50 protein-coding genes, 1 tRNA gene and 1 pseudogene are annotated in these 54,482 nt (G+C 67.4%); 30 read left to right on the forward strand and 22 right to left on the reverse strand.

Translation table 11 applies throughout. The features are described from left to right. Window positions 1-34: 34 nt before the first annotated feature. The gene (locus AC1D1G_RS14140) at window positions 35-964 is read right to left on the reverse strand and encodes a PfkB family carbohydrate kinase (RefSeq protein WP_477952562.1); all 930 of its coding nucleotides are present in this window, start codon (window positions 962-964) and stop codon (window positions 35-37) included. A gap of 200 nt (window positions 965-1,164) precedes the next feature. Then, window positions 1,165-2,241: an ABC transporter ATP-binding protein gene (locus AC1D1G_RS14145; RefSeq protein ID WP_477952564.1), complete on the reverse strand. Its 1,077-nt coding sequence runs from the start codon at window positions 2,239-2,241 to the stop codon at window positions 1,165-1,167. 229 nt (window positions 2,242-2,470) lie between these two features. On the opposite strand from AC1D1G_RS14145, the gene AC1D1G_RS14150 reads away from it, so the two are divergent. Together AC1D1G_RS14150 and AC1D1G_RS14155 are read left to right on the forward strand one after the other, a co-directional pair. Further along, entirely contained in the window at window positions 2,471-3,475 is a 1,005-nt protein-coding gene (locus AC1D1G_RS14150; RefSeq protein WP_477952566.1) for an ROK family glucokinase, read from the forward strand. Next, entirely contained in the window at window positions 3,460-3,795 is a 336-nt protein-coding gene (locus tag AC1D1G_RS14155) for a WhiB family transcriptional regulator (RefSeq protein ID WP_005253437.1), read from the forward strand. The genes AC1D1G_RS14150 and AC1D1G_RS14155 overlap by 16 nt, the downstream gene beginning before the upstream one ends. 10 nt (window positions 3,796-3,805) lie before the next feature. On the opposite strand, the gene AC1D1G_RS14160 is transcribed toward AC1D1G_RS14155, so the two are convergent. The 3 genes from AC1D1G_RS14160 to AC1D1G_RS14170 all read right to left on the reverse strand — a co-directional run bounded on the left by AC1D1G_RS14160 (window position 3,806) and on the right by AC1D1G_RS14170 (window position 8,558). After that, window positions 3,806-5,614 (reverse strand): serine/threonine-protein kinase PknD, encoded by a 1,809-nt coding sequence (locus tag AC1D1G_RS14160; RefSeq protein ID WP_477952567.1) that lies wholly within the window; start codon window positions 5,612-5,614, stop codon window positions 3,806-3,808. A 52-nt stretch (window positions 5,615-5,666) separates the two neighbouring features. Beyond that, the gene (locus AC1D1G_RS14165) at window positions 5,667-5,915 is read right to left on the reverse strand and encodes a hypothetical protein (RefSeq protein WP_005253439.1); all 249 of its coding nucleotides are present in this window, start codon (window positions 5,913-5,915) and stop codon (window positions 5,667-5,669) included. A 90-nt stretch (window positions 5,916-6,005) separates the two neighbouring features. Further along, window positions 6,006-8,558 carry a winged helix-turn-helix domain-containing protein gene (locus tag AC1D1G_RS14170; protein ID WP_477952568.1) on the reverse strand — a complete coding sequence of 851 codons (2,553 nt, stop codon included), beginning with the start codon at window positions 8,556-8,558 and terminating at the stop codon, window positions 6,006-6,008. A 388-nt stretch (window positions 8,559-8,946) separates the two neighbouring features. On the opposite strand from AC1D1G_RS14170, the pseudogene AC1D1G_RS14175 reads away from it, so the two are divergent. Beyond that, window positions 8,947-9,979: pseudogene (locus AC1D1G_RS14175) on the forward strand (acyl-CoA dehydrogenase family protein). A gap of 182 nt (window positions 9,980-10,161) precedes the next feature. Here the strand turns inward: AC1D1G_RS14175 and AC1D1G_RS14180 are convergent. Further along, window positions 10,162-11,970, reverse strand: a complete 1,809-nt coding sequence (locus tag AC1D1G_RS14180; RefSeq protein WP_477952570.1) for an alkyl/aryl-sulfatase — start codon at window positions 11,968-11,970, stop codon at window positions 10,162-10,164. Beyond that, complete coding sequence (locus AC1D1G_RS14185) at window positions 11,967-13,091, reverse strand: AI-2E family transporter (protein ID WP_283332806.1); 1,125 nt, start codon at window positions 13,089-13,091, stop codon at window positions 11,967-11,969. The genes AC1D1G_RS14180 and AC1D1G_RS14185 overlap by 4 nt, the downstream gene beginning before the upstream one ends. Window positions 13,092-13,263: 172 nt before the next feature. Here AC1D1G_RS14185 and AC1D1G_RS14190 point away from each other — a divergent pair, with 172 nt between their 5' ends. The 8 genes from AC1D1G_RS14190 (at window position 13,264) to AC1D1G_RS14225 (ending at window position 22,275) form a co-directional block, all read left to right on the forward strand. Continuing rightward, entirely contained in the window at window positions 13,264-13,686 is a 423-nt protein-coding gene (locus AC1D1G_RS14190) for a DUF7144 family membrane protein (RefSeq protein WP_477952572.1), read from the forward strand. Window positions 13,687-13,698: 12 nt separating this feature from the next. Then, complete coding sequence (locus AC1D1G_RS14195; RefSeq protein ID WP_283332810.1) at window positions 13,699-15,393, forward strand: SulP family inorganic anion transporter; 1,695 nt, start codon at window positions 13,699-13,701, stop codon at window positions 15,391-15,393. An 86-nt stretch (window positions 15,394-15,479) separates the two neighbouring features. Beyond that, window positions 15,480-16,817, forward strand: a complete 1,338-nt coding sequence (locus tag AC1D1G_RS14200) for a DUF1254 domain-containing protein (protein WP_477952574.1) — start codon at window positions 15,480-15,482, stop codon at window positions 16,815-16,817. Window positions 16,818-16,949: 132 nt separating this feature from the next. After that, on the forward strand, window positions 16,950-17,921 hold the full coding sequence (locus AC1D1G_RS14205; RefSeq protein ID WP_477952576.1) for a hypothetical protein: 972 nt from the start codon (window positions 16,950-16,952) through the stop codon (window positions 17,919-17,921). Window positions 17,922-18,016: 95 nt separating this feature from the next. Next, the gene (locus AC1D1G_RS14210) at window positions 18,017-19,282 is read left to right on the forward strand and encodes an aspartate kinase (RefSeq protein WP_012691385.1); all 1,266 of its coding nucleotides are present in this window, start codon (window positions 18,017-18,019) and stop codon (window positions 19,280-19,282) included. Window positions 19,283-19,285: 3 nt separating this feature from the next. Next, a complete protein-coding gene (locus AC1D1G_RS14215; protein WP_011596739.1) occupies window positions 19,286-20,317 on the forward strand; it encodes an aspartate-semialdehyde dehydrogenase in 1,032 nt (343 codons plus the stop codon). 79 nt (window positions 20,318-20,396) lie between these two features. Further along, complete coding sequence (locus AC1D1G_RS14220) at window positions 20,397-21,515, forward strand: alpha/beta hydrolase family protein (protein WP_283354186.1); 1,119 nt, start codon at window positions 20,397-20,399, stop codon at window positions 21,513-21,515. Window positions 21,516-21,609: 94 nt separating this feature from the next. Continuing rightward, complete coding sequence (locus AC1D1G_RS14225) at window positions 21,610-22,275, forward strand: GAP family protein (RefSeq protein ID WP_283332816.1); 666 nt, start codon at window positions 21,610-21,612, stop codon at window positions 22,273-22,275. On the opposite strand, the gene AC1D1G_RS14230 is transcribed toward AC1D1G_RS14225, so the two are convergent. After that, on the reverse strand, window positions 22,222-23,148 hold the full coding sequence (locus tag AC1D1G_RS14230; protein WP_283354187.1) for a hypothetical protein: 927 nt from the start codon (window positions 23,146-23,148) through the stop codon (window positions 22,222-22,224). The genes AC1D1G_RS14225 and AC1D1G_RS14230 overlap by 54 nt on opposite strands. A gap of 61 nt (window positions 23,149-23,209) precedes the next feature. Next, window positions 23,210-24,148 carry a formylglycine-generating enzyme family protein gene (locus AC1D1G_RS14235; RefSeq protein WP_477952578.1) on the reverse strand — a complete coding sequence of 313 codons (939 nt, stop codon included), beginning with the start codon at window positions 24,146-24,148 and terminating at the stop codon, window positions 23,210-23,212. A gap of 100 nt (window positions 24,149-24,248) precedes the next feature. On the opposite strand from AC1D1G_RS14235, the gene AC1D1G_RS14240 reads away from it, so the two are divergent. The 5 genes from AC1D1G_RS14240 (at window position 24,249) to AC1D1G_RS14260 (ending at window position 30,593) form a co-directional block, all read left to right on the forward strand. Beyond that, window positions 24,249-26,075 (forward strand): multicopper oxidase family protein, encoded by a 1,827-nt coding sequence (locus AC1D1G_RS14240; protein WP_477952580.1) that lies wholly within the window; start codon window positions 24,249-24,251, stop codon window positions 26,073-26,075. Between the two features lie 100 nt (window positions 26,076-26,175). Next, on the forward strand, window positions 26,176-26,769 hold the full coding sequence (locus tag AC1D1G_RS14245; protein WP_477952581.1) for a TetR/AcrR family transcriptional regulator: 594 nt from the start codon (window positions 26,176-26,178) through the stop codon (window positions 26,767-26,769). After that, on the forward strand, window positions 26,766-28,256 hold the full coding sequence (locus tag AC1D1G_RS14250; protein WP_477952582.1) for a flavin-containing monooxygenase: 1,491 nt from the start codon (window positions 26,766-26,768) through the stop codon (window positions 28,254-28,256). Before AC1D1G_RS14245 ends, AC1D1G_RS14250 begins: the two co-directional genes overlap by 4 nt. Further along, window positions 28,253-29,965, forward strand: coding sequence for an FAD-dependent oxidoreductase (locus tag AC1D1G_RS14255; RefSeq protein WP_477952583.1), 1,713 nt, complete (start codon window positions 28,253-28,255; stop codon window positions 29,963-29,965). Before AC1D1G_RS14250 ends, AC1D1G_RS14255 begins: the two co-directional genes overlap by 4 nt. Continuing rightward, entirely contained in the window at window positions 29,949-30,593 is a 645-nt protein-coding gene (locus AC1D1G_RS14260) for a hypothetical protein (protein WP_280782919.1), read from the forward strand. Before AC1D1G_RS14255 ends, AC1D1G_RS14260 begins: the two co-directional genes overlap by 17 nt. Window positions 30,594-30,598: 5 nt before the next feature. On the opposite strand, the gene AC1D1G_RS14265 is transcribed toward AC1D1G_RS14260, so the two are convergent. Together AC1D1G_RS14265 and AC1D1G_RS14270 are read right to left on the reverse strand one after the other, a co-directional pair. Further along, the gene (locus AC1D1G_RS14265; protein WP_280782918.1) at window positions 30,599-31,021 is read right to left on the reverse strand and encodes an SRPBCC family protein; all 423 of its coding nucleotides are present in this window, start codon (window positions 31,019-31,021) and stop codon (window positions 30,599-30,601) included. After that, on the reverse strand, window positions 31,018-31,329 hold the full coding sequence (locus AC1D1G_RS14270) for an ArsR/SmtB family transcription factor (protein ID WP_317570818.1): 312 nt from the start codon (window positions 31,327-31,329) through the stop codon (window positions 31,018-31,020). The genes AC1D1G_RS14265 and AC1D1G_RS14270 overlap by 4 nt, the downstream gene beginning before the upstream one ends. Window positions 31,330-31,422: 93 nt before the next feature. Between AC1D1G_RS14270 and AC1D1G_RS14275 the strand changes: the two genes are divergently transcribed. The 3 genes from AC1D1G_RS14275 to AC1D1G_RS14285 all read left to right on the forward strand — a co-directional run bounded on the left by AC1D1G_RS14275 (window position 31,423) and on the right by AC1D1G_RS14285 (window position 34,516). Continuing rightward, entirely contained in the window at window positions 31,423-31,881 is a 459-nt protein-coding gene (locus AC1D1G_RS14275; RefSeq protein ID WP_005256074.1) for a Fur family transcriptional regulator, read from the forward strand. A 54-nt stretch (window positions 31,882-31,935) separates the two neighbouring features. Then, window positions 31,936-33,405, forward strand: coding sequence for a catalase (locus AC1D1G_RS14280; RefSeq protein ID WP_477952585.1), 1,470 nt, complete (start codon window positions 31,936-31,938; stop codon window positions 33,403-33,405). Window positions 33,406-33,712: 307 nt separating this feature from the next. After that, window positions 33,713-34,516, forward strand: coding sequence for a metal-dependent hydrolase (locus tag AC1D1G_RS14285; protein ID WP_280782914.1), 804 nt, complete (start codon window positions 33,713-33,715; stop codon window positions 34,514-34,516). Window position 34,517: 1 nt separating this feature from the next. Here the strand turns inward: AC1D1G_RS14285 and AC1D1G_RS14290 are convergent, their stop codons facing one another. The 3 genes from AC1D1G_RS14290 to AC1D1G_RS14300 form a co-directional block, all read right to left on the reverse strand. Further along, window positions 34,518-35,525 (reverse strand): ABC transporter substrate-binding protein, encoded by a 1,008-nt coding sequence (locus tag AC1D1G_RS14290; RefSeq protein ID WP_477952587.1) that lies wholly within the window; start codon window positions 35,523-35,525, stop codon window positions 34,518-34,520. 128 nt (window positions 35,526-35,653) lie between these two features. Beyond that, a tRNA-Pro gene (locus AC1D1G_RS14295) sits at window positions 35,654-35,727 on the reverse strand. A 54-nt stretch (window positions 35,728-35,781) separates the two neighbouring features. Next, on the reverse strand, window positions 35,782-36,753 hold the full coding sequence (locus AC1D1G_RS14300) for a metallophosphoesterase (protein ID WP_105421798.1): 972 nt from the start codon (window positions 36,751-36,753) through the stop codon (window positions 35,782-35,784). Window positions 36,754-36,820: 67 nt separating this feature from the next. Here AC1D1G_RS14300 and AC1D1G_RS14305 point away from each other — a divergent pair, with 67 nt between their 5' ends. Next, a complete protein-coding gene (locus AC1D1G_RS14305) occupies window positions 36,821-37,288 on the forward strand; it encodes a GatB/YqeY domain-containing protein (protein ID WP_477952589.1) in 468 nt (155 codons plus the stop codon). Window positions 37,289-37,341: 53 nt separating this feature from the next. Here the strand turns inward: AC1D1G_RS14305 and AC1D1G_RS14310 are convergent, their stop codons facing one another. After that, window positions 37,342-39,687 carry a penicillin-binding protein gene (locus AC1D1G_RS14310; RefSeq protein ID WP_280783001.1) on the reverse strand — a complete coding sequence of 782 codons (2,346 nt, stop codon included), beginning with the start codon at window positions 39,685-39,687 and terminating at the stop codon, window positions 37,342-37,344. 258 nt (window positions 39,688-39,945) lie between these two features. Here AC1D1G_RS14310 and AC1D1G_RS14315 point away from each other — a divergent pair, with 258 nt between their 5' ends. Further along, window positions 39,946-40,269: a WhiB family transcriptional regulator gene (locus tag AC1D1G_RS14315; RefSeq protein WP_005248496.1), complete on the forward strand. Its 324-nt coding sequence runs from the start codon at window positions 39,946-39,948 to the stop codon at window positions 40,267-40,269. Window positions 40,270-40,332: 63 nt separating this feature from the next. Here AC1D1G_RS14315 and bagB read toward each other — a convergent pair whose 3' ends face one another. Together bagB and bagA are read right to left on the reverse strand one after the other, a co-directional pair. Then, window positions 40,333-41,472, reverse strand: a complete 1,140-nt coding sequence (bagB, locus tag AC1D1G_RS14320) for an ATPase BagB (protein ID WP_105421794.1) — start codon at window positions 41,470-41,472, stop codon at window positions 40,333-40,335. Further along, a complete protein-coding gene (gene bagA, locus AC1D1G_RS14325; RefSeq protein ID WP_283332826.1) occupies window positions 41,469-42,485 on the reverse strand; it encodes an ATPase BagA in 1,017 nt (338 codons plus the stop codon). Before bagA ends, bagB begins: the two co-directional genes overlap by 4 nt. Window positions 42,486-42,539: 54 nt before the next feature. Here bagA and AC1D1G_RS14330 point away from each other — a divergent pair, with 54 nt between their 5' ends. The 3 genes from AC1D1G_RS14330 to AC1D1G_RS14340 are packed head-to-tail and all read left to right on the forward strand — an operon-like array spanning window position 42,540 to window position 43,982. Beyond that, on the forward strand, window positions 42,540-42,704 hold the full coding sequence (locus AC1D1G_RS14330; protein WP_005248493.1) for a DUF4177 domain-containing protein: 165 nt from the start codon (window positions 42,540-42,542) through the stop codon (window positions 42,702-42,704). Window positions 42,705-42,709: 5 nt separating this feature from the next. Beyond that, window positions 42,710-43,186, forward strand: a complete 477-nt coding sequence (locus tag AC1D1G_RS14335; RefSeq protein WP_009477371.1) for a RidA family protein — start codon at window positions 42,710-42,712, stop codon at window positions 43,184-43,186. A 4-nt stretch (window positions 43,187-43,190) separates the two neighbouring features. Continuing rightward, on the forward strand, window positions 43,191-43,982 hold the full coding sequence (locus AC1D1G_RS14340) for an MBL fold metallo-hydrolase (protein ID WP_283332827.1): 792 nt from the start codon (window positions 43,191-43,193) through the stop codon (window positions 43,980-43,982). Window positions 43,983-44,045: 63 nt separating this feature from the next. On the opposite strand, the gene AC1D1G_RS14345 is transcribed toward AC1D1G_RS14340, so the two are convergent. Both AC1D1G_RS14345 and AC1D1G_RS14350 read right to left on the reverse strand, forming a co-directional pair. Next, a complete protein-coding gene (locus AC1D1G_RS14345; protein WP_005256089.1) occupies window positions 44,046-44,720 on the reverse strand; it encodes a Crp/Fnr family transcriptional regulator in 675 nt (224 codons plus the stop codon). Between the two features lie 219 nt (window positions 44,721-44,939). Continuing rightward, window positions 44,940-45,212: a hypothetical protein gene (locus AC1D1G_RS14350; RefSeq protein WP_005248489.1), complete on the reverse strand. Its 273-nt coding sequence runs from the start codon at window positions 45,210-45,212 to the stop codon at window positions 44,940-44,942. Window positions 45,213-45,233: 21 nt separating this feature from the next. Here AC1D1G_RS14350 and nth point away from each other — a divergent pair, with 21 nt between their 5' ends. The 4 genes from nth to marP are packed head-to-tail and all read left to right on the forward strand — an operon-like array spanning window position 45,234 to window position 48,699. Beyond that, window positions 45,234-46,079, forward strand: a complete 846-nt coding sequence (gene nth / locus AC1D1G_RS14355; RefSeq protein WP_011596762.1) for an endonuclease III — start codon at window positions 45,234-45,236, stop codon at window positions 46,077-46,079. A gap of 12 nt (window positions 46,080-46,091) precedes the next feature. After that, complete coding sequence (locus tag AC1D1G_RS14360) at window positions 46,092-46,754, forward strand: TlpA family protein disulfide reductase (protein WP_280782908.1); 663 nt, start codon at window positions 46,092-46,094, stop codon at window positions 46,752-46,754. Further along, window positions 46,751-47,512: an NUDIX hydrolase gene (locus AC1D1G_RS14365; protein ID WP_283354193.1), complete on the forward strand. Its 762-nt coding sequence runs from the start codon at window positions 46,751-46,753 to the stop codon at window positions 47,510-47,512. Before AC1D1G_RS14360 ends, AC1D1G_RS14365 begins: the two co-directional genes overlap by 4 nt. Further along, window positions 47,509-48,699, forward strand: a complete 1,191-nt coding sequence (gene marP / locus AC1D1G_RS14370; RefSeq protein WP_477952596.1) for an acid resistance serine protease MarP — start codon at window positions 47,509-47,511, stop codon at window positions 48,697-48,699. Before AC1D1G_RS14365 ends, marP begins: the two co-directional genes overlap by 4 nt. Window positions 48,700-48,706: 7 nt before the next feature. Here marP and AC1D1G_RS14375 read toward each other — a convergent pair whose 3' ends face one another. From AC1D1G_RS14375 to nhaA, 3 genes are read right to left on the reverse strand one after another with little or no spacing between them, the layout of a single operon-like run. Beyond that, the gene (locus AC1D1G_RS14375; protein WP_280782905.1) at window positions 48,707-49,645 is read right to left on the reverse strand and encodes an alpha/beta fold hydrolase; all 939 of its coding nucleotides are present in this window, start codon (window positions 49,643-49,645) and stop codon (window positions 48,707-48,709) included. A gap of 9 nt (window positions 49,646-49,654) precedes the next feature. After that, the gene (locus AC1D1G_RS14380; protein ID WP_283332831.1) at window positions 49,655-50,179 is read right to left on the reverse strand and encodes a phage holin family protein; all 525 of its coding nucleotides are present in this window, start codon (window positions 50,177-50,179) and stop codon (window positions 49,655-49,657) included. Next, on the reverse strand, window positions 50,176-51,411 hold the full coding sequence (nhaA, locus tag AC1D1G_RS14385) for a Na+/H+ antiporter NhaA (protein ID WP_317570811.1): 1,236 nt from the start codon (window positions 51,409-51,411) through the stop codon (window positions 50,176-50,178). The genes AC1D1G_RS14380 and nhaA overlap by 4 nt, the downstream gene beginning before the upstream one ends. Window positions 51,412-51,587: 176 nt before the next feature. On the opposite strand from nhaA, the gene AC1D1G_RS14390 reads away from it, so the two are divergent. Together AC1D1G_RS14390 and AC1D1G_RS14395 are read left to right on the forward strand one after the other, a co-directional pair. Beyond that, window positions 51,588-52,973: an MFS transporter gene (locus AC1D1G_RS14390; protein WP_283332833.1), complete on the forward strand. Its 1,386-nt coding sequence runs from the start codon at window positions 51,588-51,590 to the stop codon at window positions 52,971-52,973. A 67-nt stretch (window positions 52,974-53,040) separates the two neighbouring features. Further along, on the forward strand, window positions 53,041-54,482 hold a 1,442-nt coding region (locus tag AC1D1G_RS14395), incomplete at its 3' end, for a DUF5939 domain-containing protein (protein WP_477952599.1).

Raw genomic sequence — 54,482 nt, forward strand, 5'->3', positions numbered from 1 at the left:
GCATCGGAGAAGTCGGCGAAGCAATCGATGCATATCAACTCGCCACCGCGAGATCGTCGATGTGGGGAGGCTCTATCCCGGCGGGGGTGATGGCCTGTGCGGCGCAGAGGTTCGCGTGGTGCAGGATGCCTCGGAGGTCGTCGAGGTCGATCGCCCGCAGTGGCCGACTAGTGTTGCGGCCAAGCAGACCACGCCCGGTCATGGCGTGCAGAAGTCCGGCCATGAATGCGTCACCCACCCCGGCCGGGTCGCCGATGTCGACGCGATGGCCACGCACACGCACCGACCCGCTCCTGGTGTAGCCCGTGGCTCCGGCCGCGCCGTGGGTGACGACCACGATCGCCGGGCCCCGAGACATCAACCACCGCATCGCGTCACCGTGGCGCTCGCCCGGCCGCACCCATTCCAGGTCCGCGTCGCTCAGCTTGACGATATCGCTGCGGGAGATCATCTCGTCGATTCGTGCGATCGAGATGTGCCGGGGGCCCATCGCTGAGGGCCTGACATTGACGTCGTAGCTGATGGTCGTGTCCGGGTGCCGGCGGGAGACGAGTCGTGCCACGTCATCGGCGCCGGGTGCTCGGACGACGGCGATGGAGCCGACGTGCAGGTGATCACACGACGGGACGTCGGTGTGGACGAGATCCCAGCTGAGAACCACGGTTTCGGTGTCGGGTCGGTCGGGGTGGGCGGTGACTGTGGAGGTGCGGGCGGCGGGATGACCTGCCTGAACCACTCGGACGCCGCAGCGGGTGAGCTCGTCGTGGAGGGTGCGGCCGTGGCGGTCGGCGCCGAACGTGGTCAACAGGGTGGTGGCGATACCGAGCCGGCGAAGGCTCCGCGCGAGGAGAGCGGGACTACCGCCGACCCGTTCGCGGGTGCAGTCGCCACCGATCGTGATGTCGATGAGGGATTCCCCGACGACGGCGATGTCGCATCGGGCGGTGGAGGTGGTGGTGGTCATGTCGGGAGGCTTCTCTGCTGGTTCGGGAGGGGGTGGGCCGGTGACGGGTGTTCCCGGTTCGGTTCCGTCTCGGGCCTGATGAGGGGCGGGCGGCGGTGGCGGCCCGACGGCGAGATCGCCCGGTTGTCCGAGCACGTCGGTGCGAATCTGATGCTGGCAGTCCATGCCGCGAGGCACGAAGCCCTCAGCAGCCGTGGCTGCTATTGCGGTAGCCGTGCGCCGCCGGGGGTGTTGGCGAAGAGGTGGGCGTGCGTCGGGTCGATGCGGACGTGCACGGTCTGGCCTTTCTCCGGTGGGTTTCGCCAGTCGACCCTGGCCACGATTGGTTCGTGCCGTCCGCCCACCTGGGTGCGTCCGAAGATGAACGCTTCGGAGCCGAGTTCCTCGACGACGTCGATCTCGAGTTCGAGGCCGGCGTTGGCGAGTTCGACGTGCTCGGGCCGGATCCCGAACACCACCTCGGAGCCGGCGGACGACAGGGTGTCCCGCGGCACCGGAATCACCTGCTCGCCGAGGCGGATTCCGCCGTCCGTTACCGGCAGCGTGAACAGGTTCATCGACGGTGACCCCATGAATCCSGCGACGAAGACGTTCGCGGGCCGGCGGTAGAGCTCGCGRGGGGACGCGCACTGCTGCAGYACGCCGCCCTTGAGGACGGCGACCCGGTCGCCCATCGTCATGGCCTCGACCTGGTCGTGGGTGACGTAGACGGTGGTGGTGCCGAGKCGGCGCTGGAGCTGGGCGATYTGGGTGCGGGTCTGCACCCGGAGTTTCGCGTCGAGGTTCGACAGCGGCTCGTCCATSAGGAACACCTGGGGTTGCCGGACGATGGCGCGGCCCATCGCCACCCGCTGTCGCTGGCCGCCGGAGAGGGCCTTGGGTTTGCGGTCCAGGTAGKCRCSGAGGTCGAGCATGTCGGCGGCTTCCCCSACGCGCCTGCGGATTTCGGACTTGTCGGTACCCGCGAGTTTGAGGGCGAAGCCCATGTTCTCSGCGACGGTCATGTGSGGRTACAGSGCGTARTTCTGGAAGACCATCGCGATGTCGCGGTCCTTGGGTTCGGAATGCGTGACGTCGCGGCCGCCGATCAGGATCTGCCCGCCGTCGACGTCCTCGAGTCCGGCGAGCATYCKCAGCGAGGTGGATTTGCCGCAGCCGGACGGRCCGACGAGGACGAGGAACTCGCCGTCCTCGATGTGCAGGTCGAGTTGATCGACCGCGGGGACGTCCGAGCCGGGAAAGAGCCTGGTCGCGCGGTCGTACGTGATTGTTGCCATGAGAAATGAATCCCTCCACCGGCAGGAACGTGCCGGACGATCCGAGTGTTAGGGGTGTGTCGGCAGGTACCGACGAGGAAGAACTATGGCCTAGATCACAGTGCTTGTCCACTTGGAGGCGAGCAGGCTTTGTTCTCGAAAAGACGGAAGTGTGTATTGATGAAAATCCAAAGGTCCTCTACTGTCAGCGTGACACCCCTCACTCGCAGATTTGAAGAGGACACGAGACATGGCTCTGACAATTGGCATCGACGTGGGTGGCACGAAGATCGCAGCCGGCGTGGTCGACACCGAAGGAGTCATCCACCGGATGGTGCGTCGTGACACCCCGTCCCACGATGCGCGCCGTGTCGAGAACGTCATCGCCGAACTCGTCCGCGAACTGGCGGACACCCACCCGGTGCAGGCGGTCGGCATCGGCGCGGCCGGCTTCGTCGCCGCGGACCTGAGCACCGTGCTCTTCGCCCCGAATCTGGCCTGGCGCAACGAGCCTCTCGGTGAGGTGGTCGAAGCGGCGTGCGGACTGCCGACGGTGGTCGAGAACGACGCCAACGCCGCGGCATGGGGCGAGGCGCGCTTCGGGGCCGGGCGGACGGGGCAGACCGTCGTCGTGCTCACGGTCGGAACCGGGATCGGCGGCGGCATCGTCGTCGACGGCGTGCTCCATCGCGGCAAGTTCGGTGTGGCCGCGGAATTCGGGCATCTCAACGTCGAACCGCACGGTCGCCGATGCGGTTGCGGCAACCACGGCTGCTGGGAGCGTTACGCCAGTGGGCGGGCGCTCGTCCGCGAAGCGCAGGATCTGGCGAACGTCTCGCCCGGTTTCGCCGCCGACCTCCTGACCCGCGCCGGCGGACGGGCGGACGCCATCACGGGCCTGCACATCACCGCGGCCGCGCAGGAGGGTGACGCCGCCGCGCTCGAGTGTTTCCGGGTGATCGGTTCCTGGCTGGGGCACGGCATGGCGGACATCGCGGCGTTCTTCGACCCCGACCTGTTCATCATCGGCGGGGGAGTGTGCGAGGCGGGCGAACTGCTGCGCGGTCCCGCCGCCGCCGCGTTCGAGAACCGTCTCACCGGACGCGCACACCGACCGGTCGCCGAGGTGCGACTGGCTGAACTCGGCGCGAACGTCGGCATCGTCGGCGCCGCCGATCTGGCCCGGGAACGAGTTCTCGGGCTCGCACACAACGGCTCACGAGTATCTGGAGGAGTGCAATGTCCAATCGGTTGAGTCTTCCCATTCCGGTCGCCGAGGTGTGGGACTGGCAGAGGGACGCCGCGTGCCGCGGCTATGAGTCGTCCACGTTCTTCCACCCCGACCGCGAACGTGGCCGGGCTCGCGAGATGCGGGACTTCCGCGCCAAGATGATCTGCCGCGGATGCCCCGTGCTGGTGCAGTGCCGGGAGCATGCGCTCAGTGTCGGTGAGCCGTACGGCATCTGGGGTGGACTCTCCGCGAACGAGCGTGAAGAACTGCTCGCCAATCACCACGGCCGGGTGGACGAGGCCGTCGCGGAATCCTTCGGCTTCGATCTGGCGCGCCAGGCCTGAGGGCGAGCGGTCAGCTTCCGGCGGGCAGCATGACCACTCTGCTGTTGTCGGTGTCCGCGACGTACACGTCGCCTCGGCTCGACACGGCGATCCCCTCCGGCTGGTCCAGCCCGGAGAACGGGAGAACCTCCTGCTCGTCCGAACCAGCGGCCAGCCGCAGAACGCGATTGTGGTTCTGATCGATGGCGTACACGGTTCCCTCGTCGTCGACCGCGACACCACCGACGCTCTGGAGGTCGGTGAACGGCAGATAGCTCTGGGCATGGGTGGCGGCGTTCCACGCGAGAACCTTGTTGGGCGTGCCGACGTAGAGATCCCCGTGTTCACTGACGGCGACGGCGAACGGGCCGATTACCGTCAGCGGCACCGCGACGGGAGCCGCGGTGACGTCGTGCAGCGACATCACCCGATTGTTCAGGGTATCGGCGACATACAGCGTGGCGTCCGGCCCGAGTGCAATTCCGAACGGCTGGTCGAGACCGGCGAACGGCAGCGGCACCTGGGTGCTGCCGTGCAGCATCGTCACCGTGTTGGTCACCAGATCGGAGACGTACACGTCGCCGGACGCACTGACCGCGACTCCCTGCGGAACCTCGAGTCCCGTGAAGGGAAGAACTGTCTGCTCGTACGTCCCGGCGCTCACTTTCAGGACCTGTTTGGCCGCGCTGTCGGCGATGTACAGGTCTCCGGTGCCCGAGACCGTGAGCCCGGCCGGACCCTGTAGACCGGTCAGCGGGAGCTCGACCTGTGCGCTCGTCGACTCCTCTCCCGGCCAGGCGACATAGGCGACGGCCGCGACGACGAGGACGAGGACGCCGGCCAGCAGCGCGGCGAGCACCCGGCGCGTCCGCCGCCCCCCGACCGTTGTCGGTTTCGTGGGCGCCGCACCCGGCACCGTGTCGGGACGGGTCACGTCCGGGCCGCTCGCGCGGGTGGTCGAGGCGGGGTCGGCCAGGGCAGCAGGCCGGGTCACGTGGCCGGGCCCGGTCCACTCGATCGCGCGGACGGCGTCGCTGAACTCACGACAGGTCGAGTAGCGATCTTCGCGGTTCTTGGCCATGGCGCGCGCGACGACCGCATCGACACCGGTGGGCAGCCCGGGGCGCACCACGCTCGGCTGGGGAATCGGTCCGTTCAGATGGCCGTGCATCACCGAGGACGCGGTGTTGCCGGGGTACGGCGGTTCGTTGGTGAGCAGGTGGAAGAAGGTGCAGCCCAACGCGTAGATGTCGACGCGATGGTCGAGTTTCTCGCCCTCGATCTGCTCGGGCGCGGCGTAGTGCAGGGTCGCCACCAACATCCCGGTGCGGGTCAGCTGATGTGTTTCGTCCAGGGCCTTGGCGGTGCCGAAATCGGTGAGCAGGACCCGTTCGGGGTCGCCCGGCGCGAGCAGGATGTTCGCCGGCTTCACGTCGCGGTGCAGAATCCCGGCCTCGTGGGCGTGGTCGAGTGCCTTCCCTGTCTCGCTGACGATGTGCACGGCGCGTTCGACGTCCAGGGCGCCGGAGCCGAGCGCTTTCCTGGCGTCGCTGCCGGGAACGTACTGCATCGCGATCCACAACCTGCCGCCTTCGCGGCCGCGGTCGTGGACGGTGACGATGTTGGGATGATCGAGATGCGCGGCGTGGTCTGCTTCCGATTCGAAACGTGACCGGACGTAGTCGTCGTTCGTCCACGACGTGTCGAGCAGTTTGAGGGCGATCTTGCGCGGCAGGTTGGGATGCTGGGCGAGGTAGACGGTACCCATGCCGCCTCGTCCCAGAACCCGTTCGATCACGTAGCCGGCAAACACCGTGCCCGGTTCGAACTCGCCGCTCACATCGGCTTCACCGCCTCCCTGGGCCCTCCATCCATTGAACCCCGACGCCGGGTCAGTCCGGTAGCCGCCGCATCTCGATGACGGTCAGTCCCAGCGCGTCGAAGCGTGCCAGCATGCCCCGGAGATCTGTCGGGCTGTCGACCGGGCCGTAGAGCGTGGTGTCACCGGTCGTGACGTCCGAGACGTCCAACTCGGGGAACGCGGCCAGCACCCGATCGGACAGGGCGCCGCTGATCAGGAAGGCGTACCTGACCTTGCCGGGCCAGTTCGATTCAGGACGCACCACGGCGGGCTCCTTCATTCGCATCGTCGTTCCAGAACTCGGTCAGCCGTAGATTTCAGGGTGACCGACGAAACGGCAACGCGCCTCACCCGCAAGTGGTGAACCGGCTCAGAGCAAGCCGTTGTGTTGCGCGGCGGCGATGGCGTCGCGGCGGGAGGTGACGCCGAGTTTGCGGTAGATCCCGCGCAGGTGGGTCTTCACGGTGTTCACCGACACGCACAGATCTGCGGCGATCTGCTCGGCGGTCCGCCACGACGGAAGTTCCACGAGGAGTTCCAGTTCGCGGGGAGTCAACATGTCGGACGCAGCACTTTCCGACCGCGGGAACGACGCTCGGAGCCTCTCCGCGAAGGGTTCGAGGACACCGAACCGGCCGGTGCTCCGCACGAGTAGTTCCCGGATCTGCGGTCCGCAGTCGTGGAACGGGCGCAACGCCGACTGCGGTTCGGCGAGACGCAACGCCTCGGTGAGCGCGCTGTGGGCTCGTGAATCATGTTTGCGGGCAAGCGCGATCGACGCGTCGACGAGCCATGCCGCGATCAGGTTGGTTCCCGCCGCGCACTCCAGTTCACCGTCCAGGACGGGTTGGAGTGTCTTACGTGCCAGGTCGAGGCGATGGAGGTGCAGATGGACGATCGCCTCGACGACGGCTGTGTCGCCGGTGGGTCCGAGAAGGGCATGCGTCTCGGACGCCAGCTCGTGCGCCCACCCCGTCTCGCCGGCGAACAGATAGGCGTACTGGATGGCAGGCAGCAACACCGCCCGGATGCCGGGCGGAACCGGCAACGAGGACGACACGGGGCTCTCCGCGTGCAGCGTCGTCACCGAACTGTGCCGGTTTCCGGTCTCGTCGAGACCGAACAGGGTGGCGGCGCCGTCGGCGAAACCCGCCGTTTCGGTATTTGCGCGACGCAGCGCCTCGGCGGACTCGGCGGCGAGACGTGCGGCATCGGGGTCCATCCGAATGTAGCGGCACCAGGAGTCGATGAGCTTCGCCAGCTGGAATGTCGGATCGCCCGTTGCGGAATGGGTCCGGCCGATCGCCAGTGCCTCGTCGGCCAGTGCGGACGCCCGCACCACGTCTCCCCGCGACATCGCGACGCCGCCGAGAGTTCCCAGGCAGTACATGACGCCCAGCGGCGCATCGCCGAGTCGAGCGTGGGCCAGTGACTTCCCGAGCACGACCTCCGACTCGTCGTTCCGCCCGAGGAACAGCAGCGCGCGCCCTTCCTGGAGCAGGACGAACGCGTCGAGGTCGGGATCGCCGCTCGATCCGACACCGACATTGCGCAGCCGGTTCAGGGCGGTCTCGATGTCGCCGGTGCCGATCGCTGTCTGCACTCGGAGCGATTCGCGGAGCAGCAGGTGTAACCGGGACTCGGCGGCACCGTCCACCAGCAACCCCGACCGCCTGCGGTCGAGAAGCTCGAGGGTGGACGTGGCCACCGGGATGTTGCCCGATGCGAGCGCCGCGGCGGCGCGGATGAGTCGCGCCGACGGGTGGTCCTGCGAAGATCGGGGGGCCCGGGTGAGGAGCCGGTCGACGGCCTCTCCATGACCTCCGACGATCAGGGCCAGCGAAGTCCGGGCGAGCAGCGCCACGATCTCGTCGTGATCACCGGAGTTCACCGCGTGTTCGAGTGCGAGCAGCGCGTCCCCGAATTCGTCGTGCCAGTGGGCGGCCGTCAATTCGAGATGCTCGACTTCGACGTGCCCGATCCGGCTGATCTCCGCCCGCAGATAACTCCGCAGCAGCGGGTGGTAGCGATAGTGGGTGGGGCTGTCCGTGATTCGGCTGATCAGAAAATTGTGGTGCTCGAGCCAGTCGATGTTGCCGTGCGCATCCGTGCAGCCGGTGAGCTTCTCTGCGAGTTCGACGGTGAACGAGGCCGGGACGGACGTGCGCAGGAGGAACTCGCGCATCTCGTCGGTCTGGCCGGCGAGGACCTCCTCGATGAGATAGTCGGCAACGGCCCGGCGGTCGCCCGTGAACTCGGCGATCAACCGGCTCGGATCCGGATGTCCTTCCAAAGACATTCCCGCCAAACGAATTCCGGCAGCCCAGCCCTCCGTGCGATCCATCAGCGCGTCGAGATCGTCCGCGCTCAGCACGACGTCGTGCTCGTCGAGCATCTCGGCCGCCTCGTCGGACGTGAAGGCGAGATTCTTGGCCGTGAGCGTGAACAGCTTGCCGTCCAGGCGAAGTCGCTGCAATGCCAGCGGCGGCTCGAACCGCCCGATGATGACCGTTCGCAGCATCGGAGGTTGCCAGCGCATGAACGACTCGAGGTCGGTGAGTACGTCGGTGTCGCGAAGGAGGTGGGCGTCGTCGATGACCATCCAGATGTTCTCGCCGAGTTCGTGCAACGCGGCCGACAACTGCGCGCCGAGGTCCGGTGCCTCGGAATCGAGCCCGGCGCATGCCTTCTGCACACGAGGATTCCCGGTGTCGGTGAGTGAGCGAAGGATCGCCCGGTGGACGACGTCGAGGTCGTTGTGCCGCTCCTCGATCGTGAGCCACGCAATGGTCGGAGCGTCGCCCGCGGCGAGCAGTTCCCGCGCCCAGTCGGCCACGGCCCGCGTCTTTCCCGACCCGGCCGGTGCGCAGACGAGCGCCACCGGGCATGGATGGGCGTCGTCGGTGAGCGCTTCGGTGAGCATGGTGTGCAAGCGGGTCCGGGTAACCGTCCGACCCCCTGCACTCGTAGGTATTCGAGTGCTCAGATGAAATTCGCCGAGAGGTGCTGCCGTCACGCCGACCCCCAATTCTCGCTGCACCGAGAAACGATCTTCGACAAACGCCAATCCCCGACGCAGTGGGCCGGTGCGACGATTTTAGCGAGAATGCGTTGTTTTGTGTGGGTGAACGTGTTTTACCGAACGGGAACGCCACGCTGTCGTGATGGTGTTCGGACTACCTCGTCATCGCGATCGTGCACCCGATTCGGAGTCCGTCACTCCGCGGGGACCTGAGAAAATTGGCCGAAGCCGCGTTGCAGGCGTGAGCCTGCGGAAGCATTCGACACACTCGTCGACGGAAGTAGACAGCATGCACACACAAGTGGTGCCGGCCGCGGGCCCACCCGATCATGAACTCGACGCGTTGCGGGCCGAGGTGCGAACGTTCCTGCGCGAGCAGATCGACGCCGGCGTGTTCACACCCGGTGTGGACACGTGGCTCACCCGGTGGAATCCGGACTTCACGGAGGCCCTCGCAGCCCGCGGCTGGCTGGGCATGACGATCCCGGCGGAGTACGGAGGGCAGGGCCGCACGTTGATGGAGCGGTTCGTCGTCACCGAAGAACTGCCGGCCGTCGGCGCGCCCGTCGCCGCACCGTGGGTCGCGGACCGGCAGGCCGCACCGTCGCTGCTCACCTACGGCACCGAGGAACAAAAGCAGCGGTTCCTCCCCGGAATCGCGGGCGGCGAGATCAGCTGGGCGATCGGAATGAGCGAAACCGGAATCGGGCTCCGACCTCGCGAGCGTCCGCACGAAAGCGGTCCGGGCCGACGGCGGCTGGCGGATCACCGGGACCAAATTGTGGACGTCCGGCGCCCACCTCCTGTCGATGTCGGGCGACCACCATTTCAACGAGGTGATCCTCGACGACGTGTTCGTGCCGGACGAGTTGGTGCTCGGCCGCATCGGCGAAGGCTGGAAGCAGGTCACGTCCGAACTCGGGTTCGAACGCAGTGGCCCGGAACGGTTCATGTCCACGTTCCCGATCCTCGCCGCGATGGCCGAGGAAATCGGGGAGGGACGGCAACCGGCCGATGCCCGCATCGGAGCGCTCGTCGCCCGGACCTTCGGACTCCATCACATGTCCCGTGCGGTGTCGGAGGCACTGGGGCGTGGTGACGACGCCGAACTCGGTGCTTCCGTGGTGAAGGTCCTCGGCACGAAGGCCGAAGGTGATATCGCGGACCTCGTCGAGGAACTGCCCGGCGAACCGGAGGCAGGCAGCGAACGGTTCGCCGAACTGGTCCGTGCCGGCGTGATGCAGCGCCCCGGGTTCACCCTGCGAGGCGGTACGAGTGAGATTCTGCGCGGTGTCATCGCGCGGGGATTGGGGATGCGCTGATGACCGGACCGGCAACCGACACCGAGATGCGGGAGTTCGCACGCGTGCTCGACCAGGTCTTCGCCACAGATCGGCGGGCCCCGGGGCCTGTGGGCGCTCATCACAGACGGGTAGGCGGCTTCGCCGCCCGTGCGCCTTTCTGGTTGTCCCAGCTACCAAAAAGGCGCACGGGCGCGAAGCGCCTACGGCGTGACGATCGGGAACGCGCTGTCGGGTGCGTCGAGGAGTTCCGTGAGGACAAGGAGCTTCGACGGGTCACCCGTCACCTCGATGCCCTCCAGTCCCTTGCCGGCGAACAGTCCGAGCAACTGCATCTTCGTCAGGGTCAGTGAGACGTCCGGTTGCGTCGTGGTCCTCGGCGCGACCGTCTGGATGAGCGCACCGTTGGACAGCGTCGTCCGGTAGTGCGCTTCGGGTTCGGTGAAGTGCCACTCCGCGACGAGGGACTTGTCCCAGGCACGTGGGCCGTTGATGCGGAGGGCGACGGAGTCGAAGATCTGCTCGATCGTGAGTGCGCTCAGCATGTCCGCGCCGAGGTCGCTGAGCGGCGGGGCGACGATGCCGCCGCGCAGTTCGAGTGCACCCGTGAGGTAGAAGTTGCGCCACGTCGCGTTCTCCGCACCGAACCCGAGTTGTTCGTACGTGCGGGCGAGCAGTTCTTTCGCGTCGCTGTCCGACGGGTCGGCGAACACCGCATGCTTCGAGAGTTCGGCGGCGAACCGGAAGTCGCCGTCGTCGAAATACCGTTGAGCCTTGGCCCGGACCTCGTCCTGACCGCCCATGCATTCGACGTACCGCGTGGCCGCGTTCTCCGGTGGGTGCTGCCACAGCGACGTCGGGTTGCCGTCGAACCAGCCCATGTACCGCTGGTAGATCGCCTTCACGTTGTGGCTCACCGAGCCGTAGTAACCACGTGCGTGCCAGGCGGATTCGAGGGCAGGCGGTAGTGGGAAGTCCTCCGCGATTTCGATTCCCGTCATCCCGGTGTTGAGCATCCGCAGGGTCTGGTCGTGCAGGTACTGGTACAGGTCGCGCTGCTGCGACAGGAATGTCACCACCCGGTCGCGACCCCACGTCGGCCAGTGGTGGGAGGCGAACGCGACGTCGTAGCCGCCGTCGAACATCTCGATCGCCTGGTCGAGGTACCGCGACCAGGCGCGGGGGTCCCGGACCAGCGCGCCCCGCAGCGTGAGGAGATTGTGCAGATTGTGGGTGGCGTTCTCCGCCATGCACAGTGCCCGGTGGTCGGGGAACAGGAAGTTCATCTCGGCGGGCGCCTCCGTTCCCGGCGTCACCTGGAAGACGATCCGGATGGCGTCGACGGTCTCCTCCTGGCCGGTGTGGGTGATGTCGACGGTCGGTGGGATCAGTCCGGGTCGACCCGCCGAGGTGTTCGTTCCGAGCCCCGCCCCGAGGTGCCCGCGCGCGCCCTTGGGGAGCAGCGGTCCGTACATGTAGGTGGCGCGCCGGCCCATTGCCGTTCCGGCATAGACGTTCTCGGAGACCGCGTGTTCGAGGAAACCTTCGGGGGCGAGGATCGGGACGTCGCCGCGACCGTCCGGGAGAACGCCGACGACACCACCGAAGTGATCGATGTGGGAGTGCGTATAGATGACTCCGGTGACGGGCCGGTCGCCACGGTTCTTCCGGTACAGCGCAAGCGCGGCGGCCGCCGTTTCCTGCGAGATCAGCGGGTCGATCACCAGGACACCCGTCTCGCCCTCGACGATCGTCATGTTGGACAGGTCGATTCCGCGTAGCTGGTAGATGCCCTCGGTGACTTCGTACAGACCGTTCTTCGCGCACAGTTGCGACTGACGCCACAGGCTCGGGTCGGCGGTGTCCGGACAGTCACCGTTCAGGAACGAATACTCCTGCATGTCCCACACCACGCGACCGTCCCCACTCGTGACGGTGCAGGGGTCGAGACGGTCGACGAAACCGCGGTCGGCGTCCTCGAAATCGGTGGTGTCCGAAAAATCGGGTGTCATGATTCTTCCTTCTCGTGTCGCGGTGGGGAGGGGGCAGGAACCGGYGCAGGGGGAGTGGGAGCGCTGCTGAGAATCGTGTTCACCCAACGCGTGGACGGGTCGATGTCGATCAGCAGCGCCTTCGCCATCAACGACAACGGGATTGCCAGGATCGCGCCGAGCGGCCCGAGGATCCACGCCCAGAACACCAACGACAGGAACGTGAACGTCACGGACAGGCCCACCGCGTCACCGACGAACTTCGGCTGGATCACCGACTGGATGATGACGTTGATGACGCTGTACACGACGATGACCGTCAGCATCAGTCCCGGACCGCCCTGGAGCAGTGCGAGCAGGGCCGGCGGAACCAGCCCTAGGATGAACCCGACGTTCGGGATGTAGTTGGTGATGAACGACAGCAGTCCCCACAGGATCGGCAGCGGAATTCCCAGCGCCCACAGTGCCCCGGTGTCGATGACGGCGACGATCAGCCCGAACACCGTGGACACGATCAGGTACGTGCGGGTCCCGGCCGAGAACGACGTGAGAGCGGTGGCGATGTCGGGACGCATCTGCGTGACGATCCGCATCCGCGCACCGTAGGAACTTCCGTCGACGGCCATGAACAGCAGAAGGGCGAGGACGAACAGCAGATTCGAGAAGACACCCAGCATTGACTGCAGGATCGCCTCCACGAAGCCGAAGACCTTGCCGTAATCCACCTGGGAGAGCAGGGTCTGGGAATCGGTCGAGTTCACGCCGTTGCTGTTCAGGAAGCTCTGGGCGTCATCGATGAGGGCGGTGAAGTCGTCCGCGTACTCCGGTAGGAGCGTGGCGAGCTGGGCGACCGACAGGGCCAGCGACAGCACGAGGACGAGAATGATGCTGTTGACGACCAGGATCGCTGCGATCGTGGCGAGCCAGGTCGGGAGACCTTTTCGGTGAAGCCATTCGGGCAGCGGGTGAACCGCGACGGTCAGCATGAGCGCGAGGAAGATCGGGCCGACTATCGACGCGGCCACCTGGATCCCCGCCACGGTGACGACGAGCGCGGCCAGGCCGAGGATCACGATCAGGCCCCGCGGCATCGACCACTGAGAATCCGGCGCCGCGCCGGATACGTCCTGCGGATCGGTCATCGCGTGTCCCTTCGCAACAATCGGCCAACCGGGGTGCCCCGAATCGACTGTTGCACCCGGCCGACGACGACACATCATCCGTTGCAGATGAGGATCACCCGGCGCGGATGATGCCGATGCCATCGCGAAGCCGCAGGATTCCACTGTTCGAGCACATCCTTTCGAGAAGGGCATGGACATGACGACACATCCGGAGTCCAGGACCACCAGCCCTGTCAAACAGGGCTTTGCCGCGGGAACGTCGCTGGCAGCGGCGATATTGCTGCTGACCGTCGGCGTGATCTCGTTCTTCCAGGGCATCGCCGCCGTCGCCTCCGACGACCTGCTGGTCATCGGCGTCGAGTACACCTACCAGTTCGACACCACCGCGTGGGGATGGATCCACATCGTTCTGGGCGTCGTTCTGGTCATCAGCGCGATCGGCCTCATGACGGGCGCCACCTGGGCCCGTGTCGTGGCCGTCTGCATCGCCGCGCTGTCGATCCTCGCGAACTTCCTCTGGCTGCCGTACTACCCGCTGTGGTCGATTCTGATCATCGCGCTCGACGTCGTCGTGATCTGGGCGGTCACCACCTGGGACACCGCCAGGGACTAGGACGATGACGACGTGGTGAGTTCCGCGACCGGCACCTGGCCGGTGTTCGGCTCGCTGCAGGAGTATCAAAAAGGATGGGTCAGGCCCGACGTGATCGCGGGCCTGACCGTGTGGGCCGTGCTGGTACCGGAGGCCCTGGCCTACGCGACCATCGCGGGAGTCCCCCCTGTCGTCGGTCTGTACGCGGCGATACCCGCCCTGATCCTTTACGCGGCGGCCGGCAGTTCCCGGCATCTGGTGGTGGGGCCGATGTCGGCGACGGCCGCCCTGTCGGCTGCCATCGTCGCGCCGCTCGCCGGGGCGGACGGCGGCAAGTACGCGGCCCTGACAGCAGTGCTGGCGATTGCCACCGGCATCGCCGGGCTGCTCGCGGGGCTCCTCCGTCTGGGCTTCATCGCGTCGTTCATCTCGGAGCCGGTGCTGAAGGGCTTCATCGTCGGGCTGGCTCTGACCATCATCATCGGGCAGGTTCCTGCCCTCCTCGGCGTGGAGAAGGAGCACGGCAATTTCTTCGAACAGGCCTGGGGAGTCGTCAGCCACCTGGGCGACATCGACTGGGGCACACTCGTCGTCGGTGTGCTCAGTCTCGTCGTGGTTCTCGGATTCACACGGTGGCTGCCGCTCGTCCCCGGTTCGCTGCTGGCCGTCCTCCTCGGTATCGCCGCGGTCGCCGTGTTCGGTTTGGACGGTCGAGGTGTCGACATCGTTGGTCACATCGACTCCGGTCTGCCGTCGGTGGGACTGCCGGACGGTGTCGGCTTCGACGACTACATCGACCTTCTCGGCCCCGCAGTGGGCGTGCTGCTCATCGGGTTCGCGGAAGGGCTCGGTGCCGCGAAGACATACGCCGCGAAAGAGGGCTACGAGGTGGACGCCAACCGGGAACTCCTCGGCCTCGGAACAGCCAATCTCGGCTCCGGGCTGTGCTCGGGGATGGTGGTGAACGGCAGCCTCTCCAAGACGGCGGTCAACGGCGGGGCCGGCGCCAAATCGCAGGTCAGCGGTCTCGTCGTCGCGGTCCTCACCGTGGTGACCCTGCTGTTCCTCACCGGACTGTTCGAGAAACTCCCCGAGGCGACGCTCGCCGCGGTGGTCATCGCCGCCGTCATCGAACTCGTCGACATCTCCGCGCTGCGCCGGCTCTACGGGGTGTGGACCGAAAGGCTCGGCAGCATCTACGGATACGCCGCGCGAGCCGATTTCGCGGCCGCCCTCGCCGCGATGGTGGGCGTGCTCCTGTTCGACACCCTGCCCGGACTCGTCATCGGCATCGGCGTGTCGATGCTGCTGCTGCTCTACCGGGCGTCGCGTCCCCACGTCGCGGCGCTCGCGAAGGAAGGGTCGCTGTGGGTGGACGCCGAGCGTCACCCCGACCTCCCGACCACACCGCACGTGGTCGTGGTGCGCGTCGAGGCGGGACTGTTCTTCGCGAACGCCGATCACGTCAAGGACCGCATCGAGGACATGTGCACCGACGACACGCGAGTGGTGGTCCTCGACGCCGAGACGTCGCCGTTCGTCGACGTCAGTGCCGCTCAGATGCTCGTGCAGTTACGGGATGTGCTCGCGCGCCGGGGAATAGAGCTACGTGTGGCGCGGGACATCGGGCAGTTCCGGGACACGATACGAACCTCGGGTTCGGGCGCGACCCCCGTCGGCCTCTATCCGACCGTGCGAGAGGCTCTCGCAGAACCGCACCGACAGTAGGCGCTCCGCACCCGTGCGCCTTTGTGGTTGCTGCAGCTACCACAAAGGCGCACGGGCGGCGGAGCCGCCCATGACAGGAGACAGTCGTGAGCACAGGATTGCAGGAACTCGCCGCGAAGGCGTGGATGTACGGTTTTCCGCTGGTGTTCGACCTCGACCAGGTGAACCGCTTCGTGTCGGAGGGGATGGGGAGCCTCGACGCGGGACCCTTCAACAAATTCAGCCACGCCCGCACACTCGCCGGGCCGCAGGACACGTTCGTCTCGGTCAACAACGACACCATCTATTCGATCGCCCAGATCGATCTCGGCCACGGACCGCAGTTGCTGCGAGTCCCCGACGCCGGTGGGGCGTACTACGTGCTGCAATTCGTCGATGCGTGGACCGACAACTTCGCGTACGTCGGCAAACGTGCGACGGGAACGGCGGCCGGCCGTTACCTGTTGACCGGTCCCGGGTGGTCCGGTGAGGTCCCCGACGGCGCGACGCAGATCGCGTTTCCCACCGCGGTGGGCACCGTCATCGGCCGGTGGGCCTGCGACGGCGAGGCCGACCTGGAGCGGGTGAAGCGACTGCAGTCGGCCCTCACGTTGGAACCCGTCGGCGAGCAGGAACCGGCGGAGGGCCTGCCGGTCCCCGACCCGAACGTCCCCGTGGAACTTCAGTTCTGGGAGAAGCTGCGGGTGTACTCGCAGGCGTACCCACCCGCCGCGCAGGACCTCGTCGCACAACAGGCGTTCGCCCCGCTCGGGTTGCTCGAGACCGGGCCGTCGCCGTACCTCGAAGCGCCGCCGGACCTCGCGGCCGTGCTCACGGCCGGTGCCGAGGCCGGGCACCAGTCACTGGTCGCCGCACTGAAATCGGGTGCAGGAAGCGAGGTGGTCAACGGCTGGCAGTTGATGTACCACGCCTTCGACTACAACGACGACTTCTTCGAGATCGGCACCCTCGACTCACCCGACTGGCGGATCGAGGACCGCTCGAAGGCGCTGGGACTGCGGGCCGGCGCCGCGATGGCGGGGCTGTGGGGAAACCACGGTTACGAGGCCGCATATGCGCCGATCTACCACGACAGCGAAGGCAACGAACTGTCCGGCGAGCACACCTACACACTCACGTTCGCGCCGACCCCACCGGTCGACGCGTTCTGGTCGATCACCATGTACGACCTCCCGGACTTCTACCTCGTCGACAATCCGATCGACCGCTACTCGATCGGTGACCGCACGCCGGGACTGGTGTTCGCGGACGACGGTTCGCTGACCATCACGCTCAGCGCGGACGCCCCGGCCGATCCGGTGGCACGCGCCAACTGGCTGCCGACACCGGCAGTCGGGTTCCGGCCGCTGCTCCGGATGTACAGCCCCAAGCCGGAGGTGTTCGACGGAACGTTCGAGATCCCGCCCTTCGTGAAGACCAGTTGATCAGGGGTCACAGGCGAGCGATCCGATCTGGCTGCTCGTTCCCGAGATGATCGGTCTGGTTCACGGCGTCCCTTCCTCCCTCCGATAATCCCGAGTCGCCGGTAGTGTTCGTGCCGATTCGAGGGGGATCGAGTGAAGAAAGTTGCCGCGGCGCTCCTGTGCGCCGTGATCACGTCCGGGTGCGCGCACAGCGTGTCGGGGACTGCGGGGGCTTCTCCGCTGCAGGAACTGAGCCCCGCGCAGCAACGGCACATCCACGTCGAGGACGCGCTCCGCGACGCCGATCCGTGCGGACTGCTCGACGTGGCCGTGGTGCGGGGTGCGGGGACGGTCGAGCAGTACGGGTCCGCCGTGCAACTGCCGGTGTGTTCGGCGTTGATGGCCGGGCCCGGCGGCGCGACCACCTACGTGGAGTTGTCCCTGCTGCCGTCGATGCTGTCCGACGCGGCGCTGACCCGGCCGGAGACGGTCGACGGGGTGACCGTCTACCGCGGTGCGGGCGCCGACCCGACCCGCGGGACGTGTGAGCGCGTCTTCCGGCTGAACCTCGGAATCGACCAGGAACAGGTGGAACGGCAGCTGGCCACCGTCCGCGCCGGAACCGTCGCCGGCCAGGACGCCTGCCCGCTCGCCGACGCGGTGCTGGACTCGGCGATCGACAGGATGCGGTCGGGACTGCCCACTCGTGACGCCTCGTCCGCGCATCAAGTGGCGCTCGCGGTCCACGACCCGTGTGAAGTACTCGACGTGCTGGGAACCACGGCGGGCGGACGCGTCGTCGACCCGGAATCGCCGCCCACCCCGTTCGACTGCGTGCTGTTTCCGAACCCGAATCGGGTGCCCGGGAGTGAGGTGACCGTGTCGTTCACGATGTCGCCGGTCAAGGAGAACCGACCACCCGTTCCCGCCGAGCCGGAGAGGGTCGGCGACCGATGCCGGTGGACGAGCCCGATGGGCGAGCCGATCGACATCACACGGCCCGGAGCGGGCGTCGACGAGTTCACCCGCAGGCTCGGTCACGCGGGTGCAGTCGTCACTGTTCACGGGCCGAACTGCGCGGCCGTGGGGAGGGTCGCGGACGCCGTGAACACGGCGTTCGGATAGGCGTCCGAACGGACTCACCCGGGATCAGATTGGACTCCGCCGGTAAGCTCGACAGCTGGACCAGTACAGATTCATCGACCTGGAGGTAGAAACGCGTGGCTCTCGTCGTCCAGAAGTACGGCGGATCCTCGGTGGCAACCGCCGAGAGAATCCGACGAGTGGCTGAACGGATCGTCGAGACCAAGAAGGCCGGCAACGATGTCGTCGTCGTGGTTTCAGCGATGGGGGACACTACTGATGAGCTGCTCGATCTGGCTCAGCAGGTGTGCCCAGCCCCACCCGCCCGCGAAATGGACATGCTGCTGACCTCCGGTGAGCGCATTTCCAATTCTCTCGTCGCGATGGCAATTCATTCGCTCGGTGCGGAGGCCCGTTCGTTCACGGGCTCCCAGGCGGGCGTCATCACCACCGGTGCTCACGGCAACGCCAAGATCATCGACGTCACACCGGGCCGCGTCCGGGATGCGCTYGACGAGGGCTCGATCGTCCTCGTCGCCGGGTTCCAGGGCGTCAGCCAGGACAGCAAGGACGTGACGACCCTCGGGCGCGGCGGTTCGGACACCACCGCGGTGGCCCTCGCAGCGGCCCTCGAGGCCGACGTCTGCGAGATCTACACCGACGTCGACGGCATCTTCACCGCCGACCCGCGCATCGTTCCCGACGCGCAGCGTCTCGAGACGGTGTCGTTCGAGGAGATGCTCGAGCTCGCGGCGTGCGGCGCGAAGGTGCTCATGCTCCGCTGCGTCGAGTACGCCCGCCGATACAACGTGCCTGTGCACGTCCGTTCGTCATACACGACCAAGCCGGGCACCATCGTGTCCGGATCGATGGAGGACATCCCCGTGGAAGAGGCAATCATCACCGGAGTCGCGCACGATCGCGGCGAGTCCAAGATCACCGTCGTCGGCCTGCCCGACACCCCGGGTTACGCCGCGCAGGTCTTCCGCGCGGTGGCCGAGGCGGAGATCAACATCGACATGGTGCTGCAGAACATCTCGAAGGTCGAGACCGGCAAGACCGACATCACGTTCACCCTGCCCACCGCCGACGGCCCGCGCGCCGTCGAGAAGCTGACCAAGCTGCAGGGCGACATCGGCTTCACGCAGGTGCTGTTCGACGACCACATCGGCAAGGTGTCGCTCGTCGGCGCCGGCATGAAGAGCCACCCGGGCGTCACCGCGACGTTCTGTGAGGCTCTCGCAAAGGCCGGTGTCAACATCGACCTCATCTCGACGTCCGAGATCCGCATCTCGGTGCTCGTCAAGGATGTGGAGCTGGACAAGGCCGTGAAGGCGATCCACGATGCATTCGAGCTCGGCGGCGACGAAGAAGCCGTCGTGCACGCAGGAACGGGACGGTAGATCATGACCACCATCGCTGTCGTCGGTGCCACCGGACAGGTCGGCATCGTCATGCGCACCCTCCTCGAGGAACGGAACTTCCCCGCGGACAAGGTACGGTTCTTCGCTTCCGCGCGGTCGGCGGGCAAGAAGCTGCCGTTTCGCGGCGAGGAGATCGTCGTCGAGGACGCGTCCGCGACGTCCGACGAGGACCTGAAGGGCATCGACATCGCCCTGTTCTCGGCCGGTGCGACCCTCTCTCGTGAGCAGGCCCCGCGGTTCGCCGCGGCAGGTGCCACGGTCGTCGACAACTCGTCGGCGTTCCGCAAGGACCCCGACGTCCCGCTGGTCGTCAGCGAGGTCAACCCGGAGCAGGCGAAGAACCCGCCGAAGGGCATCATCGCCAACCCCAACTGCACCACGATGGCCGCGATGCCGGTGCTGAAGGTTCTGCACGACGAGGCCGGTCTGCAGCGTCTCATCGTGTCGAGCTACCAGGCCGTGTCGGGCAGTGGAATCGCCGGTGTCGAGGAGCTGGTGGGCCAGGCCCGCGCCGTCATCGACGACGCGGAGAAGCTGGTGCACGACGGCAGCGCCGTCGACTTCCCGGCCCCGAACAAGTACGTCGCACCGATCGCGTTCAACGTTCTGCCGCTGGCCGGTTCGATCGTCGACGACGGCAGCGGTGAGACGGACGAGGACCAGAAACTCCGCAACGAGAGCCGCAAGATCCTCGGCCTGCCCGACCTGCTGGTGTCGGGCACGTGCGTCCGCGTCCCCGTGATCACGGGCCACTCGCTGTCGATCAACGCCGAATTCGAGCGTCCGCTGTCGGTGGAGCGTGCGCAGGAGCTCCTGTCGAAGGCTCCCGGTGTGCAGCTGGTGGACGTCCCCACCCCGCTCCAGGCCGCGGGCAGCGACCCGTCGCTGGTCGGGCGTATCCGTCAGGATCCGGGTGTCCCCGAGGGTCGCGGTCTGGCACTGTTCGTGTCCGGCGACAACCTGCGTAAGGGTGCCGCCCTCAACACCATTCAGATCGCCGAACTGCTGGTCTGATCTCCCCCCACGTGAGTGGCAAAGTGTGCTTCCGCACGCTTTGCCACTCACGTGTCGGTTGCGGGTGGATACTGGGCCGATGAGAGTCGTCGGTGCTGCGGTGGCGGCGGTTCTGTTGCTGCTCACCGGTGCGAGCGAGGCGTCCGCGCAGCAGGGAATCCTGCTGTCGCAGGACGAACTTCCACCCGCCGCAGTCCCCGGTCAGGCAGGCGACAGCATCCGGGTCCGCTACTCGACGCTGCGCACCGCGACCGCGACCGGTGAGTCGACCGGATCGATCTTCCTTCCCCGTGGTGATCCCCCCGTCGGCGGCTGGCCGGTGGTGTCCTACGCGCACGGCACGGTCGGGGTCGCCGACCAGTGCGCGCCGTCCGTCGCCGGGTTCAACTACGTCGAACTGCCCGCGATCGAGCAGTGGATCGCCGCCGGATACGCCGTCGCAGCAACGGATTACGCGGGAATCGGCACGCCCGGTGTCAACGCCTACCTCGACGGCCCTGCCGCCGCCGCGAACGCCGTCGACATCGTCCTGGCCGCCCACGACGTCTACGGCGACGTGCTCAGCGACCGGTGGATCGTCACGGGACTGTCGCAGGGCGGGCACGCGACCTACTTCGCCGCCCGCGAGGCCGCCGCCCGGGCACCCGCACTCGACTATCGGGGTGCCGTCGCCGTGGCGGCGCCGACGCACCTCGAACAGCTCTTCCCGGCCGCGGGTCCCGCGATTCCGGCTCTGCCGACAACCGGAATCGTGAACTATGCGTTGCTGACCCTCGCCGGCATCGACGACCAGCGCCCCGAGGTCGACATCCGGCGGTATCTGTCGCCGAAGGGGATCGAATTGATGGAGCTGGCGAAGGTGACCTGCAGCCGGGAACTCGGCCGGTACCTGCTCGCCCATCCCACTTCGGTCGGCGACCTGTTCGCCTCGCCCCTGTGGAACGAGCAGTTCCGGGCGCTGTTCCGGGAGATGCAGCAGGTGCCCGTCGACGGGTTCGACCGCCCCCTGCGGGTGGTGCACAGTCTGTCCGACACGTCGGTGCCGATTCCGTTGACATGGGCGCAGCTCGCCGAGATGCAGCAGCACGGCGTGAACGTCGAATACCAGCAACTCGCCGCCGAGAACCACCGCGAATCACTGATGGCCTCCATGCCGGAGTCCCTCGCGTTCGCGGCGCGCGTGCTGTCCCCCAGGTGAGTGGCAACGCGTACCCGAGCACACTTTGCCACTCACGTGCGGTTCACCCGACACGTGCGAGGCGGAGACGGCGCCCCGACCCTACGGTTCGGACATGGGCTCAGTCATCGGAGAACTGTTACCGCTCGCCGTGGGTGTCGCGATCTCGCCGATACCGATCATCGCCGTCATCCTGATGCTGCTGTCGAAGCGTGCGGGCGGTGCGAGCGCAGGCTTCGGCGTCGGCTGGATCCTGGGAATTCTTGTTGCGACGGGCATCTTCATGTTCCTCGCCGGCAGCATCGACACGTCCGACTCCGACGGTCCGTCGGCGACGGCGTCATGGGTGAAGGTGGTTCTGGGTGTGCTGCTGCTCCTGCTCGCGGGACGGCAATGGAGAAGCCGCAATGCCCACGCGGAGCCACCGAAGTGGATGCAGGCCATCGACGACCTGAACTTCGTGAAATCCACCGGTCTCGGATTCGCGCTGGCGGCAATCAATCCCAAGAACCTGCTGCTCTGCGTGTCCGCGGGCGTCGGGATCGGCACGGCCGCGGTGAGCGGCGGCGAGCAGGTCGTGGCGCTGATCGTGTACACGGTGCTGGCCGGATCGACCGTCCTCGTCCCGGTCATCGCCTACGCCGTCGCAGCCGACAAGATGCGCGGAACCCTCGACAACCTCAAGGTCTGGCTCCAGTCCAACAACGCCGCGGTGATGAGCGTGCTGCTACTCGTGATGGGCGCCGTCGTCCTCGGTAAGGGATTCGGCGGCTTGTTCTGACGCGACGGCGTCCGGTCCCCGCAGGTAATGCCCGACGTAACCCTCGTCGAGCGCGATGGCCTTGACGATCACCGCGGACCCCACGATCACGACCGACAGGACGAACAGCCAGCTGATCGCGGTGAACACCAAGCCGAGCGGCCCGAACTGGTGTTGCGCTGCGGCGGTGATCCGGGGCAGGAGCAGACGCCCGCCGACGTGGAGAGCGGTGAGCGCGCCGGCGGTCAGCGCGCCGGTCGCCCAGAGCACACGGCCCTTGAGCGTGCCCATCGTCAGGAGGTACGGGCTGAGGGTCCACACGGCCATCCACACCGCGAACTCCCCGGCGACTGCGAGAGGTGGACCGATCAACCGGATGCTCGTGAGCTCGCCGGCCAGGCCGATCGCCGTCCCCGACAGCGCAACGGCGAACAGGACGACGAGCCACCGCCAGGCGTCTCGGAGGGTGATCGACGGGACGTTCCAGATCTTGGCGTAGATCCGGGCGAGGGCCCTCGCGAAGGACGTGCCGCTGATCGCGATCATCAGCAGACCGACGACCCCGAACGCGGCGAAGGAGGGGTTGGTGGTGTCCACAGTGCCGGGCGTGGTCGTCAGTTCCGTGGGGTCGAAGCCGAACTGGGTCTTGATGGTGCGTGCGGTCACGTTCCAACCGCTCAGCGTCGATGCCGCAATCATCACGGGCAGCACCGACGTGAAGATCCTGGCGGCGAGCGTCATCGACCGGTCGACGAGCTCGATCTCGATCAGCCCGTCGATGACGCGTCGAACCGTGCGGCCGGGAGGTGTGCCCTGCAACCAGCCGTTGGCCGTTTCGGTGCGCGCGGCCAGCGCTTCCCGGGCCAGCGCCACAGACAATTTGGTGGACCGCACACCACCGACTCAACCGCAGTGGACGCGGCGCGTCTTCATCCCCGTGAGGTGAGAAAGACCGTCACGGGCGGATGATGCACCGGAACCCGATGTGGCACGTCGACGTCTCCTCGGTGTCACCCTGCCGGGCCGAGGGTCGGTAGCGCAGGCAGTAGTTGGGCGCGCAGAGATGCGAGCCGCCCTTGATCACGCGGCGCGCGTAGGGCTCGTCCGGGTTCTCCGCGCGCGCCGTCTCGACTCGCGGGTTGGTGGGAATGCAGCAGGAACTGGCAGGCGCGACGTTCTTCCCGCTCGCGGAGTGATCGGTGGTGAAGTAGTCGGTGGTCCATTCCCACACGTTGCCGGCCATGTCGCTGAGTTCGTAACCGTTGGGCCGGAAATGGCCGACCGGCGACGTTCCGGCGAAGCCGTCCTCGAGGAGGTTCTCCCACGGGAACCGTCCCTGCCAGACGTTGCCGGCGGGCCTGCCGCCCGGTTCGTGTTCCTCTCCCCACACGAACGGCTTCCGGTCCAGCCCGCCGCGGGCGGCGAACTCCCATTCGGCCTCGGTCGGCAGATCCTTGCCCGCCCATTCCGCGTAGGCGCGGGCGTCGAACCACGACACGTGCGTGACGGGATGGCGTTCGCGTCCGCCGACGTTGCTGCCCGGACCCTCCGGGTGGCGCCAATCCGCGCCCGGTGTGAACGACCACCAGCGGGTGTAGTCGTCGAGCGGGACGGGCCCCGGTGTGGGGGTGAATACGAGCGAACCGGGTACGAGCAGAGCCGGATCAGCGCCCGGGTACTGTGCGGGGTCGGGGGCGATCTCGGCGGTCGTGACGTGGCCGGTGTCCTTCACGAATCGCCGGAACTCGGCCACGGTGACCTGGTGCGAGTCCATCCAGAATCCGTCGACGGTCACCTGGTGGACGGGGCGTTCCTCGGGGTAGAAGTCCTCCGAACCCATCCAGAAGGTGCCCCCGGGGATCCATTCCATGTTCTTCGGAGCTGCACCGGTCATGGAGTCAGACTGGCACGACGGTGGTCGCTGCGCGAAGGGACGCCCCGTAAACCCGGTGAGAGGGGCAACGGTTGCGGTACCGTCGGCTACTCGATTCGCAATGCTGTTCTCACCGTGCAGGGGGCTCCTCCGAATGGATCGACGGATTCCGCGTAGGTCGTTCGTTCGTGGACTGGCGCTGACAGCCGGGCTCGGGGCCGTCGGGGTGGGATCGGCGAGTGCCTACCCGTTCGGGATCGATCCGCTGCGGCCGTTCGTCTTTTCCTCGCCGCCGCTCCAGCCGTTCCGGGAACAGTTGCCGCCGTTGCCGATGGTGGGTGGGAGCGCAGTCGAGGTGCACGCCAGCAGCACGACGCACGTGTTCCACCCCGATCTGCCCGCGTCGCCGGCCCTGGGCTACGGCGGCATGGACTACCTCGGCCCGACGATCGAAGCCCACGTCGGCGAGCTGACCTCGCTGACCTACCGCAACGACATCGCGAGCAACCCCCTCGCCGCCGACGTCGACACGCGGATCCACGGAGTGAGCGAGCAGGACCGCACCCAGGTGCCGACGTCGCTGCACCTGCACGGCGGCCGGACGCCCCCCGAGTTCGACGGGCACCCCGAGGACACTCTGCGGCCCGGGCAGGGGATGGTGCACGAGTTCCCGAACCGGCAGGAAGCCTGCGCGCTCTGGTATCACGACCACGCGATGGGCGTCACCCGGCTCAACATCTACGCCGGGCTGGCAGGCATGTACCTGCTGCGCGACGAGTACGACACCGGTCGGAGCGGCAACCCGCTCGGTCTGCCCTCGGGCGAATTCGAACTCCCGCTGATATTGCAGGACAAGAACTTCACCGACGACGGACGGCAGAGTGTCCGCTCGAACCCGCTGAACCCGCAGGGCAGCTGGGAGGCCGCCACACCCGGTGACGTGGGGGTGGTGAACGGCAAGGTGTGGCCGGAAATGTCGGTGGCGCGGGGCCTGTACCGCCTGCGGATGGTGAACGCCGCATCGTTCAGCGTGTGGAATCTGTTCTTCGAAAACCGGATGAGGTTCTGGGTGATCGGCGCCGAGGGCGGTCTGCTCGACGCGCCGGTCGCCACCGACCACGTCCGGCTCGGACCCGGCGAGCGGGTGGACCTCCTCGTCGACTTCGGAACCCTCGCGCCCGGCACGACCGTGGAACTGCGCAACGACGAGCCGATCCCCGCGCAGGTCGCGCAGCGCGGGGTGCAGATCATGCCGCGGTTCTGCCGGTTCCGGGTCGGAACCGCCGCCGGGTTCACCGGTGGCGTCCCGGAGACGCTCCGGGGCGGAAGCCGTGGTCTCGCCGTCCTCCCGCCCGTCGCGCCGCCGTCGGTCGTGCGCAACGTGTCGGTGATGCAGCTCGCGCAGGGCCCCGGTCAGCCGTCCCCGCTGATGTCGCTGAACAACCTGCGCTATACGACCGACGACATCGAGATGCCCCGGCAGGGCACCGTCGAGCAGTGGAACATCGTCAACGTCACGCCCGAACCGCATCCGATCCACCTGCATCTGGTGACGTTCCGGGTGATCGGACGGCAGGCGATCGACACGAACGCCCTGATGCAGGCCGTTCCGGTGCCCGCGGTCGGGATGCGGTGGACGCCGTCGGCGGACCCGTTCGTGCTCGGGCCGAACCTGGCGCCGCAGGTGTGGGAGTCGGGGTTCAAGGACACGGTGATCGCGGACGCGAACTCGATCACCCGGATCATCGTCCGGTTCCCGACCGCGGACGAACTCGGCTTCGACCCGGACGCCACGTTCGGGATGTCGGCGCACACGATGAATCACTCCGAAGGCGGACACAGCCACATGGAGCAGACCTCGCATCCCCTGCAGGGCTACGTGTGGCACTGCCACATGCTCGACCACGAGGACCACGACATGATGCTGCGGTACCGACTCGTGCCCTAGACCCGTGAGTACTTATTAACCGCCGGACGTTAATAAGTACTCACAGGCGCGCAGCGCAAACTTAAAAGCAGTCTGGACTGTTTTCTTTTTTCCGCCTACAGTGCAGGGTGTGACACCTGACACAGAACTGGTCAAACCGACCCGCACGCAGGCCGAGCGGACCGCGGCGATGCGCACGAAGCTGCTCGACGCGGCCGTCGACTCCCTGGTCGAGCTCGGGTACGCCCGCACCACCACGCAGGGCATCGCCCGGCGGGCGGGGGTGTCGCGGGGCGCGCAGCTGCACCATTTCCCGACCAAGGAGTCGCTGGTGGTGGCCGCCGTGGAACATCTCGTGGACAAGCGGCTGGAGGAGATCCTCGCAACCAAAGTGGATGCCGGCCGCGGCGTCGAAGTGCTCGCCGACGCCTTCTCCGGCCCGCTGTTCTATGCGGCCCTCGAGCTGTGGGTGGCCGCCCGCACCGACCCGGCGCTGTACGAGGCGACGGTTCCGCTCGAGCGGAAGGTCAACGACGCTCTGCGCCGCGGGTCGGCGGCGGTGTTCGGCGATCGGTTCGACGCCGACGCCATCGAGCTCACTATCGAATTGGTTCGTGGTCTGGCGGTGTCGGCATTGTTCCGCACCCCCGAGGCCGAACAGTCACTACGCGCGCGGCTGTTGCCCGTGTGGGAATCGAAGGTGGAGAAGTCGTGAATCTTCCGCAACACGTACACACCCTCATCGTGGGGGCCGGTTTCGCCGGCATGGGACTGGCGGCGCGCATCCTGCAGACGCAGCCGCAGGCCGACGTCCTGATCATCGAGCGCGGCGACGACGTCGGCGGCACGTGGCGAGACAACACCTACCCGGGATGTGCGTGCGACGTCCCGACGTCGCTGTACTCGTACTCGTTCGCGCCGAGTGCCGACTGGAGTCACACGTTCGCCCGCCAACCCGAGATCCACCGTTATCTGAAGAAGGTTGCGGCCGCCACCGGTGTCCGGTCCCGGGTGGTGACCGATTGTGAACTGCAGGAAGCGCACTGGGACGACGACGAGGCCATCTGGACTGTTCGGACGAGCCGCGGAACGCTGACGGCCGACGTCGTGGTGGCCGCGACCGGTGCGCTGTCGACTCCCAGCGTCCCGGACATGCCCGGGTTGGAGACGTTCGGCGGCACCACGTTCCACTCGGCCACGTGGAACCACGACCACGACCTCACCGGTGAGCGCGTGGCGGTGATCGGCACTGGTGCGTCCGCGGTGCAGTTCGTCCCGGAGATCGCGCCCGCAGCCGAGCATCTCACCGTGTTCCAGCGCACGCCCGCCTGGGTGATCCCACGCCTCGACCGCGAACTGTCCGGCTCCGAGAAGAGCCTCTATCGTCGACTGCCGTTGGTGCAGAAGGCCGTCCGTGGGTCCGTGTACAGCTTCCGTGAAGCGCTGGGCGGAGTGCTCGCCCACGCCACCAGGCTGCTGCCGGTATTCGAGATGGTGGCCAAGGCGCATCTTCGCCGGCAGGTGCGGGATCCCGAACTGCGCCGGAAGCTCACACCGAACTTCACCATCGGCTGCAAGCGGATGCTGCTGTCGAACGACTGGCTCCGGACCCTCGACCGTCCCGACGTCACGCTCGTCGACGCGGGACTCGCCGGGGTCACACCGGACGGCGTCGTCGACGCGGTGGGTAACGAGCACAAGGTCGACACCATCATCTTCGCGACGGGTTTCACGCCGACGGAACCGCCTGTGGCGCATGCGTTGCGTGGCGCGAACGGCCGCACCCTCGCCGAGCACTGGGACGGCAGCCCGAGTGCATACAAGGGGACCACCGTCGCCGGGTTTCCCAACCTGTTCCTGATGTACGGTCCCAACACCAACCTCGGGCACAGCTCGATCGTCTACATGCTCGAATCGCAGTCCGCGTACATCGCCGACGCCTTGAACGTGATGCACGACAGCGGGATCACCGCCTTCGAGGTCACCGAGGAGGCGCAGCGCCGGTACAACACCCGCATCCAATCCGAACTGCAGACCACCGTGTGGAACAAGGGCGGCTGCTCGAGCTGGTACTACGACTCCGAGGGTCGGAACTCGGTGCAGTGGCCGACCTTCACCTGGAAGTTCCGCTCCCAGCTGCAACGTTTCGATCAGGAGAACTACGTCTCACGACGCAGGGCCGCGAAGGAGACCGTCGCGTGACGCACTACGACGTGATCGTGGTCGGCTCCGGTTTCGGTGGTAGCGTCGCGGCGCTCAGGCTGACCGAGAAGGGCTACCGGGTCGGCGTTCTCGAAGCGGGCAGACGCTTCGCCGACGACGAGCTGCCCGAGACGAGCTGGCGGCTGCGGCGCTACCTGTGGGCACCCTGGCTGGGCTGCTACGGCGTGCAACGGATCCACCTTCTCCCCGACGTCCTGGTCATGGCCGGGGCGGGGGTCGGGGGTGGGTCGCTGAACTACGCGAACACCCTCTACCAGCCGCCGCGCCGCTTCTTCGAGGACAAGCAGTGGGCGCACATCACCGACTGGCAGTCGGAGCTGGCCCCGTATTACGAGCAGGCGAAACGGATGCTGGGCGTGACGACCAATCCGTCGTTCACCCCCGCCGACGCCGTCATGCGTGAGGTGGCCGAGGAGATGGGCGCCGGTGAGACGTTCACGTCCACACCGGTGGGCGTCTTCTTCGGCGAACCGGGATCGCGGGTGGCCGATCCGTTCTTCGGCGGCGAGGGACCCGAGCGCACGGGGTGCACCGAGTGCGGCAGCTGCATGACGGGTTGCCGGGTGGGCGCGAAGAACACGCTCGTCAAGAATTACCTCCACCTCGCCGAGAAGGCGGGCGCCCGGATACATCCGCTGACGACGGTGAAGGAGTTGCGCCCCCGATCGGGTGGCGGCTACGAGCTGCGGACCCGCCGCACCGACGGCATCCGCAAGCGCGAGCACACGTTCACCGCCGACCAGGTGGTCGTCGCCGCAGGCACGTACGGCACCGCCCGGCTGCTGCTGGCGATGAAGGAATCCGGTGCGCTGCCGCGGTTGTCGCCGAGGCTGGGATCGGTGGTGCGCACCAACTCGGAGGCGGTGCTCGCGGCCACGGCGAAGGACCGTGCCACCGACTTCACGAAGGGCGTGGCCATCACGTCCTCGTTCCACCCGGACGATCACACCCACATCGAGCCCGTGCGGTACGGCAAGGGCAGCAACGCGATCGGACTGTTGCAGACCGTCCTCAGCGACGGCGGCGGCAGGACGCCGCGGCTGCTGAAGACGGTCGGCGTCGCGTTGCGCCGCCCCGGGGCGTTCGTGCGCAGCCTGTCGGTGCGGCACTGGTCGGAACGCACCGTGATCGCGCTCGTGATGCAGACCGACGACAATTCGCTCGAACTGGCCAAGGGCAAGGGCCGCCTCGGTCGCGCGGTCACCAGCCGTCCCGGACCCGGAGATCCGCCGCCCGAGTGGATCCCGCAGGGTCACACGGCCATCCGCAAGGTGGCCGAACGGATCGGGGGAGACCCCGGTGGTTCGTTCGCCGACGTCGTGAACATTCCGATGACCGCGCATTTCCTCGGGGGTTGCACCATCGGGGACTCGCCGGACACCGGTGTCGTCGACCCCTACCTGCGGGCGTACGGACACGACGGTCTGCACGTGGCCGACGGCTCCGTGGTGAGCGCGAACCTCGGCGTCAACCCGTCGCTCACCATCACCGCCCAGGCCGAGCGTGCATTCGCGTTGTGGCCCAACAAGGGTGAGGTCGATGTCCGGCCCGAGCCGGGCAAGCCATACGTACGTATCGAACCGTCGCCGCCCCGGAATCCGGTGGTACCCGCCGACGCGCCGGGTGCGCTGCGGCTCCCGCTGACGGTCGCCACCCGAAGGGAGACAGTCGATGTGGAGCGTGCCTGAATCGACCACCCAGCGCACCGACTGGCCCGAGAGCTCGCCGCCCCCGTGGCCGGCGGGGGTGCGCGCGACACTGTGGTGGCACCGCAGCACCACGGCCGCCCGCGCGCTCGGACCCGACGGCGCCACCGTGCCGTTGACCCTCGCGATGATGGTCGACTACCTGGACTCGCCGGTCGGCCCCTACCGGGAAATCCTCGCCAGTCCGGTGCTCCGCGCGCCCGGTCGTCGCATCGGCGTCCTGCCCCGCATGGCGGTCCCGTTCATCGCCGTGGATTCGGAACCCTCCGTGCACGGCGGACGGGTGCACTGGAGCCTGCCGAAGGTGCCTGCCGAGTTCGACGGCGACGTGCACGGCGACTTCGAGGCGTCGTCCGACGCGTGGCGTGTCACCACGAGCACTCGGCCACGCGGCCCGCGACTACCGATCGCCGGCGCGCTGGGGTTCGCTCAACCCGGCGACCACGGCCTCGTCACGGCGTCCGCGCGACTTCGGGGCCATTTCCGGTATGCCCGCGTGGACGTGACGGCCGAAGGTCCCACCCTCGGTGACTGGCTGACGCCCGGCACACACCACGGCATCGTGATCACGGACGGCCGGATGACCACCGGACCCGCGCAACTCCGCTGACCGGATCAGGCGGGTCGCGGTCCGATGTCCGCGACCACGCCGGCGAGACGGGGCAGCACGGTGTCGCGCCAACCCGGACCCATCCGCTCGAAAGCATCGCGGCTGCGCTTGTCGTCGAGGTCGAAGCCGGAATGGTCGAGGAACAGGCGGGTGCCCGCACCCTCGGGAACGAGGCGCCAGACCAGCGTCCAGTTCTCGGTGAAGGTGTAGACGAAGCGTCGCTCGGGTTCGACCTCGACCACCTCGCAGGGAACGGCGCCCCAGCCGGGCATGTCGAGGTGGAACCGATGCCCGACCGTGGCGGCGATGTCGCCCGCGGCCCACCAGCGGGCGAGCAGTTCCGGCTCGGTGAGGGCGCGCCACACCTTGGCGGGTGGCGCGGCGATGAACTGGTCGACGGAAATCGTGGTGGTGGTGCGGTCGGTCATGAGTCCTCCTCGAGGAATTCGGCGAGTGTGCGCAAGCGGCCACGCCAGAACCGCTCGAACGGGTGCAGCCAGTCGCCGACGTCGGCGAGCGGCTCGGCGGTCAGGTGGTAGTGCCGTTGCCGTCCGGACGGTTCGTCGCGGACGAGCCCGGCGCGGCGCAGGACCTGCAGGTGCTCTGCCACCGCGGGCCGGCTGAGGTCGAACCGGCCGGCGAGGTCCCCGGCGGTGAGGGGGCCGTCCATCAGGATTTCCAGCAGGCGCCGTCGCACGGGGTTGGCGAGGGCGATGAAGATGTCGTCGTCGGGCACGCCGCGACTTTATGTCGGAGATTTCCGACATGTCAAGAATTTCCGACGCATCCTTTTCTTGACTAATTCCAAAAAGGCGCGATACTGGAACACATGCGACACGACACGGATCCCAAAGCGCAGCTGCGCGAGGTGGGCCTGCGTGTCACTGCACCACGTGTTGCAGTGTTGAATGCGGTTGCCGTACGGCCGCATTCCGACGTCGACGACATTGCGGCCGTAGTTCGTGAAGAGCTGGGATCGGTCTCCACCCAGGCGGTATACGACGTCCTCAAGGCGTGCACCGCCGCCGGCCTGCTCAGACGTATCGAGCCCGCGGGATCCCCCGCACGGTTCGAAACCCGTACCGGAGACAACCACCACCACCTCGTGTGCCGCAGTTGCGGGACCGTCGTGGACGTGGACTGCGCCGTCGGTGAGGCTCCGTGCCTCGACCCGTCGCAGGCCCACGGTTTCGAGATCGACGAGGCCGAGGTCGTCTTCTGGGGGCTCTGCTCGCAGTGCCAGACCGGCGCGCAGAGCGGAACCGGGTCGGCAGCAGCCCTGTCCTGACCCTGTCCGTCCCCACTGCTTCACCCTCACCCGATGCAACCTGGAGGCTTTGCCATGCCTGAAACACAGCGCGCCACCACCAACAACTTCGGAATTCCCGTCGCCAGCGACAACGAATCCCTCACAGCGGGCACACAGGGCCCCATCCTGCTGCACGACCACTACCTGATCGAGAAGCTCGCCCAGTTCAACCGGGAACGTGTCCCGGAGCGCGTCGTCCATGCCAAGGGCGGCGGCGCGTTCGGCGAACTGGTCGTCACCCACGACGTGAGCCGCTACACGAAGGCAAAGCTGTTCCAGCCCGGCGCGAGGACCGAGTCGCTGGTGCGCTTCTCCACCGTCGCCGGCGAGCAGGGCAGCCCCGACACCTGGCGTGACCCGCGCGGATTCGCCGTGAAGTTCTACACCGAGGACGGCAACTACGACCTCGTCGGCAACAACACGCCCGTCTTCTTCATCAAGGACCCGATCAAGTTCCCCGACTTCATCCACTCGCAGAAGCGACTGCCGGGATCCGGTCTGCGCGACCACAACATGCAGTGGGACTTCTGGACGCTGCGGCCCGAGTCCGCTCACCAGGTGACCTGGCTGATGGGTGACCGCGGAATCCCGAAGACGTGGCGTCACATGGACGGTTTCGGCTCGCACACGTACCAGTGGGTCAACGCCGAAGGCGAGCGGTTCTGGGTCAAGTACCACTTCAAGACCGATCAGGGCATCGAGTTCCTCACCCAGGACGAGGCCGACACCCTCGCAGGCAACGACCCCGACCATCACCGCGCCGACCTGTACGACACGATCGCCCGCGGCGAGTTCCCCAGCTGGACGCTGAAGGTCCAGGTCATGCCCGTCGACGAGGCCGAGGGCTACCGGTTCAACCCGTTCGACCTCACCAAGGTGTGGTCGCAGAAGGACTACCCGCTGATCGAGGTCGGCAAGTGGACCCTCAACCGGAACCCCGACAACTTCTTCGCGCAGATCGAGCAGGCCTCGTTCGAGCCGTCGAATGTCGTTCCGGGAATCGGCTTCTCGCCCGACAAGATGCTGTTGGGACGGGTCTTCTCCTACGCGGACGCGCACCGGTACCGCATCGGCGCCAACTACGCGCAGCTGCCGGTCAACGCGCCCAAGAACCGGGTGAACTCGTACTCGCAGGACGGTGCGATGCGGTACGCCACCAATTCGCCCGAGACCCCCGTGTACGCGCCGAACTCCTACGGCGGCCCGCACGCCGACGCATCGCTCGCGGGCGACGAGGGACAGTGGGCGTTCGACGGCGAGTCCGTGCGAGCCGGCTACGTCGAGCACGCCGAGGACGGCGATTTCACGCAGGCGGGCACGCTCGTCCGTGAGGTCCTGAGCGACGACGAACGCGACCGCCTGGTCGACAACATCGTCGGCCACGCACTCGGCGGCGTCAGCGAACCGGTTCTGCTGCGGGTCTTCGACTACTGGAAGAGCGTCGACCCCGACCTGGGCAAGCGAGTGGAAATCGGTGTCCGGGAAGGGCGGAGCCAGAACTGATGTCGTTGGTGGGGCAGGCTCAGAGCAGGCCCCACCAATAGATCAGCACGGCGAGAACGAACACGATCACAGTTTCCACGACGACCCTCCTCCGCCCGACTGCACGCACCGCACTTCCATCATCCACCTTCGGCGGGGACGGACGCCACTGCGCTTCGCGCCCGTGAGTACTTGTTAACCGCCCGCGGTTAACAAGTACTCACGGCCGTGTGACGGGTGTGTCGGATGTTGTTGCTAGGTTGGGCGGTGTCAGGACACCGGCTCGGATGACCGTGTCCCGAGTCGGGGTCGAAAGGTGCTGTGTTCCATGGTGATGGGTCCCACCCATGCAATGTCCGGTGCGGCTGTCGGTCTGGCGGTGGCGGATCTGCTGCCGCTCGACTGGGGTGGGCCCACGTCGACCGCCGAGACCTTCACGTTCGCGGCGGTGTGCGCCGGAGCGGCGCTTCTCCCGGATCTGGACACGAGCCAGTCCACGGTCTCGCGCTCGTTCGGTCCGGTCAGCAGCGTCGTCGCGAAGGGCGTCGATGCGGTGTCGCTGGGTTTCTACACCGTCACCAAGGGCAAACGCGACGGCAAGCGGCGCGGCGGGCACCGCACGCTCACCCACACGGCCCTGTTCGCCGCCGGTATCGGGGCCGGGGTGTCCGCGCTGGTCGTCCAGTTCGGCAAGCCGGCCATCATCGCGACACTGTTCGTCTGCCTCGGGCTCGCGCTCCGAGGGCTGGCCGGGGAGCTGGCCAAAGAAAAAGGCTGGCTGGCGGTTTCGGCGGTCGCGGCGGTGCTGTCCGCGCTCACCTGGCAGTCGTATCCCACCGAGGCCGGTTCCACCGGACTCGGAGTCGCGGTGGCGCTCGGCTGCGTTACCCACTGCCTCGGGGACGCCATCACCAAGGAGGGCGTCCCCTTCCTCGCGCCGTTCCTCACGCTCGGCAAGGAACGGTGGTGGGAGTTCCGGCTCCCGTCGTTCCTGTCCATCCGGGCAGGCGGGCCCTTCGAGAAGGTCGTGCTCGGGCCCGCCCTCACGGTGGCCGTCGGACTCATGGTCATCTGGGCCATCGACGGTGCGCCACAGGCAATCTACGACGCGTTCATGCCCGCCCCGCAGTGACTCAGGCCGCGAGCATGTTCTCGAGGTCGTCGAGGACAATCATCGCCCCGGTGGGCCCCAGCGCGAGGAACCAGGTCTCGTCGCTCACGTGCACGGCCTTGCCGTCCTTCACCGCCTGCATCTGATTCCACAGCGGGCCGCCGACCACGGTCGACTCGTCGGTGGTCTCGGGCGCGCCGTAGCTGGAGTAGAAGATCCGGTCGGCGTTCGCCTCACCGATCGTCTCCTGACTCACCTCGACGGCGAGTTCGTCGACGTTCTGCACCGTCGGACGCGGAAGTCCGACGTCTTTCAGGATGACACCGATGAACGACAGGTTGCCGTACAGGCGGATCTTGCCGGACATGAACCGGACCAGCGAGATCGTCGGCTTGCCCGTGATGGACTCCCGGACCTCGTCGGCGCGGGTCTGATAGGCGTTGAGTACCTCCTCCGCCTTGGTCTCCTCACCGAGAGCGTCGGCGACCAGCAGGAAGTTCTCCTTCCACGGGAAACCGGGGCGGATGCCGAACACGGTCGGTGCGATGGACGACAGCTGCGGGTACAGCTTGTCGGCGCGCAGCTTGCTGCCCAGGATCAGATCGGGCTGCAGCGCGGAGATCGCCTCGAGGTTCAGGTTGTTGGTGGTCCCGACGTCCGGCACCCCGGCCAGCTGGTCGGCGAGGTAGGACGGCTGACCGGCCGCGCTCTCCGGGCTGGCCAGCCCGACGGGCGTGATTCCCAGGGACAGCACGTCGTCCAGCTCACCGCCGTCGAGGACGATCACCCGTTCGGGCTTCTTCTCGATGACGGTCTCGCCGAGCGCGTGGGTGATGGTCCGGGGGAAGACGCCCGGTTCGGCGTCGGTGCCGAGCTTGGCGGTCTCGGCATCCGCCGTGGCGAACAGGCGGCCGCCGGTGGCGACGTCGGCGTTGCCGGCGGGCGACCCGGTGTCGGTGGTGCCGCAGGCGGCGAGAATGACGGTGGCCAGGGCGACCAGCCCGGCGCGTACGTAGAGCCTCGAAGACATGAGGTGAGGCTAGCCTGAGGTTTCGGACGGGTGGTCGCGGGGTCGCTGCGACCGGAAAACGCCCCCACCACGCAGAAGAGGCCCTGACCGGCGAACCGGTCAAGGCCTCTTCTCGGTGTCTCACACTGTCGGGGTGGCGGGATTTGAACCCACGACCTCTTCGTCCCGAACGAAGCGCGCTACCAAGCTGCGCCACACCCCGTGTTGAACCTCGGCTAGCTTACATTACCCAACCAGTCACCATTAAATCCCCTGGTCAGTTGCGTATAACGGTGCTCTCCGACGACTCGGTGCGACCGCGCGCGGCGTCGGCGTCCGCGCCGCCGCGCTGAGCCGGAACCAACGTCAGGAGCGTCGCCTCGGGGCGGCAGCAGAAGCGGGCGGGCGCCCACGGCGACGTCCCGATCCCCGCGGACACGTGCAGCTGGGTGTGCGCACCCCACTTGGACGGACCCTTCACCCGGGAACGGTCGATGTCGCAGTTGGTGACCAGCGCGCCGTAGAACGGCAGGCACAACTGACCGCCGTGCGTGTGGCCCGCCAGGACGAGGTCGTAGCCGTCGTCCGCGAACCGGTCGAGCACCCGCGGCTCGGGCGAGTGGGTGATGCCCAGCCGGAGATCGGCCAGCGGATTGGGCGGACCGGCGATCGTGTCGTACCGATCGCGCTTGAGGTGCGGATCGTCGACACCCGCCGACGCGATCCGGACACCCGACACCTCGAGGTCGCGGCGGACGTGCGTGACGTCGAACCAGCCGCGCTCGGTGAACGCAGCCCGCAGGTCGCCCCACGGCAGCGGCTCGCCGAGGACACGCTTGTGTTCCCTTCGGAAGTACTTGAGCGGGTTCTTCGGCTTGGGCGCGAAGTAGTCGTTGCTGCCGAAGACGAACAGTCCGGGGCGGGCGAGCAGATTGCCCAGCGCCTGGACCACTGCGGGCACCGCCCGCTGGTGCGACAGGTTGTCGCCGGTGTTCACGACGAGGTCGGGGTCGAGGTTGTCCAGTTCCCGCAGCCAGTTCTGTTTCAGCCGCTGTCCGGGCATCATGTGCAGGTCGCTGATGTGCAGCACGCGGAGCGTCGACGACCCGGGTTCGAGTACCGGCATCGTGACCTCACGCAGCGCGAACGCATTGCGCTCGATGAGCGAGGCGTAGCCGATGCCGAGGGCGGCGGCACCCGCTGTACCCAGGGCGGCGCGGGTCAGGTTGGCACGGAACTCGTCAGACACTCTTCCAGGATACTGATGAGCGCAATCGAGATGCAGTGGACGAATCGGGGCGCGTAGCGTTTCGCCCATGCCAGATTCACTGAAAGCAAGACTGCGCTCCGACATGACGGCCGCCATGAAGGCCAAGGATTCGCTGCGCACCGCCACCATCCGCATGCTGATGGCCGCCGTGCAGACCGAAGAGGTCTCCGGCAAGGAAGCCCGCGAACTCACCGAAGACGAGGTGCTGAAGGTCCTCGCGAAGGAGTCGAAGAAGCGCGGCGAGTCCGCCGAGATCTACACCGAGAACGGTCGAGGTGAGCTGGCGGCGCAGGAGCGGGCCGAGGCGCAGATCATCGACGAGTACCTCCCGACGCCGCTGACCGACGCGGAACTGGTCGACGTCGTGGACACCGCGATCGCTCAGGTGGCCGAGGAAATCGGTGAACGTCCCGGCATGCGTCAGATGGGTCAGGTCATGAAGGCTGCCGGCGCGCTCGCGGGCGGCAAGGCGGACGGTTCGCGGCTCTCGCACGCGGTGAAGTCCCGCCTCTGACCCGCATGTGAGTGGGAAAGCGTGCGTCGCCACACTTCCCCACTCACCGGCGGTTACCGGGGTATGGGCGGCAGCTGGATCGGCGGCAGGCCGGGCAGCTGGATGGGCGGAACGGGGATCCCCTGAGCCGGCGCCTGCGGGGGAGCGGCCTTCACCGATCCGTCGCTGACGTAGATCGTGATGGTCGATCCCGGAATGGCCGAACCGGACGGCGATGCGCTCGTGACCGTCCCCTTGGCCGCCTGCGACGCGGTGGTGACCGCGTTCACGGTGAACCCCGCTCCCTGCAGACGGGACGTCGCGGCCGACTGGCTCAGTCCGGTGACGTCCGGAACCTGACCGTTCTGCGAACCCCGCGCGTACTTCTGGTCGACCGGCGGCAGCGTCGTCGGCCCGAAGTTGTTCGCGATGGGGTTCATCGCCGCATACCAGGTCCGCGCCGGTTCGTTTCCACCGAACAGGTTGCCGTCGCCACACGGCCGCAGCGGGGCCGAGCAGATCTCACCCGGCGTCGGCGAGTCGCCGAACACGTAGACGGCGGCGGCGAAGTTGTTGGTGAATCCGAGGAAGCCCGAGGACATGTGGGATTCCGTGGTACCCGTCTTGCCTGCCATCGGGAGCGTCCAGCCGACGCTGCCCGCCGCCCCGGCGGACGTACCGCCGGGCTTGTCGTCCTTGCTCATGGCGTTGGTGAGCGTGTCCGCGAGGCCGGGTTCGACCACCTGCTCGCAGGCCTGCTGGGTGACCGAGACGGGCTTGCCTTCACGGTCGAACACCGAATCGATGGGGGTGGGCGGGCACCACTTGCCGTGCGAGGCGAGCGTCGCCGCGACATTCGACAGTTCCAGGGGATTGATCCAGGTGGGCCCGAGGGTGAACGACCCCAGGTTCTGATCCTTCTGGAAGTCGGCCATGCTGCGGTCGTCGAATCCCGACGTGCCGGGCTGGGCGTACGAGCGCAGACCCAGCCGCACCGCCATGTCGACGGTGGGGGCGACGCCGGTGGCCTGGATCAGCTTGACGAACGCGGTGTTGGGCGACTGTGCCAGCGCGTCCGTCACCGACAGTGCCGCGGGGTACTTGCCTGCGTTCTCGACGCAGTACGTGGACGCAGGGCAGCCTCGTGCACCACCGCTACCCATGCCCCGGGCCTCGAACCGGCCGGGAACGTCCAGGATGGCGTTCGTGCCGAGGCCCTTCTCCATGGCGGCGGCGGTTGTGAAGATCTTGAAGATGGACCCGGCGCCGTGACCGGCCAGTGAGTACGGCTGCGCCTGCACGGTCTCGTTGGCGTTCGCGTCGAGACCATACGTGCGGCTACTGCCCATCGCGAGGATCCGGTGCGAATCCTGGCCGGGCTGGACGACGTTCATGACGTTCGCGATGCCGTCGAGTTCCGGGTTGGCGTTCGCGTTGAGCGCCGCCTTGGTCGACGCCTGGACCGCGGGGTCGAGCGTCGTCTTGATCAGGTAGCCGCCCTTGTCGATCTGCTCGCGGCTGATGCCGGCGTTGGCCAGATACTGCAGGGCGTAGTCGCAGAAGAAGCCGCGGTCGCCGGCGGCGATGCACCCGCGGGGCAGCCGGTTGGGCTCGGGCAACACACCGAGAGGGGTCCCTTTGAGCTCCCGCAGTTCGGCGGCCCGCTCGGGAATGTTCGAGATCATCGTGTCGAGAACCACGTTGCGTCGTTCGAGGACGCCCTCGGGGTTCGTGTACGGGTTCAGTGCCGAACTCGACTGCACCATGCCCGCGAGCATCGCGGACTGCTGAGTGTTCAGTTCGGACGCGTCGATGCCGAAGTAGGTCTGTGCGGCGTCCTGGATGCCGAACGAAGCGTTGCCGAACGGAACCAGGTTCAGGTAACGGGTGAGGATCTCGTCCTTGGTGAGTTCCTTGTCGAGCGTCAGCGCCATCCGGATCTCGCGGATCTTGCGGGCGGGCGTCGTCTCGATCGCGGCCCGGCGTTCGGCGTCGGTCTTGGCCACGACGAGCAGCTGGTAGTTCTTCACATACTGCTGGTCGAGGGTGGACGCGCCCTGCTGCACCTCACCGCTCGTGGTGTTGGTCAGGAAGGCGCGCATCGTGCCCTGCCAGTCGACGCCCTTGTGTTCGGGGAACCGGCGGTCCTCGACGGAGACGATGGCGAGCTTCATCTCGTTGGAGATCTTGTCGCTGGGCACTTCGAAGCGCCGCTGGTCGTACAGCCACGCGATGGGATTGCCCGCCGAGTCGACCATCGTCGAGACCGCGGGAACCGTTCCCTCGACCAGTTCGGCCGAGACGTTGTCGACGGTGTCAGCCGCCCTGTTGGAGGCGTAACCGAACCCTCCGGCGAGCGGAAACATCACGCCGGCGAGGAGCACTCCTGCCAAGGCGGAGGATCCTGCGAGCTTCCCCACTGTTTTTGCAATCGACACGATCTACAGACTACGTGGGGTCTGTGGGTGCGCTGGTTGGGCGCAGAATTCGGCCCGGAAAATGCCCTGAGCACGGGGTATGGACGGGCGTACCAAAAAAGCGTGTTCTTCGTCTTGCGCGTTGCGGTTTCTTTACCTAAATTGTTGGAACAGTGTGATGGAGATAACACCCCATCGCTTATGTGGTGCAGCCTCGGCGTGCTAGGTGCCGGGGGGTGCAGACTCGAAGAGGGGAAACGAATGCACATGACCACCCCAACCAGCCGTCTGGACGTCGAGCAAGCAGAAGCGCGAATCGCCTGGGTCACCCAGGCTCGTTGCCGGGAAGTCGATCCCGACCAACTTTTTGTACGCGGCGCAGCACAGCGCAAGGCCGCAACCATTTGCCGGCATTGCCCGGTATTGATGCAGTGCGGAGCCGATGCTCTCGACAATCGTGTCGAGTTCGGCGTGTGGGGTGGCATGACGGAACGTCAGCGCCGGGCGCTGCTCAAGCAGCACCCCGAGGTGGAATCATGGTCCGACTTCTTCGAAGCTCAGCGGCAGCACCAATCCGCTGTCTGAAATTCGAGGATCGGAATCGCAGACAGGCACAGGCGGGTGACCGGTTCTCCGGCAGCGAGCTGATCAGCTCGTGCGGGTGAGCTGGTCACCTACCGCTCTCAACGCCTCGAGGTCCGACACCTCGAACGGCAGCGAGGGCACGCCGACGATCGGCACCCGAGGGTGGGCGGCCGTGAACCGGCTCAGCAGTTGGACCTCACGCTTGGCGATCACCGCCCGATGGGCGTGGATTCGCAGCACAGCGGCGGTGAGGGGGTCTTGGTCCCCGAGTTGGTCGGCGGCAGTGACCGCATGATCGGCCGACAGGGAGCTGAGAGTGGGGTGCGTCCGATTCAGGACGAGGCCCGCGAGCGGCATTTCGTCGCCTGCGAGCCGGTCGACGAAGAACGCCGCCTCCCGCAGTGCATCCGGCTCCGCCGCCGCGATCACCAGAAACTTCGTTCCCGGCTGCCGGAGCAATTCGTAAGTGCGCGTGGCTCTTTCCCGGAAACCGCCGAACATCGAGTCCAGTGACTGCACGAAACTCGAGGCGTCCGACAGCATCTGACTGCCCACGATGGTGGAGACGCCGCGCAGCGCCAGGCCCATCGCACCGGTGACGAGCCGGGTGAGACCTCGGCCCGGCGCGGTGAGCAGCCGGATCATGCGACCGTCGAGGAACGCGCCCAGGCGCTGGGGTGCGTCGAGGAAGTCCAGAGCGTTGCGGGACGGCGGGGTGTCGACGATCACCAGGTCCCACTTGTCGCTGGAGGCCAGCTGCCCCAGCTTCTCCATCGCCATGTACTCCTGCGTTCCCGAGAACGAGGTGGCGACGGTCTGATAGAAGGGGTTCGCGAGAATCTGCTCCGCCTTCTCCGGTGTGGAGTGCTCGATCACCATCTCGTCGAACGTGCGACGCATGTTGAGCATCATCGCGTGCAGTTCGCCTGTCGCGTCCGGTCCGAGCTGCACGGGTTGCGGCGTGTTGTCGAGTTCCGCGACGCCGAGCGCCTGCGCGAGCCGGCGCGCCGGGTCGATGGTCAGCACGACCACCTTTCGCCCCTGCTCCGCCGCACGCAGTGCCAGCGACGCGGCCGTGGTGGTCTTGCCGACGCCACCGGCGCCGCAGCACACGACGATCCGTGTGGTCCTGTTCGCCAGAATCCCCGCGACATCGAGAGCGGAGGCGGTGCGGCGACGCTCGTGTTCAGTTGTCTGGGTCATCGGACACCCTGTTCCGTCAGATATTCGGCGAGTTCGTACAGTCCGCCCAGGTCGACACCGTCGGCGAGGGACGGCAGATGCAACCGCGCCCCGTCCACTTCGCTGAGTGCTCCGGCACTCTCCTCCTGCGCTTCGAGGACGGACGCGTGCTCGATCGTCTCGGTGAGCAACCCGGCGAAATCGTCTTCGTCGAGGGTGATCCCGCTCTTCTGCAGTCCGGCCCGGATGGCCTCGGCGTCGATGCGGCCCTTCGCGGCGTCGGCCAGCGTCTCGGCGGGCAGGAACTGCGGGCTGGTGCGGTTGACCACGATGGTGCCCAGTCGCAGATCGGCGCGGGCCAGTTCCTCTGCGGCGTCGGTGGTCTCCTGCACCGGAAGCGCCTCGAGCAGCGTCACGAGGTGGACGACGGTCTCGTCGGAATGCAGCAGGCGCACCACGCCCTCACTCTGCGAACGCACCGGCCCGCCCTTCGCGAGGTCCGCCATCGCCTTCGTCACGTCGAGGAAGTTGCCGATCCGCCCGGTCGGTGGGGCGTCGACGACGACGGCGTCGTACACCCGCTTGCCGGACTTGTCGGTGCGGACGACACATTCCTTGATCTTGCCGGTCAGCAGCACGTCCCGAAGCCCGGGTGCGATGGTAGTGGCGAACTCGATGGCGCCGAACTTGCGCATCGCACGGCCGGCGAAACCGAGGTTGTAGAACATCTCGAGGTATTCGAGGAACGCGGTCTCGATGTCGATGGCCAGCGCCATGACCTCCCCGCCACCCTCGGCGGCCGCGACTTTCGTCTCCTGCGGCGGCAGCGGTGGCACGTCGAAGAGCTGGGCTATCCCCTGCCGGCCCTCGACTTCCACCAGCAGCACGCGACGCCCACCCTCGGCCAGCGCGAGAGCCAACGCGGCGGCCACCGTGGACTTTCCGGTGCCGCCCTTTCCGGAGACGAAGTGCAGCCGGGCCTGCGCGGCCTTCTCGGGCCACGTCGGGGTGAGCTGGTCTGGGGATGCAACCACGGGTCGAGCCTATAAGTCTGGGAGCCGGGATGTGCGGGGGATAGGCTCACCGGCATGAGTGAATTGACTTCCTGGGAGTACGCCACCGTTCCGCTGCTCACACATGCGACCAAGCAGATCCTCGACCAGTGGGGCACCGACGGCTGGGAACTGGTGACGGTTCTGCCCGGGCCCACCGGTGAGCAGCACGTCGCGTACCTGAAGCGTCCGAAGGGCTGACGGCCGTGGCAGAGACACAGAACTGGTCCGCGCGCCTCGCCGAACTCGGCATCACGCTGCCGTCCGTCGTTCCGCCGGTGGCCGCCTACGTGCCCGCCGTGCGCACCGGCAACTACGTCTACACGTCGGGGCAGCTGCCGATCGTCGAGGGCAAGCTGACGATCGCGGGCAAGCTCGGCGCCGGCGTGTCGGACGAAGACGCCAAGGCCGCGGCCCGGGCCTGCGCACTCAACGCGCTGGCGGCGGTCGACGCGCTCGTCGGCATCGACTCGGTGGTGCGGATCGTGAAGGTCGTCGGATTCGTCGCGTCCGCCGAGGGATTCACCGGTCAGCCCGGTGTGGTGAACGGCGCTTCGGAATTCCTCGGCGAGGTGTTCGGGGACGCGGGTGCCCACGCGCGTTCGGCCGTCGGCGTCGCGGAACTGCCGCTCGGCGCCCCCGTCGAGGTGGAACTGATCGCCGAAGTGCAGCCGGAGTCGTAGTGCCATGACTCTTGCCCATCCGGCCTACGCCCAGGTGCGGGAGGTCACCCCGATCGTCTCGGTGATGCTCGAGAACAATCCCGGCATGATGACGCTCGACGGAACCAACACGTGGATTCTGCGTGCGCCGGGCCGGGACGAGTGTGTGGTGGTCGACCCGGGTGACGCCGACGAGGAGCATCTCGCCCGCGTCGCGGCACTCGGACCGGTCGCACTGACGCTGATCACTCACCGTCATTTCGACCACACCGGGGGAGTGCAGCGGTTCTTCGAACTCACCGGCGCGCCCGTGCGTTCGGTGGACCCCGAATTTCTTCGCGGCGGCGGCGAAACCCTCGTGGACGGCGAGACCATCGACGTCGCGGGGCTCACCCTCACGGTGTTCGCCACGCCCGGGCACACGAAGGATTCGGTGTCCTTCACCGTGGAAGGTGAGGGCACCGTCCTCACCGGCGACACGATCCTCGGCCGCGGCACCACGGTGCTCGACGACACGGACGGCGACCTCGGCGACTATCTGTCGTCGCTGCGCCGCCTGCTGGACCTCGGAACCGGACACCGGGTGATGCCCGGCCACGGACCCGAACTGCCCGAACTGAACGTCGTCGCGCAGCAGTACCTCGATCATCGCGAGGAGCGGCTCGACCAGGTGCGGGCCGCGATCGAGGCACTCGGGGGCACACCCACCGTTCGCGAGGTGGTCGAGCACGTCTACTCCGACGTCGACCCCAAGTTGTGGCCGGTGGCGGAGAAGTCCGTCAACGTGCAGCTCGCTTACCTGCGCAGCCACGACTGACCACTGAACGACTGCGGCCACCCCCTCGATGTGAGGGGGTGGCCGCAGTCGTAGGTGCGGGAACTACCGTGCGCGACGTGCCAGGCGCTCGGAGTCGGAGATCAGCACGCTCTTGCCTTCGAGGCGCAGCCATCCGCGGTGCGCGAAGTCGGCGAGCGCCTTGTTGACGGTCTCACGGGAAGCGCCGACGAGCTGGGCGATCTCTTCCTGCGTGAGGTCGTGGGTGACGCGGAGCGAGCCCGCCTCCTGGGTGCCGAACCGCTGCGCGAGCTGCAGCAGCGCCTTGGCGACACGACCGGGGACGTCCGTGAAGATGAGGTCGGCCAGGTTGTTGTTGGTACGACGCAGACGGCGCGCGAGCACCCGCAGGAGCTGTTCGGCGATCTCGGGGCGGTGGTCGATCCACGCCTTGAGCGCTTCGCGGTCCATGCTGACGGCGCGGACCTCGGTGACCGTCGTGGCGGTGGACGTACGCGGGCCCGGGTCGAAGATGGACAGCTCACCGAACATGTCGGACGGGCCCATGATCGTCAGCAGGTTCTCACGGCCGTCCGGCGAGCGGCGACCGATCTTCACCTTGCCCGAAACGATGATGTACAGGCGGTCACCGGGCTCACCTTCGTTGAAGATGACATGTCCGCGGGGGAAGTCGACAGGCTGCAGCTGCTTGGTCAGCGCCGCTACCGCTGAGGGCTCGACTCCTTGGAAGATGCCGGCTCTTGCCAGGACGTCGTCCACGTGCGCTCCTTGGGAATATTGTTCGTCTGTATGCATATTGTGCGCGATTTGCTGCATGTCGACGATGCCCCGGTGATCCGCGGCGTGTCGCTGTGCAACAGGTACGGCTCTGAAGTCTACGTTGAGACGGCTCGGTCTGAGTGACCGATACCACGGAAGTCGCAAAAGTTAACCGGAGGATGCGTCCTGCGGTGTGCTGTTTCGGGGGCTTCCCAGCGCTCAGCTGGCGCGCCGCGAGCCCACTTCGGTGACGGCGGCGTCGTCGGATTCGAAGCCCGACCGACCCTTGCGCCGTCGATGGAAGCGTGCCAATGCGTGGGGAAAACCTTCGTGGGCCAGGGTGGCCACTTCGTCGTGACTTGCCTGGTCGAGGAACTCTTCCACCTCTTGCTGACGAACCGTGAGCCGGCGGAGTCTGAACTCCACCCGCTCCATTGCCAGCGCAAACAGCATCAGCAGCACTGGGAAGAGGACCACAGCGAGACCTTGCATACCGGGAAGTAAACACTGCAAATGTCTCAGAAGCGACACAGCGGCGATTCGGATCGGTCGGGTATCCGTAGAGTTGATCCCGTGCATGCGACCCCCAGCGACGGCTCCGAAGTGCGTGGACGCACCCGTTCGCGGGCCGCGAAGCAGGACGAAACCCGGCTCGGACTCGTCCGGCGCGCGCGGAGAATGAACCGGCGGCTCGCCGAGGCCTTCCCGCACGTCTACTGCGAGCTCGACTTCACCACCCCACTCGACCTCGCCGTCGCGACCATCCTCTCCGCGCAGTGCACTGACGTGCGGGTGAACATGGTGACGCCGGCGCTGTTCGCCCGCTATCCCGACGCCAAGGCGTACGCGGAGGCCGAACGCACCGAACTCGAGGAGTACATCCGGTCCACGGGTTTCTACCGAAACAAGACGAATTCTCTGATCGGGCTCGGGCAGGCTCTGCTCGAACGGTTCGACGGCGAGGTCCCCGGCAACCTGAAGGACCTCGTGACGCTCCCCGGGATCGGCCGGAAGACGGCCAACGTGATCCTCGGCAACGCGTTCGATGTGCCCGGAATCACCGTCGACACCCACTTCGGGAGGCTCGTCCGACGCTGGAAGTGGACCGAGGAGGAAGACCCGGTCAAGGTCGAGCACGCGATCGGCGCCCTGATCGAGCGCAAGGAGTGGACGCTGCTCTCGCACCGGGTGATCTTCCACGGCAGGCGTGTCTGCCATGCCCGCAAGCCCGCCTGCGGGGTGTGTGTACTCGCCAAGGACTGTCCGTCGTACGGGCTCGGTCCGATCGACCCGGACGTCGCCGCAGAACTGGTTCGTGGACCGGAGACGGAGCATCTGCTGCGTCTGGCCGGCAGGTGAGGGTAGATACGAGTGTCTAGCGCAGCGCGGTGGAGTCTGGCCGCCCTCGTGGTCGTGGTGGCTCTCGTCGTCGCGATCTGGCCGCGGGGCGACGACGCGGAGATGCCGTCGTACCAGGATCGGTTCGGTTCGGGTGGTAGCACCCCGACGGCGGTGAGCGCCGATCCCGACGCGCTCGCGGCACTGAGGACGCAGGCGGGGTTGGCATCGTGCCCCGCCGCGACGGCCACGTCCGAGCCGTCGCCGGGTGCGGTCCTGTCCGGCATCACACTGGAATGCGTGGGCGACGGCAGCCAGGTGGATCTGGCAGCCGCGCTCGGTGGTAAACCGGCGCTGCTGAATCTGTGGGCCTATTGGTGCGGCCCCTGCGCCGAGGAGCTGCCCTTTATGCAGCAGTTTTCGGATCGTGCGGGTGACGCGGTTACCGTGCTTACGGTGCACACCGATCCCAACGAGTCCAGCGCGCTGTCCCGGCTCGTCGATTACTCCGTCACCCTGCCCGGTGTGCAGGACGCCGACGGGCGTGTCCGCGCCGCGGTCGGAGCCCCGCCCGTCCTGCCCGTCTCGGTGCTGATCCGGCCGGACGGCACGGTGGCCAAGGTCCTGCCGCAGCCGTTCCGCAGCGTCGACGAGATCGCGGACGCCGTCGAACAGAACCTGGGGGTGGCGGCATGACGAACTCCGTGGACGGTGTCGCCGTTCCGCCCTGGCTGCGCCGCGTCGTGCACCGGACCCCGGCCGACCCGCACAAGATCAACCCCGTCCTCGATCGGCGCGCACCCCGCGGCGCGACCACCCGTGAGGCGGCGGTGCTCGTGTTGTTCGGCGGCCCCGTCGAGGCGGACCCGCTGATGTCGGGAGGCCTGCCCGCCGACGCCGACGTCCTGCTCACCCAGCGTGCGTCCACGATGCGTCAGCACAGCGGCCAGGTGGCATTCCCCGGCGGCGCCAGCGATCCCGGCGACGAGGGCCCCATCGCCACCGCGCTGCGGGAGGCGCAGGAGGAGACGGGACTCGACCCCTCCGGTGTCCGCCCGCTTGCCGTGCTCGAGGAGATCTTCATCCCGCCGTCCGGTTTCGACGTCACTCCCGTCCTGGCGTACTGGGAGAGGCCCAGCGCTGTCGGCGTGGTCGATCCCGCGGAGGCCGAACGTGTCGCCCGGGTGCCCGTGCACACCCTGATCGATCCGCGGAACCGGTTCCAGGTGCGTCACCCGGCCGGCTACCAGGGGCCCGCGTTCGCCGTCGACGGCATGCTCGTGTGGGGTTTCACGGCCGGCATCCTGGCCGCTCTGTTCGCGGTCTCCGGCTGGGAACAGGAGTGGGACCGCCACGACATCCGCGACCTCGACACCGTCCTCGCCGAACTCGACAACGATCTGGACGACGATCATCTGACCCACGGTCACGGCCGGCCGGCGGCCGAGCGATGACGGGCTCGCGCTGGATCGACCTGGCGATCGTGCTGATCGCCTTCGTCRCCGCGACATCCGGCTGGCGGCAGGGTGCGGTGGCGTCGGTGCTCGCCTTCATCGGGGTCGTGCTCGGTGCGGTGGCGGGCATCCTGATCGCCCCGCACGTGCTGGTGCACGTGGACGAGGGCCGCGGTCGCGTGCTGGTCGGTATCGCCCTGATCGTGGTGCTGGTCATTGTCGGAGAAGTCGCGGGCATGGTCCTCGGCCGCGCCGCGCGGGGAAGTATGCACAGTCCGGTCGCGCGGTCCGTCGACAGCGTGATCGGCGCCTGCGTGCAGGCCGTCGCGGTGTTCGTCGCGGCGTGGCTGCTGGCGATCCCGCTCACGTCCTCATCCCAGCCTCAGCTGGCGGCGGCGGTGCGCGGGTCGAGTGTCCTCGAAACGGTCGACAACATCGCGCCCGCCTGGATGCGGCAACTGCCCACCGAGTTCACCGCCCTGCTCGACACGTCCGGGCTTCCCGACGTCATCGGGCCGTTCGGGCGCACCCCCATCACGACCGTCGACCCGCCGGACGCCAGCGTCCTGCAGAGCCCCGTCGCGTCCTCGCTGCAGTCGAGCGTCCTGCGGATCCGGGGTGTGGCCCCTAGTTGTCAGCGCGCGCTCGAGGGATCCGGTTTCGTCGTTGCCCCCGACCGGGTGATGACCAACGCCCACGTGGTCGCGGGCACGGCGGGGATCGTCGTCGACACCGCGAACGGGCCGATGGACGCGGAGGTCGTGCTGTTCGACCCGTCCGCCGACGTCGCGGTGCTCGAGGTGCCCGGACTGGACGCCCCCGTTCTGAACTTCGCGCCCGAGCCTGCGCAGACCGGCGACAACGCCCTGGTGCTCGGCTACCCGGGCGGCGGGCCGTACACGGCCAGCGCCGCGCGTGTCCGGGAGATCCTGGACCTCAGTGGTCCCGACATCTACCGGGCGGGAACGGTCCAGCGTGAGGTGTACACGGTCCGCGGTTCCATTCGGCAAGGCAACTCGGGCGGGCCGCTCGTCGACAGCGACGGCCGGGTGCTCGGGGTGGTGTTCGGCGCCGCCGTCGACAACAGCGACACCGGGTTCGTGCTCACCGCCGTCGAGGTGTCGCGTCAGCTGCAGGCGGCGTCCGGGGCGTCCGTCGCCGTGGACACCGGGGCGTGCATCCTCTGACGGTCGGTCAGACCGTGCGGGGTGCGACGAGATCCAGCAGGGCGGCGTTGACGCGTTCGGGGGCTTCCCAGTGCGCGTAGTGGCCGACACCGGGGACCGTCTGCATCTGCTGGGTGGGCGCGAAGCGGTGGCTGCGGCGCACGGTGTCCGCGAGCACGTACGGGTCGAGGTCGCCGTGGAGGTGCAGGACCGGGATCCGCAGTTTCTGATCCATCGACGCCATGAACCGGCTGCCGTCCGGCCGGAACTGGCTGCGGAACGCCCACCGCTGATACTCCAGGGTGCAGTGCGCGGTCCCGGGAATCTGGATCGCTGAGCGCATCCGTGACATCACGACGTCGAACTCCGGGTTCTCCGTCCAGGCCGGGCCGGAGCGTTCGCGGATCAACCGTTCGACCTCCGACCCGTTGTCCCGGGTGAGGTGACGTTCGGGACGCCACGGCACCTGGCAGGAGACGAACGAGGGCAGCAGGGCCTTGCGCTGGTAGCGGTCGTGGAGGACGGCCTGCTTGAGCGCGACGGGATGCGGCGAGCTGACCAGTGCGATCGACCGGACGAGGCGAGCGTGGAGAACGGCCGTGGCCCAGCAGACGAGGCCGCCGTCGGCGTGCCCGACGAGGGTTGCCTCGCCGTAGCCCATCGCCCGGATGAGGCCGGCGATGTCGCCGGCCAGCGTCCACCCGTCGTAGCCGCGCGGCGGTTTGTCGGAATCGCCGTAGCCGCGGAGGTCGACGGCGACGGCCCGGTATCCCTCCGCGGCCAGCGCGGTCAGCTGATGGCGCCACGACCACCAGAAGTCCGCGAATCCGTGCAGCAGGACGACGAGGGGTGCATCCGGTGCGGATGCGCCGACCTCGACGATGTGGAAGCGGATTCCGTTGGCATGGATGTCGCGATGAATCCAGGGGCCGTCGAAACGGACGGTAGACGGATCGGGTGGTGCCACAGGAGCGAGTTACCGCGCGTGACGTCCGCTGGACGACGCGAGATGGGCTTCCGCGTCCGAGTACGACGTCGGAAGGACCGTCTTGGCCTGCTTCAGGGAGTCGATGGTCTTCTCGGGCGCGCGGAGTTTGCGGACCCGCAGATAACCGAGCAGCGCGAGGATCGCCGTCACCACGAGCATGATCAGGAAGACGATCAGGAACGCCAGCCAGCGCGCGATCCACACGTCGAGGAGTTCGGCGAGGAAGAAGAAGAAGAAAAACGAGCTGAACAGCAGCACGGTGAACGCGAGGATGAAGAACAGGCTGCCCTGCAGGCCCTTCTTGACCTCACCGGTGACCTCGGCCTTGGCGAGCTCGACCTCGGCCCGGAACAGGGTGGACACCTGTGCGGTCGCATGCTTGACCAGCGTGCCGAGGCTCGCCTCGCCGGGTGTCTGAGCGTCCACGTCCGTGAGCGGGATCGACGACACCGTGTTCGGCACCCCGTCTCCCGTGTATCGCGGGCTGTCTCCCTTGCCGTGAGTGATGCTCACTTGTCGACCCCTCCAGGTAGCTCTTGCACTTCCGAGTCATCCTTCCGGGCCGCATGGGCCCGACCGCGTCGCCACAGTAACGCTGATCCGATCAGCGACGCTGTCAACGATGTCACGAGCACCGCGACCTTAGCTATCTCGGCCTCGCTGCCGTCACCGATTCCCGCAAGCGCGAGATCCGCTACGAGAAGGCTAACGGTGAACCCGATCGCACCGAGCACTGAGAGGGCAAACATGTCCCGGAACCCCAGTGCTCGCGGCTTCTTCGCGATACCCAGGCGGATCGCGAGCCAGGAGATGCCGAAGATGCCGACGGTCTTGCCGACGAGGAGCCCCGCGATCACGGACTGCGAGATGGGGTTGGTGAACAGCTGCCCGAGGAGCTCGCTGCTCAGGGCCACGCCGGACGCGAACAGGGCGAACAGCGGGACGCAGACGCCCGCCGACAGCGGCTGGATGCGGTGCTCGAGGCGGGCGCCCGGGGATTCTCTCTCGCCGGGGTCGCGCCGGACCCGGGTGAGGAGGCCGAGCGCGACACCGGCGAGGGTGGCGTGGATTCCGGCGTCGTGCACGCAGTACCAGGTGAGCAGTGCGAGTGGAACGTAGAGCAGTGGGGTGGTGATGCGCCGGTGCTGGGCGAACGCGTAGACGGCCAGGCACACGGCGGCGCCCAGCAGCCACAGCAGGGCGATCGAGCTGGTGAACAGGACCGCGATGAGCACGATCGCGAGGAGGTCGTCGACGACGGCCAGGCTGAGCAGGAACACCCGGGCGCTCGCGGGGATGCGAGACCCGGTCAGCGCCAGCACACCCAATGCGAACGCGATGTCGGTGGCGACCGGGATCGCCCAGCCCCGTTCCATGCCGGGTGTGCCGGCGCCGATAGTCGCGGCGATGATCGCGGGAACCACCACACCGCCGCAGGCCGCGATGATCGGGAGCAGGGCACGTTTGCGGTCGGCGAGTTCGCCCACCACCATTTCCCGCTTCAGTTCGAGGCCGGCGACGAAGAAGAAGACCGCCAGCAGCCCGTCCTGCGCCCACGTCCCGACCGTCAGATTCAGGTGGAGTGCCTCCGGGCCGATCTGCCAGTCGCGCAGTGCGAAGTACGAATCCGAGACGGGGGAGTTCGCCCACACGAGGGCGACCGCCGCGGCGATCAGCAGGATCGAACCGCCGACCGTCTCGGTGCGGAGGTAGCGGGAGAGTTCGGAGCGGAGGGGCTGGGTCACCGGGGGCGCTCGCTTTCGATGTGGTCCGGGTACGGCAAATGCTCTGCCGACCAGACTTCCCGGCGCACCGAGAAGAGCTTATCCAATTTGCCAAGCGAAAGACACGAGGTGTTCAATTCCTAAGAAATGGACTCTCGTCCCAATAGTTGAAATAGCATCGTGCAGGAGTAAGTCGAGTGAGCAGTGCCGTCGATACGTCGAAGCCAGAACCGGACGGCGGGGCCACCGTCGCCGGCGTACCCAGAAGCCGGATCGTCGTCGCGAGCATGGTGGGAACATCCATCGAGTTCTACGACTTCTACATCTATGCCACCGCGGCCGTGTCGGTGTTCCCACACCTGTTCTTCCCCAAGGGAAACGGCACCACCGCCCTGCTGGCATCACTTGCCACGTTCGGTCTCGCCTTCGTCGCCCGGCCACTCGGCTCGATCCTGTTCGGCCACTTCGGCGACCGCATCGGACGCAAGACGACGCTCGTCGGCTCCCTCCTCACCATGGGCATCGCCACATTCGTGATCGGATTGCTGCCGACGTACCACCAGATCGGCCTCGTCGCGCCCGCCCTGCTGGCGTTGATGCGCTTCTGCCAGGGTCTGGGGCTGGGCGGTGAGTGGAGTGGCGCGGCGTTGCTCGCGACCGAGACCGCACAGAAGGGCAAGCGGGCTTGGGCAGCCATGTGGCCGCAGCTCGGCGCACCCATCGGGTTCTTCCTCGCCAACGGTCTGTTCCTGATCATCACGCTGTTCCTGGACCACGACAACAGCACCCCCGACCTGGACGGCGCATTCCTGACCTGGGGCTGGCGTATCCCATTCCTGCTCAGCGCGATCATGGTGATGATCGGCCTGTACGTGCGGCTGAAGCTCGAGGAGACACCCGTGTTCGCCCGCGCGGTCGCGCGGGGCGAGAAGGTGAAGACCCCGCTGGCCGAGGTGTTCAAGACCAGCTGGCGTCAGCTGATCATCGGCACGTTCGTCATGCTCGCCACGTACACGCTCTTCTACATCATGACCACCTGGGTGCTCAGCTACGGCACCGGCAAGACCCCCGCCCAGGGCGGCACCGGAGCCGGCTTCCACTACACCGACTTCCTCGTCCTCCAGCTGATTGCGGTCCTGTTCTTCGCGGCCGCCGTCCCCGTCTCGGGGTGGCTGGCCGACCGCTTCGGTCGCCGCATCACGCTGCTCACGATCACCGGACTCATCATGGTCTTCGGGCTCACGTTCGGTGTCATGCTGAACCAGGAGGGCATGGGCAACGCCCGCATGCTCGTATTCCTGGCCATCGGAATGTTGTTGATGGGCATGACCTTCGGACCGATGAGCGCCGTTCTGCCGGAGTTGTTCCCGACCAACGTGCGCTACACGGGTTCGGGGATCGCCTACAACACCGCCAGCATCCTCGGTGCCGCCGTCGCGCCGTTCATCGCCACCTGGCTCGCCACGTCGTACGGCGTCGGCTGGGTTGGCATCTACCTGCTGATCGCCGCCGCACTCACGTTCGTCGCGCTGCTCGTCATGCGCGAGACGCGCGACCAGTCGCTCGACGACGTAGGGGCGTAGTCCCCGTGCGCCTTTCTGGTTGTTCCAACTACCAGAAAGGCGCACGGGCTACGCCTATAGTTCTTGCATGGCGAAAGCCGTGCTGCTGTCCAGGACGGCCCGGATCCGGCTGCCGAAGCAGGATCTGTGGTCGTTCCTCGCCGATACCGATCGGCTCAACCGCAACATCGATCTGTCACCGGTGCACTTCGCTCCGATGCTGGACCGGCGGCGCAAGGGACACTATTCGGCGGAGACCCGTTCGTACGGGCGGCGGGTGCGGTACGAGGAGTTCCCGTTCGAGTGGATCGAGGGCCGCTTCTACCAGGTCCTTCGTCGGTTCTCCCGCGGTCCGCTCGCGGAGGTCTCCACGGGTGTCCGGCTTCGCCCGGCCGCCGACGGGACCGACGTCGAGGTGTTCGCCCGGATCGTCCCGCGTACCTGGTTCGGGGCGATCGTGGCGCGAACCCTGCTGGCGCGCACGGGCATCCGGAAGACGGTGGCGCTCGCGCGGGCGTTGGAACTCCACATCCGCGACCCGCAGACGCATGCCGTGCCCGCGCTGCCGCCGCCGGAGCAACTCGACGCCGGCCGGCTGGAACTCCGCACGGCACAGCTGTCCCGATCGCACGATGCCCCGAACCTGATCGGGCGCTTGGAATCCCACCTGCGGACCGCGTCCGACCTGGAGGTGACGGGCATGCGACCGTTCGAGCTGGCGGACCGCTGGGGTGTCGATCGGATGCAACTGCTGTACGTCTTCCTCCACGCCGCGGACTGCGGCCTGCTGGACCTGAGCTGGAGCGTGCTGTGCCCGGTCTGCCGGACGGTCCGCGAGGACGCCGGCCGGATTCGACAACTGGCGAGCCGCGTCCACTGCGACACCTGCGACATTGCCTTCGACACCGACCTGGCACGGTCGGTGGAGATCCGCTTCGACGTCAACCCGGCCGTGCGCCGGGCGGAGCGGGCCCGGTACTGCATCGGTGGTCCGGCGAATTCCCCGTCGGCGGTGGCGCAGTTGCGGCTCGAGCCGGGCGAGCAGCGTTCCGAGCGGCTCGAAGTCGACCCGGGATGGTTGCGGCTCCGGTGCTATCAGGTGGGTGCCCCGGTGGCCTGCGAGGTCGGCTCTGCCGGCGGAACGCTGCGGGTCGAGTGCGGGCCCGGCGAACTCCGGGTGCTTGGTTCACCCGACACCGGCGGGGCGATCCGGCTGGAGGTCGACAACCGGCTCCCCGGCGAGGCGCTGGTGGTGGTCGAGCGGGAGCGGTGGAAGGACGCCGCGGCGACCGGCGCGCTCGTCACGTCGCTCGACGGTTTCCAGGACCTGTTCCCGGATCAGGGGGTGGCGCCCGGCGACGAGATCGGGATAGCGAACCTGGCGGTGCTGTTCACGGATCTGAGCGGTTCGACCGCCCTGTACGAGCGCATCGGGGACGTCCGGGCGTTCGCGTTCGTGCAGAGCCATTTCCGCTACCTGCGTGACGCCGTGGTGCGCGAGAACGGCGGGGTGGTGAAGCAGATGGGCGA

It is taken from the genome of Rhodococcus sp. P3_B8, from assembly GCF_056402775.1.

Coding starts and splice junctions, on each gene's coding strand:
- AC1D1G_RS14315 (WP_005248496.1), top strand. CDS start 39,946: ATGCACATGACCACCCCAACCAGCCGTCTGGACGTCGAGCAAGCAGAA.
- AC1D1G_RS14285 (WP_280782914.1), top strand. CDS start 33,713: ATGGTGATGGGTCCCACCCATGCAATGTCCGGTGCGGCTGTCGGTCTG.
- AC1D1G_RS14150 (WP_477952566.1), top strand. CDS start 2,471: ATGGCTCTGACAATTGGCATCGACGTGGGTGGCACGAAGATCGCAGCC.
- AC1D1G_RS14170 (WP_477952568.1), bottom strand. CDS start 8,558: ATGCTCACCGAAGCGCTCACCGACGACGCCCATCCATGCCCGGTGGCG.
- AC1D1G_RS14305 (WP_477952589.1), top strand. CDS start 36,821: ATGCCAGATTCACTGAAAGCAAGACTGCGCTCCGACATGACGGCCGCC.
- AC1D1G_RS14165 (WP_005253439.1), bottom strand. CDS start 5,915: ATGAAGGAGCCCGCCGTGGTGCGTCCTGAATCGAACTGGCCCGGCAAG.
- AC1D1G_RS14340 (WP_283332827.1), top strand. CDS start 43,191: ATGACTCTTGCCCATCCGGCCTACGCCCAGGTGCGGGAGGTCACCCCG.
- nth (WP_011596762.1), top strand. CDS start 45,234: ATGTCTCAGAAGCGACACAGCGGCGATTCGGATCGGTCGGGTATCCGT.
- AC1D1G_RS14290 (WP_477952587.1), bottom strand. CDS start 35,525: ATGTCTTCGAGGCTCTACGTACGCGCCGGGCTGGTCGCCCTGGCCACC.
- bagB (WP_105421794.1), bottom strand. CDS start 41,472: ATGACCCAGACAACTGAACACGAGCGTCGCCGCACCGCCTCCGCTCTC.
- AC1D1G_RS14265 (WP_280782918.1), bottom strand. CDS start 31,021: ATGACCGACCGCACCACCACCACGATTTCCGTCGACCAGTTCATCGCC.
- AC1D1G_RS14220 (WP_283354186.1), top strand. CDS start 20,397: ATGAGAGTCGTCGGTGCTGCGGTGGCGGCGGTTCTGTTGCTGCTCACC.
- AC1D1G_RS14215 (WP_011596739.1), top strand. CDS start 19,286: ATGACCACCATCGCTGTCGTCGGTGCCACCGGACAGGTCGGCATCGTC.
- AC1D1G_RS14140 (WP_477952562.1), bottom strand. CDS start 964: ATGACCACCACCACCTCCACCGCCCGATGCGACATCGCCGTCGTCGGG.
- AC1D1G_RS14180 (WP_477952570.1), bottom strand. CDS start 11,970: ATGACACCCGATTTTTCGGACACCACCGATTTCGAGGACGCCGACCGC.
- AC1D1G_RS14225 (WP_283332816.1), top strand. CDS start 21,610: ATGGGCTCAGTCATCGGAGAACTGTTACCGCTCGCCGTGGGTGTCGCG.
- AC1D1G_RS14240 (WP_477952580.1), top strand. CDS start 24,249: ATGCTGTTCTCACCGTGCAGGGGGCTCCTCCGAATGGATCGACGGATT.
- AC1D1G_RS14350 (WP_005248489.1), bottom strand. CDS start 45,212: ATGCAAGGTCTCGCTGTGGTCCTCTTCCCAGTGCTGCTGATGCTGTTT.
- AC1D1G_RS14330 (WP_005248493.1), top strand. CDS start 42,540: ATGAGTGAATTGACTTCCTGGGAGTACGCCACCGTTCCGCTGCTCACA.
- AC1D1G_RS14280 (WP_477952585.1), top strand. CDS start 31,936: ATGCCTGAAACACAGCGCGCCACCACCAACAACTTCGGAATTCCCGTC.
- AC1D1G_RS14275 (WP_005256074.1), top strand. CDS start 31,423: ATGCGACACGACACGGATCCCAAAGCGCAGCTGCGCGAGGTGGGCCTG.
- AC1D1G_RS14155 (WP_005253437.1), top strand. CDS start 3,460: ATGTCCAATCGGTTGAGTCTTCCCATTCCGGTCGCCGAGGTGTGGGAC.
- AC1D1G_RS14235 (WP_477952578.1), bottom strand. CDS start 24,148: ATGACCGGTGCAGCTCCGAAGAACATGGAATGGATCCCCGGGGGCACC.
- AC1D1G_RS14190 (WP_477952572.1), top strand. CDS start 13,264: ATGGACATGACGACACATCCGGAGTCCAGGACCACCAGCCCTGTCAAA.
- AC1D1G_RS14365 (WP_283354193.1), top strand. CDS start 46,751: ATGACGAACTCCGTGGACGGTGTCGCCGTTCCGCCCTGGCTGCGCCGC.
- AC1D1G_RS14260 (WP_280782919.1), top strand. CDS start 29,949: ATGTGGAGCGTGCCTGAATCGACCACCCAGCGCACCGACTGGCCCGAG.